The following is a 57,671-nucleotide window of genomic DNA, read 5'->3' as shown; positions in this document are numbered from 1 at the left end:
GACATGACCTTCCGTATATTCGAATACGGAAGCATCCGTCACGTAGTCGAGAATATCATTGCCTTTATTGTAGTGGATGCCGAGGCTCTGCTCCTGGATCACCGCATTGTGGCATGTTGCGTCGACCTGGATGCATGCAGCAAGCGCAATCGGTCCAAGTGGACAGTGCGGTGCCGCCGCCACGTCGTAGGCTTCCGCCATCGAGATGATCTTCTTGCATTCCGTGATGCCGCCGGCGTGCGAGAGGTCCGGCTGGATGATATCCACATAGCCGTCCTGAAGCAGTGTCTTGAACTGCCATTTGGAGAACATCCGTTCACCAGTGGCAATCGGTATGGATGTATGCATTGCGATATCACGCAGGTTTTCATTATTTTCAGGCAGGGCAGGTTCTTCCAGGAACATCGGTCTGAACTGCTCCAGTTCCTTTGCCAGCACTTTTGCCATCGGCTTATGCACACGACCATGGAAGTCGATGCCGATGCCGAAATCATTGCCGCACATCTCACGGATGGAAGCGACGCGCTCGAGTACTGCGTCCACCTTGCTGTAGGAATCGATATACTGGAGTTCTTCTGTTGCGTTCATTTTCACGGCTGTGATGCCCGTGTTCTTCAGCTCTAGTGCAGCTGCTCCGACATCCACTGGACGGTCACCGCCGACCCAGGAATACACTTTGATCTTCTCGCGTGCCTTGCCGCCGACCAGCTGGTGGACCGGCGCATTATAGTACTTGCCTTTGATGTCCCATAGCGCCTGGTCGATGCCGGCGAGTGCGCTCATAAGGATCGGACCGCCACGATAGAAGCCGGCACGGTACAGTTCGTTCCAGATGCCTTCGATATTCATCGGATCTTTGCCGATGATCGTATCCATCAGTTCGGCGACTGCCGCCTTGACGGTTGCCGCCTTGCCTTCGATGACCGGTTCTCCCCAGCCGACAAGTCCGTCATCCGTCTCGACTTTCAGAAACAGCCATCTTGGCGGTACGGTAAACATTTCATAGCTTTTGATCTTCATTCTATTCCACCTTGCCTTTCAGTTCTTTGACACGCTCGCTGATCTCAATCTCGAGGGCTTCGTCGACTTTGCGATTCGAAGGGACAAGGGCTGAATTGATGCCGACTGCTGCTGCCCCCACTTCAAGAAATGTATTGATATTGTCCGCACTCACGCCGCCTGTCGGCAGGAGTACCAGGTCATTCATCGGTGCCAGCACATCCTTGATGTAGCTTGCGCCGAGCTGGCCGGCCGGGAAGACTTTGATCATCTTCGCCCCTGCCATATGTGCATCATATATTTCCGTCGGCGTGTAGCAGCCGGGGATATATAGGACACCCTGTTCATTGGCGAACTTGAGTACTGCTTCGCCGTAGACCGGTGCCAGCAGGAATTCGACACCAATATCAATGCAGTCCTGTGCATCCTCCACGGTCAGCACCGTGCCGGCGCCAAGTGTAATTTCATTGCCGAAATTCTCCTTCAGTGCCTTGAGCGTCTCTTTCGCGTTCGGGGAGTTGAGTGCCACTTCGATGACCCGGAAGTCGTTCTGGACCAGTGCACCGACGATTTTCACCGCATCCTCCGTATCATAGCCACGCAGTATGCCGATCATCCTATGTTCCTTGATCTTTTCAAGTACAGCCATTGATTTCGCCACCTATCTTTTATTTAATTCCATCTATTCGGGTATATCCAGTTCCTTCACCAGATCCTTGGGTCTTTCGCCTTTCAGGCCCTGGACCATATTCTCAGCCGCACGCATGGCCATGGCGTCACGCGTCTGCTTTGTCGCCGAACCGACGTGGGGCAGTGTAACCACGTTATCCATGTCGAGCAGCGGGTTGTCGGGTGAAACAGGCTCCGCCTCATACACATCGAGCCCGGCACCTGCAATCCTGCCTTCTTCAAGTGCCTGGATCAGAGCCGCTTCATCCACCACTTTGCCTCTCGACAGATGGATCAGGAATGCATCCTTCTTCATCAGTCGGAATTCCTTATGCGAGATGTAGTTCGTTGTCTGTTCCGTCAGTGGCAGCAGTGTCAGAATGAAGTCCGATTGCTTCAATAGCTCTTCCTTGCCCACGTATTCGACGCCATACTCTTCTTCAACTGCTTCGTTTCGTGACCTGTTATGGTAGATGACATTCATATCGAATCCCCTCACAGCACGGCGGATGACCTTCTCTCCAATTCTGCCGAGACCGAAAATGCCAAGTGTCGCATGATGTACGTCCGTGCCGAGAAAAATCTCTTCATTCTTCACTTTCCACTGGCCGCTCTTGACGTAGCGGTCGAGCATCGAGAATTTGCGGGCTGCTGAGAGTATCAGTCCAAACGCCGTATCGGCAACGGTCTCGTCCAGCACATGCGGGGTATTCGTACCCATGATGCCGCGGCTTTTCATTTCATCCGTATCAAAGTTGTCGTAGCCGACCGAGATATTGGAAACAATCTTCAGGTTCGGTGCACGATCGAGCAGTGCACCGTCGATCTTTTCCTTCCCTGGCATGAGTCCATCCACCGCACTGAGCTTCTCGAACATCATGTCTTCCGGCATGGAGCCGGCTTCATTCCAGATTTCATAATCGCAGTGCGCACTGATGAACGCTTCCACATCTTCCGGTACCGGTTTCATTATCAGGACTTTTGGTTTCATTATCCATCCTCCACAGTTGAGATTTAAAAATGCTTTCTTCACGAGATGCGATTCATCAGCTACTGGTTGCCATGGATCAGGAGCGAGCCGGTGATATAGGACTGCTCCACCACTTCCTCGGTCGCCTTGATGATGGTCTGATCCGTAAACTCGAGTGAAAGCAGATGCGTCATGCTGTGCTTCAGAATTTCGGAGCCGCCGACGATCAGCCAGTCGAGATCGAGGCCGTCCGTATAGAACTTCAATGCCTGGATATCTTCATGGTAGATGGCACCGAGCAGGTAGTTGGCCCGCTGGTTGCCGGTCGTATTCGTGTACATATCGAGCAACCGGACACCGAATAGGGATCGGGTCAGACCTTCTGTCTGCGTCTTTTTGTATCCTTTTTCAAGATGATCGGTTTCAAGCGTGTCGATCAGCCCATCTTCGAGTGAACTGGAGAGGATTGTATTGCCCTGGACTGCCTGTACCAGTTCGCCCCCGAGCGTTGAAAAGCAGGATACCAGTTCCTTGTCCTCATTCACTCTGACGAACTTCGTATGGGAGCCGGGCAGAATGATGATGCCTGCGCCGCTGACATCCATCTGTTCAAGCAGGCCGAACACTTCGACCTCCTCCCCGCGCATGATATCCATCTCACGGATATCTTCGATGCCGCCATTGCCATCGAGGTCCTTATTCTTCATGCCGGGAATGTAGTGGCACGGAATGCCGTAGATTTCGTCCGACTCGGTGCCTCTCGAGAAATCGTCAATTTTTGCAGGTGCGACGACATGCGGCACTTCCTTCAGACCGAGGTTCGAAGTGATCATGCCGGAAGCAATGATATGCCTGATGTCCTCCCTGGCAAGATTGTTCCTCCCGAGCACTTCTTCCATCCCCTGCTCGATGGCAGTTTTCAGATTGCGGTTGCTCTTATCCATGGCGGCATTTTTGACACCGACTTCAATCTTCAGTGCATCAGTGACTTCTTTGGACTGCGCGTCCACAATCCTGATGCGGGTGTTGGTCGTACCTGAATCGATTAGAATAACGTACATTTCATTTACCGCCTTTTCGTTTCCAGAATGATAGAACTCAGATCAGATGCTGTTGTATCCTTGGGTCTTTGAAATCTCCCTGCCTGCCTCCATGATATGGGCAGCGATCACGTCTTTATTTTCGAGCATCATGCTTTTACTGCCGGCACAGCTGACTGCTGCCACAATGCTGCCGGCGTCGTTATAGATGGGAACGGCGATACAGTAGATACCGACCTCGCCCTCTTCGTCATCGATGACATATCCTCGGGGCTCAAATTCGACCATCTGCGCACGTAATGCGTCCGCATCCGTCACGGTATTCTCAGTAAATCGTTGATAGTCGATCTGTGCCAGCAGAGCCTCCCGTATCTCATGCGCTTCGAAAGTCAGGAATGCTTTGCCGAGACCTGTCGAATGCAGCGGCTTTCGTGTGCCGGGCTGCGCTGTCGTCCGCTGAGCATTGTCACTGTCCACTTTGGCCAGATAGATGATTTCAGTACTCGACCGGATGGCCAGAAATAAAGTCCCCCCGGTCAATGCGATCTTCTCTTTAAGTATCGGCAGGCTGGCACTGTATATATCATTGCTTGTTCGCGCCTTGTTGCCTGCGATGATCAGCTTATGTCCCAGTTTGTAGAGGTTGCCTTCAGATTTCGTCAGATATCCTTTGCTGACCATGGTCAGGAGGAGCTGGGACATGCTGCTTTTAGGTATTTCCAATTCTTTTGAAAGCGACATCAGTGAAATGCCGTCCTCAATGCGGCTCAGATGTTCGATAATATCCAGTACTCTTTCTGCAGATTTTACCGACATCACACCACCCCCGCTCCGTATGTGATTTCATTTTTCAGATGTTCTCATATGTGAACAATGTTCTTATATATGAACTTATACTCAATATAATACGCGTCGAAGGGAATGTCAACGAAAAAATGAAAGGGGTTCCATATTTGTTTTCATCCATACGAAAACGCACCCGTTCCGTATCGGAATGAGTGCGTCCATCTGTATGATTATTCCACTATCTTACGGGCTGTGTCGCCTTCTTCCCTTCCAGCATGTTCGCTTCCGTAGCGGTGGCAGGTGCCTTGCCGAAAACGAGGCTGCCGGCGACATAGATGATGAGGTTGGCAATCAATCCCCATACCCCGCTGAATATGCCGAGAGGTGTCAGGTTTGTGAAAGTAAAGACAGCCGCCAGCAGTGCACCGGTAAGCATACCGATGAATACGGATCTGGCGTGGCTGCGTTCCCAGTAGAGTCCGAGTATGAGGGCGGGAGCGACCTGGACCAGGATTTCAAGCTTGAGCAGGAAGACCTGATACAGTGTGGCGGGCGGATTCCATGCAATCATCAGCAGGAATCCGACCGCGATGACGCCGATGACTTTGCCGACGAGTATCTTTCTGTTATCGGTGGCGTCTGGATTGATGTAGCGCCCGTATATATCCTTTGAGACGATGGAGGAGAACGTCAGCAGCACGGAATCCGCAGTGGAGACGATTGCTGCGATGATGCCGCCGAACAGCAGTACCATGGCAATGTAGAAGATGATATTCTCGTTGGCGATGGCACTGGCCATCATCCCGACGATCTGCTCCGATTCCTCTACAGTGAGATCCGGGAAGGCCGTGTAGGCGAGAATGCCGATGACGAATACGACGCCCGCTGTCAGAAACGGCATCCATGCCATCTGTGTGAGTGAACGTTTGAGTGCCCGTTCATTCTTTGCGGAAAATATTCTCTGGATGGCGTTCGGATATACTGCAGCACCGATGCCGACCAGGATGAGGAAGTTGGTCCACCTGACGAGGCCACCGCCTTCCGGTACCCCGAGGTTCTCAGGCGAATAAGTTCTGATATAGTCCCCCGCAGCCGGCAGACCGCCAAAGTAGACGATGGTGCCGATGAGCAGCATGAAGACGCCGACAAGGAGTGCCACGCCCTGCATCGTATCGGTATAGGCGACCGAACGCATGCCGCCGAGCCAGCCGTAGATGATCATGATGACGATGAAGAAGATGACACCGGCCTGATAGGGAACGGTGCCGCCGGTCAGCCCTGCGACGCCCTGTCCGATGGCGATGAGCTGCTCGAGCAGGAAGTTGCCGAGTGCATACAGCATGAGGATAGCAGCCAGAATGGAGACTGCTTTCGACTTGAATTTCAGCTCGAGAAAGTCGACCGGGGTCACGATGTCATGTTTCTTGCTGAGCCGATACATTCTGGGTGCAAAGACAAGGTACACCAGAATGATCATGATGAAGAATGGAATGGTGACCAGGTTGGCGTAGCCGACACGATAGGCTTCTGCCGAATAGCCGATGACCGTGTTACCGCTGTACTGTGTGGCAAAGAAGGTGAAGAACAGGACAAGTGTCCCGAGCCCCCTGCCGCCGAGGTAGTATTCTTCAAGACTGCTATGTACTTTTTTATTTCTCATATATGTGCCGACACCGATCAGCAGCATGAGGACACCATAGAAAAGCATGATCAGAATGCCGGAAGTACCGGAAAATGCGAGTTCCATCTATTTCTCCTCCTCTCTCGATGGTTCGTCTTCGATATCCCAATGGTACCGGATGACATACGTAATATAGAGCGACAGCATGACTGTGACGCCAAGGATGACAAGCGCCCAGAGCGGCACGCCGAAGACCAGTACTGGTTCCTCTCCGGATGGAAAGTACCAGGGGTTGAGCAGAATGAAGATGATGAGAAAGCCAAGCCAGATCTTGTAGTTTCTAATCGGTTCCCGTGTGTTCTGTTTCATTGCCTCACCTTCCTTAGTACCTGATGATAACATCAGGTTAAAGTATAATTACCGATACATTAACACTTTATGTCCCAACTTTCTACATTTTCTGATTATTTAAATAATGAAACCGTTTTCTATAATCCATAATAAAAATCCCGGCCGAAGCCGGGATGGATGTCTCATGGTTCTATAGAATTTGAGTGACTGGCGTGTCGCCACCAATCAGGTAATACAGTTTGTTTTCTGCCTTGGTATTGATGATTTCCATCAGCACGCTGGCAACATCCTCACGTGGTACTTCACCATATTCGACGTCCCCCTGATATTCATAGAAGTTGACGGCACCTTTACCGGCATCGTCTGTCAGGCGACCTGGACGGAGGATTGTATAGGGCACACCGGACTGCTCAAGATATTGGTCTGCACGATGCTTTGCGTGCAGATAGGGGCGCATCTTGCCCTCCACCGCTCTCGGGTTCTCAACACCCATTCCGCTGACCATGACGAAGTGTTCGACACCATGCTTTTCAGCAAGGTCTATCGACTCCATCGCACCTTCCTGGTCGATCAGAATGGTCTTGTCCGCACCGGTATGCGCGCCGGATCCAGCAGTGAATACCACTGCATCCACACCCTCGAATGCATGGGAGAAATCCTTTTCAAGGTCGCCAAGCACCGTCTTTACATCTTTGTTCTGGAACGCTTCCGCCTGTGCCTCCTTGCGGACCATTGCGATCGGTTCGTGTTCACTTTCCTTCAGCTTATCCACAACAATTCTACCAATCTGGCCGTTTGCGCCGATAACCAGTACATTCATTCCATTCGCCTCCTTGTTTTTATAGTTCCATGTTGGGCTTCAGACTGCCGTAAATCAAATGGTCTGCCTGGTGAGATTTCCCGAAGCGTATCGATTGTATTTTGTAATCGCTTTCTTTATATTGTAATTATACACATTATTTAGGAGGCAGAACATGCAGGACAATATTGTACTTATTACTGGTGGTGCAGGTGGAATCGGTCAGGCAGCAGCGAAAAGATTTCTCGATGGTGGGGCAAAGGTAGTACTTGTCGATGTGAACATGGATGCCCTCGAAAGTGCGAAGGAAAATCTCGGCAGTGACGACATCCATCTGATCAAAGCGGACGTAACAAATGAAGATGAAGTTGAGAACTATGTAAAGGAAACAGTCGATACGTTTGGCAAAATTGATATTTTCTTCAATAATGCTGGCATCAACGGACCGTTCAAGGAGATCAAGGACTTGCCGAAGAAGGATTTCGACCTGGTGATGAGCATCAATACAACCGGTGTCTTCCTCGGCATGAAACATGTCATACGGCAGATGGAGAAGCAGGACTACGGCAGTATTGTAAATACCGCGTCAAATGCAGCCTACATCGGCTCGGCAGGCATGCCGGCCTATATCGCATCGAAGCACGCAGTCGCAGGGCTGACAAAGACCGCTGCACTTGAAGCTGCCGGGAATAATATCCGCGTCAATGCCGTTGCACCTGCAGCCATTGATACAGACATGCTGTCAGACATCCAGAACAACCTGTCACCCGGAGAACCTGAGAAATCCGGAGAAGCCATCAAGGCCGGCATTCCATTCGGCCGCTTCGGCACACCGGAGGAAGTCGCGAAAGTCGTCTACTTCCTCGCCTCTGATGACGCCTCATTCGTCACCGGCTCAATGTATAACGTTGATGGCGGCATGCAGGCAGACTAGCTTGAAAAATGAAGGGTCTAGTCATAAATAAGTAATCCGTACGTCTGCTTTCCTGGGGCATCGCGTAAGCCGATAGTCTTACGCTGATGCTATTCCCCAAGGAGTCAAACGTACGGATTTTACTTATATTTCATGACATGCATAATCTGTTCAACACTTTTGTCCCAATCCCTTTTTCAGGATACCCCATGATTTTCGTACCAGGCGAGCGGGAGCCAGGTATGAAAATCATACCTCAACATTTCCCTGGCACAGTCCATCTCCATCAAAAAATTGGACATTACGAATGACATGATGCATTCTATTCGCCCTCCATATGCGTAACCAGACTGCCGAGATCTTCAATCTCCACTGTGACGACATCGCCATCCCGGAGCCATGGCCGGCTGTCTTCCGGATAACCGAGTGCCACACCTTCCGGTGTGCCTGTCAGAATGACATCTCCCGGCTTCAGTGTCATGTAGTGGGAGATGTAGCTGACCAGTGCTTCACATTTGAATATCATGTCGTTGGTGTTTGAATCCTGCCGGATTTCGCCGTTTACACTCGCACGGATGCGCAGCTTGTTTGGATCTTCGATTTCATCCGCAGTCACGATATATGGCCCGAGTGGACAGAAGCCATCCAGGCTTTTGCCGAGCAGCCACTGGCCGCTTCGGAACTGGAAGGATCTTTCGGAGAGATCATTGGCCGCACAGTAGCCGAAAATGTAGTCCTCGGCCTCTTCCTCGGTGATGTTCTTCGCCGTTTTTCCCATGACGATGGCCAGTTCCGCCTCATAGTCCACCTGTTCCGCCTCGAGCGGGATGCCGACGGTTTCCCCACTTCCGGACAGGCTGTTCCGATACTTGCTGAAAAGTATCGGGTAGTCGGGAGCAGGCATGCCGGACTCCTCTGCATGCTTCCTGTAGTTCAGTCCGACACAGATGATCTTTTCCGCACAGTCGATGGCCGGACCGAGCTCCAGATCCTTTTGATCCAGGAAGAAATCGGACTCCTCCTCCAGCGCAAACTCGAGAAATTCATCCAGTCCCCTATAACGTTCTATGGCTTCGATCATGGTCGGATAGGACCCTGATATATCAAGAATGCCCCTATTTGTCAGTACACCCGGTTTAAGCTGTCCCTCACTATAAAACGTCAATAGTTTCAATCCTTTTCCCTCCATTGTAAAAACAGGTTTCCCACGCATTATATCACAAGATTCAGAAAATACATGAACTGTCTGCATTACTTTTATTTTTGACAACTTTACTTGTCATTTTGACAATAACATTGTATACTTGCTCTAAGAGGTGAGATGATGAGAACACGACTGAAGGAACTGCGTGCACGCCATGGACTGAATCAGACCGAACTCGCGAAACGTGCCAGAATCTCGAGACAGACCGTCAGCCTGATCGAACGCGAGGAATATATCCCTTCCCTGCTGATCGCCAAACGTTTTGCAAAGATCTTCGAGGAACCGATTGAAGAGATTTTCATATTTGAAGAGGAGGAACTCTAGATGAAACATGTTTTGAAACTGCTGCTCTATGCTGCTCTGGGATTCACTATTGCCTATCTTGTAATGAACAGTGATGTCCGTCAACAGCTGATGACAGGCAACCGATGGGTCCCGATTGCGCTGCTTGTGATTGCCGTCCTGACGACCGTTTTTGCAATCTACAAGTATTTCCAACTCAGGAGCATGGCGACTGTAAAAGGAAGTGATGAGGACGCAATGGAGCAGCGCAAGTACAGGAAATTTGTAGACCTTACACTCATCACCCAGTTCTCGACTGTAATCGCCGTTCTTGCTTTAGGGATGGGGGCTATCATGGAGACGCCTGTCTGGCATCTGCTGGCTGGCATGATCACTTTCATCACTGCATTCATATTCCAGCTGTTGACGCCTGCCCTGACAAAACTGATCTATCCCGAGAGGTCTCTGCCTGATGTATCGGACAAGCACTATGCAGATAAGCTCCTCGCCATATCGGACGAGGGAGAGCGGCATATCATGCTCAACGGACTCTACAAAGCATATGTCAGCACATCATCTCTACTTTTCATAGCACTTGTTGTTCTCGTTGTATATTCTGTTTTCACAGGCAATACCCAGATACTCGGCATGTTTCTGATTGCAGCAATACTTCTCATATCGAATGTACAATATGGACTGTCCATACGTAATAGATGACATCAATAGAAAGAGCGGCCATCATCTGAAGGGATGATGACCGCTCTTTCTTTCGGTATAGCTAGACCAGCTGGGTGATGAAGTGCATGATGTAGACGAGACCAAGACCTGTCAGTCCGGCAATAAATCCGCCGAGCGACCATGCCTGGAGGGTCTGCGTCACTGTCAGTCTGCCGAAACGGTTGACGACCCAGAAGCCGAAGTCGTTCGGCAGCGACAGCCCGATTGCACCTGAACAGATGGCGAGTGCGAGGAGTACCGGGGACACTGCGAGATCAGCAATCTGTGGCCCCAGTATGCTCGATGTCGTCACCAGGGCAACTGTCGAAGATCCGAGAGATGCTCTGAGTATCTGTGTGAAGATGAAGGCCAGCAGCAGAATGTGGATGTTCCAGCTGGTCATCATTTCGATGAGGTAGTCCCCCATGCCGCTGGCGTTGATGACTGCACCGAATGCCCCGCCGGCACCGGTGATCAGCAGTATGCTTCCTGCATCCTGCATCGACTGGTTGAACTGGATTTTGTATTCGCCTGCAATGTATGGACGCAGTACAACCAATGCAACGAGCACGGCGATCAGGAGCGCCACGTTCTTATCTCCGACGAATGCGAAGAACGCGGATAGTGGATTTTCAGGAATGAAAAGCTCGGCCATCGTATTGCTCAGAATGAGTACAATCGGCAGTGCAATGAGTCCGAAAGAAAGCTTCTTCGAAATCTGCTTGACCGGCTCGTGTGCTTCCGGAGCTTCCGCCATGTCATCCGCTTCCTCCTCGGCTTCATGCTTCATCCGTCTGCCGATGAACATGCCGTAGCCATAGCCGCCGACAAGTGTCGCCACAACAGCGACAAATATGCCGGCAATCAGGAAGATGCCGAGGTCGACACCGACGTTCTCTGCAACGACCAGCGGCCCTGGTGTCGGAATGACCATGCTGTGGGAAACGATCAGACCCACCGCGAGAGCGGTTACAAAAGTGATGCGGGCAATGCCCGTCCGCGTGCTCAGACTTCTGATCACCCTGTTCAGAATGACGAATGCCGCATCGAAAAATACAGGTATCGATACGATAGTGCCGGTCAATGCCAGACCGGCCGGTGATTTTCTGGAACCGGTCAGGGAGAGGATGCCCTCAGCAATCTTCTCCACTGCACCGGCTTTGGCCAGGAACTGCCCGAAGACGATGCCGAGTCCGATGAGGATGCCGACACCGGCCAATGTGCTGCCGAAACCATCAGCGATGATGCTTGATGCTTCGCTGATCGGGATGCGGACTGCCAATGCCAGACCGAATGATACGATGAGCAGGGCAATGAACGGTTCAATCTTGAATTTCAATATGAGCAGGAACAGTATTGCGAGTGCGAGTATGAATAGAATCAGCAGCATGTCATTCTTCTCCCCTATCCAGTTTTCTGTAGACGTCAAGAAGCGTTCCGGCATCCCCGACATTGCCCGGGAAGACGATATACGGCATGTCAGGATACTTCGACTCAGCCATCGTCAACCAGACCGGGATCCCTTTTTCAGCCTGTCCCAGCACCCGTGCTTTCCTCACGCGAAGACCGATTGTCGCAAGGTCGCTCGACGTGATGCCGCCTTTGGCGATGATGAATCTTGGTTTGATTTCAAGGCTTGAGACAATCTCTACAAGGCTTTCCGAGATCCGCTTCGATATTTTCAGGCTCTCTTCCCTGTCTTCTGTCCGGATCAGTTCACGGGAGGTGAAGATGGCGACATCCTTGCCCTGTCCAATCAGTTCCTCCGCCCGCTTTCTCTGCTGCTCGATGTAGCCGGCCAGCCTTTTTGCATCCCGTACTTCAGCCACATCGAATTCCATCGCTTCGATGCCGGAGTGGCTGATCAGCTGTTCAAGCTGTTCGGTCGTCTTTTTGACGTGCGAACCGACGACGATGATGCCACCATGCGTATCGCCTGCATCTGTCATCTGCGTCCGATCGAGCACTTCTCCCGGTGTCGCGCAGATCGATTTGACGAAGGAAGCGGCTGTTCTGAAAATGAACTTCCTATCTTCGCGGTTCAGGTAGTCCATCAGGACAGAAGTGAAGAACTCGAGATCCTTGTCATTCGCAGCATCGACAACCACCTGGTCAAAGTCCGACAGTGCATCGATGAATTCCAGAAGCTGTGCGTCATCGCACCCTCTGAGCATATCGAGACTGATGTGCTTCACCTGGCCCGGCTCGACTGCACCGCCACTCTTCTCGGCAACATACTGCTGCAGTGTTGCTGCTTCGAAACCGAACGTCGAATCATTTGCGAATTCGCTCTCATGAACGGGTATGAACGTCTCGCCTTCTTTCAGATAGTGCACACCCTCGTACGTATAGCGCCCGCCTTCAAAGAATACAGGAATATGGAAAACCGCATCGAACCCATCCGGACTGGCGTCATTGATGGTCTTCGGCTCGACGTAGGAATGCCCTCTTAGCGTCGAGTCTCCCCTGCTGATAACAAGGTAGGGCTGGTCGAGTGCCTTCGACACCTTCTCAAGCACGTGAGTGATTTCCTCATGCACCCTGATCGTCTCCGCCTCGGACAGTGCCCGCGAGTTGGTCATGATATAGAACATGCTGTTGTCGGACTGGAAGCCATCCCGCACAAGTGCTTCGTCCCAGGCAGTATAGACGTTCAGATCCTTGACGGTCTGTGTTCCTGTCGGATCGTCATCAAGGACGACAACCTTATAGTTGAAGCCATCGAAGTCTCTTTCCGTGCTGCAGTCTGCTGCTTCGTTCACTATGTCCCAGTTCATCTTCATCCCTGCTTCCCGTTGATTCTTTCAATATATCTGATGACGCCCGAGTGGTCGTTCATGCCATTGCCGTTGATAATTTCCGACTTGTACATTTCCTTCACCATGTTTGTCAGCGGCAGCGTGATCTTCTCCTGGTCGCTTGTCGTCGTGACGTTATGCAGATCCTTGTAGTTGATGTTGATGGTGCCGCCCGGTGTGTAGTCCTCTGCAATCATCTTCGGGAACTTCGCTTCCATGACACTCGATCCCGCCAGACCATTTCTGATGGCTTCGAACATCGCATCGAGGTCGATGTTGAAACTTTTAGCCAGAACGACCGCTTCCGACAGTGCCGCAATATTCGTGTTGACGATGATCTGATTGGCCAGCTTCACTGTGCTGCCGGCACCGACGTCCCCTACTCTGATGATGGATTTCGCCATCGGCGCAGCTGCTTCCTTCAGCTTTTCAAAATGCACTTCGTCGCAGCCCATCATGACGGAAAGCTCCCCGGTGATGGCCAGTGCCTCTCCACCACTGACCGGTGCGTCTGCAAAGATGACGCCTTTTTCAGAGAGTCGATTGTTTATTTCAATGGAATCCGTCGGAGCGAGGGAGCTCATATCGAGCAGGTACTGTCCCGCTTTCAGATGGGGATAGAGTGCATCCTCTCCTTCGAACAGCACACTCTTTACAATGGCGCCGTTCGGCAGCATCGTGATGATTGCTTCCGCCTGCTCCGCCATTTCCCGAAGGCTACCGACTGCGGTTGCACCATATCCGACAACCTTCTCCTCGGCCGCCTTGTTCAGATCGTTCACCATTACCGTATATTCTTGTTCCAGCAAGTTCCTGACCATCGGGGCACCCATGATGCCAAGGCCAATAAATCCAATTTTCATAATATACTCTCCTTTGGAAACGTTTACTTAAAAAGCATTGTATACCATAATAATAAAAATGTATACATTTAACGCTGTATTTTTTTCCTGTATAATTATTTTTAACGAGGTGAGGAAATGAATCAGGAGAGAACACTGTACGAAAAAGTGCGGGAAGATATATTGAATGGCACGTTCGATAAGAAGGAAAAACTGACGGAAATCAAACTCGCGAAGCTGTATGACGTCAGCAGGACGCCGATCCGTGAAGTGCTGAAGCAGCTTGAATTCGAGTATCTGGTCAAAGACGGATATGTATATACGCCCTCACCTGAAGACTATCGGGACCTTTTTGAAATGCGCATCCTGATTGAATCCCATGCTGTGGAGAAGGCAGTGCTGCTTTTTGTGGAGGAGGATCTGAAGGAACTGCGAAACTATATAAAGCAGGCGAAAGACGGCGATGATTCACTTACGCTGGCTGCGAACAAGAAATTTCACGATAAGCTGGTGCGGGCCATCAGAAACCCCTTCCTGTCGGAGACGTATGATCGACTGAATTCCACCATCTACCTGTTCAGCCGGACGGTCGTTGAAAAGCATCGTCCTGAACTGCTGGATGAGCATGAACAGATTGTCCAGGCAATAGAGGACAGGGATGGCGAAACTGCAAGGCAGCTGATTGTCACCCATCTTCAGAAGGACCTTGAATTTACACTCTACTACATGTAAAAGAAGCGGTCGGAACCAGTGTTCCGACCGCTTTCTTCGTCTTCGTATCTATTTTAATCCGTTCTCCTCGGACACTCGTCTCCTGCGGTTTTCATGACGGCCATAGACGACGAAATAGATAAGCATGGCCACCAGTATCGACAGGACGAGGAACTGGTAGAGTCCGCCGTATCCTAACGAAGGGACCAGAAGCCCCAGGAAGAACGGTCCGAACCCAAGTCCCACTTCGAGCATGATGAAGTAGGTCGATGTTGCAAGTCCGACGTTCTCCCGCGATGCCAGATTGACACAGACGGCCTGGGCGACGGACTGGAAGTTGCCGAATCCAAATCCGATCAGTGCACCAGCAAGCAGCAGCACGAGACTTGTCGTCGCGTTCCCGAGTGTAAAGAATCCCACTGCCATAAGGATGAATGCCGGATAAAGGATGATATTGGCGCCCCTCTGATCGAGAATCTTTCCTGTAAACGGCCGTGTCATCATGATCGCTGCAGAATACACGAGGAAGAAGAAGCTTGCCGCAGTGACAAGATCAATCTCGATGGCATGCAGATTGAGGAATGACAGGATGGACGCATAGGCAAGCCCCATGAACAGTGCCGTAAGTCCCATCGGCATCGCATCGCGGTCGATCACTCTGAATTTGCCGGCCGGCTTCCGGTCGCCTTTGACGATATTGTTCGTTTTAACAACCGGCAGCAGCAAGGTGCCGAGGAATACCGCAATACCGACGATGATGAGCAGCGTATTGAAAGTCATCACTTCAAGCATCAGGAAGCCGAGGAACGGCCCGATGGCCGAACCGAGCACAAAACTCAAACTGAAATAGCTGATGCCCTCCCCTCTGCGGTTTTCAGGCACGGAGATGGTCGCCAACGTGTTGACCGACGTACTGATCAGCCCCGTCGCAAAACCATTCAGAAAGCGTGCCGCAATCAGGAGCCCGAGTCCTCCATTGATGAAGTAGAGGATATAGGTGATGAAAAACAAGGCCGCTCCGATATACAAGATCTTCTGGGCACCCAGACGGTTGATCTGAGGTCCCGTCACGATACGTCCGGCAAGCACACCGATAATGAAAATACTGGAGACCAGCCCGGCCGTACTTGAACTCGCCCCATACTGCTCGATCGCATAATTACCGATTGTGACTATGGATACATACATTGAAAATAAAACGATGAAGTGATAGAAGAATATGACGATGAATTCCTTCGTCCATATCCGATCACCCATATATTCACTTTTTGCCAAAATAGCTCTTCCTTTCTACAGTTTGATACGTTCCAGTCCATCTATCAGGCGCTCGAGCTCTTCATGCTCGAAATCGCCAAGTACTTCACGCTGCAGTTCATTCATTTTCGCCCGGACCTCCTTGAACAGCGCTTCCCCCGACCCGGTCATCGTAAGGTGCTTGATCCGGCGGTCCTCGCCCGGATTCGATTCGATGATGCCCAGCTCCAGCAGATGCTTGATCACTTTCGTTGCCGTCGGTTTCTCAATCCCCCGGCGTCGGCTGACGTCCACAGCAGACGTCTTTCCGTGCTTCTCTATATCCTTAAGGATCAGCCACTGGGAGCTGTAGAGATCATAGGCGGAAAGTATGCGGTTCGCCCGATTGATATAGGGCCGGTAGATTTCCATGTAGACATCAAAAAATCTCTGCTCGATATTCATTGGAACACTCCATTCGATTAGTTAGCCTAACTAACTATATAGAAGCAAACTATTTTTGTCAATCACTATAGAACACCGGATACCCTCAATCGGAAAGAATTTCCCATGCTTCCTATGTGGAAATCATCAATACGGTAGACATCACACCATCATGAAAAGTTTCCCTCCGTCTCAGCAGGGTACAGTCCTGGATAGGAACGAACGTGCAATGTAGATGCAAAGAGGCATAAGAATACAGATATCATATGACGGTGAGGGATTACGTTATGGAGCAAAAAAATAAAAACACAAGTTTTCCTATACTGGTGCTGCTGATCGGGTTAAGTACAGCCATCTTTTTTCTATGGCTGTTTGCAGAATTATCCGATGAACTTCTGGAAAAAGAACTGCAAAGCTTTGATAACGCCATCGTCAGCTTCTTTGATTCGATAGCTACACCTCCACTTGATACCATCTATATCATCATTACAGAGCTCGGAGCTGTCTGGTTCCTCGGGGCTTTGTCAGCCATTACCATTCTTTATCTCTGGGTAAAACCGAGAGATAAGTGGGGGATTGTTTTCTTCATCATTACAATGGGAGGCGGTGCCCTGCTGACAACACTGCTCAAGCAGTTTTACGGGAGAAACCGGCCGAGCATCAATGAAGCAATAGATGCAACCGGTTTCAGCTTCCCAAGTGGCCACTCGCTGGGCGCTCTGATTTTTTATGGCTTTGTCGCCTATATCATTATCAGGCGCACTCGGAAAAGACTGGTGGTCATACTTGCATTGATCGTCGCAAGTATTCTGATCCTTCTGATTGGTACGAGCCGCATCTATCTGGGCGCCCATTTTCCAAGTGATGTTCTGGCCGGCTACAGTGCAGGTACAGTCTGGCTGCTGCTCTGTTTGCTCGCCCTCGAGTGGGTCCAGTGGCGAAGCCATAGTGACGTACGTTCCGTCGATGCACTGCGTGACATACTGAAGAATTTCTATAGAAAAGGTAAGCGTAAAATGAAATGATGAATGGTATCAAGATGCAGGCAGACGATACATCTGTCCTGATCAATTGTAATACAATAGAATTCAGGTGTTCACAACAAACAGGATGAATCAATACAAAGGATGGTAGAACAGTATGGAACAGGGTTACGTTGCAGAAAAGGAAATACAGATCATGTACGCCGATACGGATATGATGGGTGTCATCTATCATGGCAACTACGTAAAGTGGCTGGAGCTCGGACGCATGCAGCTGATCGAGGATATCGGATACGACTATGTTGCCATGGAGCGGGCGGGATATTTTGCGCCTGTATATAATGTCGATGTGACCTATAAAAAAGCATTGAAGTATGGGGATCGTGCCTTTGTACGCACATGGATTGAAGAGAATACCGGCATCAAGACTGTATATGCCTATGAGATCGTCAATGGTGCCGGTGAGGTATGTACAGAAGCGAAGACAACGCTCATTGTCGTCAAGAAGGTCGATGACGAGTTCAAACCGGTCGTCTTCAAAAAGACATTCCCGGAATGGTTCCAGAAATACGAAGAGATAAAAGTGAAGAAATAAAGAAACGTTCCGGGAATCCCGGAACGTTTCTGTGTCTCTCAGCCTTTATACATACTCTTCATATTCATTCGGATGCTGGTCTTCCACTCTGCCCGGTTCACCCTTATCCAGTGAATCGATCGCTTCCAGATCCTCATCGGTCAGCTCGAAATCATATACCTCGAGATTTTCCTTCTGACGTTCTGCAGATGATGATTTCGGAATGATCAGGACATCATTCTGGAGATTCCAGCGCATGATGACCTGTGCAGGCGACTTGCCGTATTTTTCTCCGATTTCCTTGATGGTTTCATTTTCAAGGACATCATTGATTTCACGGCCGAATGGGCTCCACGCTTCCGTCACAATACCGTATTTCTTATTTGTTTCCACAAGTTCCTTATTGTTGAAATACGGATGGCGCTCAATCTGGTTCGTTGCCGGTGTGACGCCCGTTTCCTCAATGATACGCTCCAGATGTTCAGCCAGGAAGTTCGATACACCGATGGTCTTGATCAGACCGAACTTCTGTGCATCAATCAGTGCCCGCCATGCTTCGACATATTTCCCCTGCATCGGCAGTGGCCAGTGGATCAGATACTTGTCGAAGTAGTCGATGCCGATGCGGTAGAGGGATTCCTGGATCATGCTGATGGCCTTATCGTAGTCATGTGCTGCACCCGGCAGTTTGGAACTGATGATCAGCTGCTCCCTCGGAATAGTGGAACGGCGGATCGCTTCCCCGACTGCACCTTCATTATGATAGTTTGTTGAAGTATCGATCAGGCGATATCCATTCTCTTCGACGGCTGTCAGCATGCTGTTTACACCAATTGCACCCTGGATGTTGACGGTTCCGAGTCCAATTTTCGGCAGGCTGCTTCCATCATTCAGCTGAAATTTCTCATTGTGTGTCATCTATATCTTTCCTTTCTGCATTTTTATGAATTTCTCTCTTCCTAAAACCTTCACTACAGTCGAATTCAGCAGTTCAGATACTTCGTATTTCATGGCCATATCGGCGAGGAACATATTGATCCGGTCTATATCGGCAGCTTCCAGCAGTTCCTGGTAGACCACCCACTCCTCCGCATCTGCAGTCTCTGTAAAGTAGGTCCAGACTTCGGTGAAATAATCGCGGACGGCTTCTTCGTCATATTTCCTATCATAGGCCTGATCCATCAGCCGCGTGAACGTCCTAACAGACATTTCTGTACCTGCAACGAACAGCTGGTTGATCTCATCATAAAGCTGGCGGTCTTTCGACAGCACGAAATACTTCTCCTCTTCCCACAGTTCATTAAGCATTGCGTACTTGTGCGGGTCGAGTTCGACTTCGCTCATGCGGCCGAGGAACGACCGTCTGTAGACGAAGTGTCTGAGTAGCGGAATTTCTCCATTCGGGAGGCGATCAAACGGTGCATTCAGCGCATCCATGAATTTGATTTCCTGCACTTTCGCGTCTTTATTGATCGATACTTGCCCCAGATACACTTTATCTTCCGGTCTGTAGTCGGTGATCGAAGCATCGTGCTCTGCAAAAATTTCAATCGTTTCGGTATCCGTATCGTAATCCAGTCGGAACTTCAGGTTGTCCGTGCCATAACTGTGCGCTGAATAGTATGAGTGATCCATATGCGTATCCTTGGGCAGCCAGCGGGCGAGCCGTCCAAGGTGGCGGTACAGATTGCCGGCTCCGAAGATGTGCACGAAGCGAAGCGGGCTTTTATTATCCAGAAACCGATGGATCCTATAGAAAAGGTCCATCGTTTCAGACGCTGTCGCAAATGGAAAATATGGAAAGGTCACACCGATGATGTCTATGGGCCTGGCCGGATGGTCAAAGCGTATCGAACAGCCTTTGACGTTGATCAGCGAATCCGGCACCTTTTGGGAAGTTGCTACGTTGGAAAGACGGATTACTGCCTTCTGGATGTCTCCAAAAATCGCTTTTCCATCATCGTTCAATGCCACAGCCGCTTCATAGTTCACGCCATTTCCGTGCGCCCTTCTGGCACCCGGATCATGCACATCGAAGCGTTCAATCAGATCGACGATAATATCTGCTGCAGTTTTCACGAGAACCCCTCCCCCCTTGCTGTGCACTTGTTTGTCGTGCCACAGTGGCTACTTCTATAATTTTCACCTTTTCGCTTGAGTTTAAACTTTTATTGTCTTTAAAATACAAACTTCTACGGATGTGCACTGCCTGATAAAAAAACTGCAGAGCCTGTAATCAGGCTCTGCAGTTTCGTTTTTCTATATCGTGTCTTCCACAGGTGTGTCGCCTTCGTGTACATAGAAAGTTCTATTTTCAGCTTTGTCCGTTTCGACAATATGCACCAGTACGTTTGCGACGTCTTCTCTTGGAACTTCCGCGACTTCAGTACCGCCTTCAAAGAGTTTGACTTTGCCGGTACCTGCATCGTTTGTCAGCATGCCCGGACGCAGAATGGTATAGTCGAGACCGGATGCTTTCAGATATTCATCGGCGCGGTGCTTGGCATACATATACGCCTTGATCTGATCTGCATGCTTCGGATCGTCTGCTCCCATGGAACTGAGCATGACGAAGTGCTTGACGCCTGCTTTTTTCGCATTGTCAACAGCTTCGATGGCACCTTCCTGGTCGATGATGACGGTCATGTCCGTTTCAGTGTCGCCGCCGGAACCGGCTGCGAATACGACGGAATCGACGCCATCAAAAGCGTGTGAGAAATCTTTCTCCAGATCTCCGAGTACGGTGTCAATGCCTTTATCTTCAAACTGTCCCTGCTGTTCTTCTTTACGTACCATCGCTACTGGCTGATGGCCTTTATCTTTTAATTTTTCCACGACCTGGTGACCGACTTGTCCATTGGCTCCAATTACAAGTACTTTCATGTGGTAATTCCCTCCTTGTGTTATCTGTTATCCATACCCAACTTGGGAGGGGGTTCTAAACATGAAGTTGGAAATTATCAGCCGAGCGCCACATCCAGGATCATCATCAGTGTGAAACCGAGCATCAGGCACATGACTGCGATATCGGAGTGGCCATTCTTCTGCGTACTCGGAATGACCTCTTCCACCACGACGAAAATCATTGCACCAGCAGCGAGCGCGAGTGCATACGGCAGTACCGGACTCATGAAGGATATCGCAATGATACCGATGACGGCGGCCATCGGCTCGACAATGCCGGACATCCACCCGAAGAAGAAGCTCTTCGTGCGGGACATGCCTTCACCTCGAAGTGGCATTGACACGGCCATGCCTTCCGGGATGTTCTGGATACCGATCCCGAGTGCCAGTGTCGCTGCCCCTGCTGCCACTGCAGCCGGGTCTGCATTTGAAGCCAGTGCCCCGAATGCAATACCGATTGCCAGTCCTTCCGGGATGTTATGTAGCGTCAGGGAAAATACAAGCAGTGTACTCCTACGCTTCCGTTCGGCACGCCAGCCTTCCATACGGCTCTCAGGTGAATTCCTGTGTGCGTGCGGTATCAGCTTGTCGAATCCATAGATGAACAGCCCACCGAGCAGGAATCCGACTGCGGCCGGGAACCATTCCCCGATCGGGTTGTTCTGGCTGTTCTCTATCGCCGGTGCCAGAAGTGACCAGAAACTCGCAGCAATCATGACGCCCCCGGCGAATCCAAGCATCATGTCCAGAAACTTGTCGTTCACTTCTCGCGTCAGGAATACGACAGCCGCACCAAGCCCTGTCATGGTCCATGTAAATAGTGTGGCTACCAGTGCCTGCAGCCAAGGATCGAATCCCATAAAAGTATCAATCATATTCATAACCTCTCGATATCTCAGCATTCATGTAGAAATTATACTCCATTTTAGCGTATAGTAGCCATAATGCGACTCATTCCATGTCCATACCACGCTAAACATCTCTTGAAACGGAGGGAGCATTATGAAATCCAGTCTGGCACCCGTCATGATTCTTGTTGCTGCAATTCTATGGGGCACTGCAGGCACCGCCAAAACCTATCTGCCTGAAAATGTCGACAGCCTGTCCATCGGTGCCATGCGTCTGATCATCGGCAGTCTGATTCTGATTGTCATTGCCCTGCTCATGGGGCAGTTCAAACTGAAAGGCTGGCCGTGGCGCATGGTGTTTGCGGCAGGGATCGCCATGGCACTTTTCCAGCCATTCTTCTTCAATGCCGTCACCCTGACAGGCGTTGCTGTCGGAACGGTGGCCTCCATCGGCAGTGCGCCGGTGTTCTCCGGTCTGATCGAATGGCTGTTCTTCAAATTGCAACCCGATCGCGTATGGTGGATCTCCACCATACTCGCCATCATCGGCTGTGCACTGCTGATGTTCAACACCGGCTCCATCACGGTCGATCCGCTCGGCATCCTCTCCGGACTCGGTGCTGGGATGACTTTCGCAAGCTATACGATTCTGAATTCGAGGATGGTCAGACACCATCCACCTATCGCAACGACCGCAGTCGTCTTCACCATCAGCGCCCTGCTGCTGACACCGTTCCTACTATTGAATGATCCGTCCTGGCTGATGACTTCAGGCGGCATTTCCGTTTCACTATATATCGGACTGTTCGCCACCGGACTTGCCTACTTCCTGTTCGCCAGTGGACTGAAGCACGTAAAGTCCTCTTCCGCCGTCACCCTGTCACTGGCAGAACCGCTGACCGCTTCCCTGCTCGGCGTCCTATTCGTCGGCGAAGTGCTTGCGCTATGGTCATGGGCCGGTCTCATCATGCTGCTCGCCGGACTCGTCCTGCTCGCGATGCAGTCGAGAGGACGATCTAAAGCTGTGAGCCCACAGAATTCTTTTCGATAAGACGGTACTCCTCCCGGGATTTCCATCTTGAGAATACCGAGTACGCGCTGATCGCTTCCCTCAGCTGTTTGATATCATATCTATTCGGTACGGTGTTTATGCTGACCACAATTTTATTTTCAATCGGGTCCATCGGAAAATTGGCAATGACAACCTGTGCATCATATTCGCCAAGCTGGTCCAAACTTGTGATGGCCCCATTACAGACTTCAATATCAAGCTGACTGCCGAACTCGATATCAAGCAGTTCCTTTGAAATCCGTGCATGATAGATATCAAGGTTGCTGATCAGCAACGCTTTGATCTGACCCTGTTTTCTGAGATAGAACTGCGGCAACCCTTTCCAATGGATGATCAGTGTGTAGAGCAGGTGGTTGACGAAATCTCGCTTAACATCGTAAGAAAGTTCACTGAGAACATGCGCCAGCCCCTCTTTAGCTGCCGAGTAGAAATGGGGCATATGAGCTTCCGCCACTTCCAGTATCGGATTGACACTTTTGAAAAAGACACTTTCAGCATAGATTTCGAATTTCTCGAAATGGGCTGTATTATGCAGGTTCATGATGATGTGCTCCCGATTGTGGACAGGAATACTGAATTCGATAGACAGCTGTTCCACCAGATGCGAGAAGTTCAGATACGATCTGTTGACCTCTTCTGAAGCGAACGATGCGCTGAGAAGTCCACTGTAAGTAAAGTGGACGTTTTTTTGTGCATAACCATAGAATATGTCGCTCAGAACCACTTCATCCAGACTCCGTTTCAGCATGCCATCGAGCTTCCGATACATCTCCCCATCCCTCTTCAGTTCCTCCAGCAAGTATGAAACCTTATCCTTATCATAGTCGAAAGGCGCAACAGAATGATTCTGATTGAGCCGCATGATCGAGACGGACATCAGGATTTTTATATTTCTGACCACGGCGAAATCCAGCGGTTCGTTGAAAGTCTCCATTACAAAAATGACGATTTCAGTTAGAGTCCCTTCGTCTATACTCTCGAACGGCCAGGAGACCCTCTTGTATTTTTCACTCATATACTGGGCATAGAAATGCCGTATCCTCTCCTCCTCACCTTCGAGACAGCAAGGGTTCGTAGAGAAATGCAAATCAAAGTCCAGACTGAGAATACTGTCGATGGCGTGGATGCGCCGGTATGTAGTCGACGTACTTGTATGAAAATAATCCGCCAGTTCATCCACGGAAATCCCTTCATTGAAAAAGATATGTTCAAGCATGGAATGCTCCATCGACAGCTCGAAGTAGCGTCTGAAAATATGATCCAGATTCATCCCCGGGAAAAACACCAGTTCAAAACATCTATCCTTATGCTCAATCTGGAAGATTCCCGTTCCAATACTCTTATTGATGCTATGGATGTCCTCCCTCAAAACGCGTTCTGAAATATTGACCTCTGAAGCAAGCTCTTCCACCGGCACAGGTTTAAACCGGGCAGCCAGATACCGGATAATGTCCTTGTGCCTGACAAACCAAGTTGGTAGCACCCTTCTCAAAATCTCACCTTCTCCTTTTTCTATAACCGTGTATTATTTTACCATTAATTTTCATAATCTGCCTTCAAATGTACAGTAAATGACAAAAATGTCTATACAAAAATAATTATTATGGAATGAATATTGAATATTTATTCAATGGGATTGCTGTTATGTGATTTTTCAACCCATTTCTCCCTAAACTTTTCTGATTCTTATGTAAAACATGGTATCAAAAAGTGCACTACTTATGTGCCATATTGATTTGTGTAGTCAATCACTTACTTATAGAATGATGCTAGTATACAAAAAGTTACTTATCACCTAAGCACAAGTAAGGGAGGGGTCGGAAATCAGGAAAATCGGCGTTACTCTTCTCCTTTTAGTTCTGCTTCATTCAACTCTTTGCAGCACCCTGATTTTCGCGAATGAATACACTGCAGAAACGGATGACAATGGACTGGTTGTAGTCGAAGGACATGAAGAGAATGACATTTTAACATGGCATGTACAAGTAAATGCAAAAGCTTTGCCTTATAAAAAAGGCACACTCGCCCTTCATCTGGAAGGCGGGCACATACTGGATCGAGAGAGCATCAGCGGAGTGGATGAGACAGTCGGTAAGCTGAAAGAAAAGAACGATGGTACATATAGTATTCAGCTCGACTCTCCTTCGACAGTTACAGACTTCACGCTTACCACGAAAATCACAGACCAGCATGCTTCGAACTATACATTGACAGTCGAGACAGCACTGGATAAGGATACCGCTAAAGCAACCGATGTGCACTATACCAGACAGAATATTGAAGGTGCTGTCACTTATAATAATCTGCCAGAAGACGAAAACCCTCCGGCGACTATCATTCATCTCATCGATACAGCCACATCAGAAACAGTTGGAACCATGGAACTTCCGCCAGAGGAATCATCATTCACCTTTGAAGACATCCGGAAATATAACGATGATAACTCTGAAATCATGTATGAAATCAAGACAGAACCTCTAGGCAACTATAGCACAACCGTGGAAGGTACAACGGTTGTACATGAGTATCTGGAGGCGGCAGTTGAAGGTACAGTCAGTAACACATCAGGCACTGCATTCAGCATCGAAGTTGTAAACGACAAGACCGGTGCAGTCGTCAGAACCATTGCCTTGGAGCCAGCTGCCAAAAGCTACGCAGTTGAAGACCTGCCACTGAATGACGCAGACGGGAACACGATTCCCTACAGTATCCACCCGATTGCTCAAGAAGGAGCAGAAATAACAGTCAAAGATAATAATATAGAAGTAAATGATATCAAAATTGAAGAAAGTACAGAAGAAGTGGCCTCCGAAGAGACCTCCGTGGAACAGCCTGAAAAACCCTCGGAAGAAACATCATCTGAAGAAACTACCGTAGAATCATCCGAGGAATCCCCAGAAGAGGCTCCCATAGAAAAAGAAGAAATAAAAACACCTGTCACAGTACCTGTTCAACCCGAAGAAGAAACAACGGAAGTATCAGAGGAAATAGAAAAAACAACAGAAGAAGAGACTGAAGAAAAATCGGAAGAACCTGAAGTCGTTACAGAAGAGTCGGAAAGTGAACCAATTCAATCAGACGATAAAGCAGATATAGAAGTACCTGAAAAAGAGTCAGCAGAGGAAAGTACTGAAGAAGTAAAGAGTGAGGAACCCACATCGGAAGGAACACCCAAAGAAGAAGCATTTGCTGAACTGAATCAGGAACTTCGCTTCATGCCACGTATGGCCACAGCACTCGGGACCATGTCGACAGAAGTGGAAGGACCACTCTTCCCAAGATGCGAAAACAACCAGGCAGCACCTTTCCAAGGCACCGCAAATAATCAGGCAACCATCGGAAATATGACATGGCAGGAACACGAGCTGTACAGAAACCGTACACCACAGCCGATTAAATATGATGAGGGATATCTTCAGAAGTGTGCACAACCAAACAGTACTGAGCATTCCTATAGTATTGATGTTACTACGCAAGGAACTACAACCACTACTTCAAAGCCGCTCGATGTCGTGCTGGTTTTGGATAACTCGGGCAGTATGAATGAACGTTATGCTGACGGTACTACCAGATGGCAAAGAACACGAGCGGGGGTTGTGGATTTTGTTACAAAGATGACTGAAGGTAATGATAACGTACGTATATCTATCGTCAACTATTCTTCGGCCATCATCAGTTCAAGCAGTTTGTCCAGCGACACTGCCAGTATTATTTCTGCGATTCCTCAAAGAAATCCAGGCGGAGCGACTTTTACCCAGCTTGGACTGATGGAAGGGGAAAGAATAATATCTCAGTCTCCAGTTGGTCATAAAAAGGCCATGATTGTAATCACTGATGGTGTTCCGACATATAGCTACACTGGACAAAGTGTATCGCAGCGATACAATCCTGAAACAATCAATTCATTCAGTTCAAACAGAGTAGGAAATGGCGCTGACTTTTATCTTGGATCGGATAGCTATTCTATTAACGAGATCTTTATAATCTTCCCAATCCGGGTTGCTTCCATTACCAATCATGGTCAGCCGACAATCTCTCAAGCGAAACTGATACAGAATGCACATCCTGATCTGGAAATGTATACAGTTGGTATAGATTTCGGAGGGACTTCATCCGGAGACGCTTCAGCAACTGATATCGATAACCTGCTCGCGAAAGTTGCGAGTGATCCTGCACACGCGTATAAGTCGGTCAACCCTGCAAACGGACTGCCTGGCACTTTAAATGATATACAGGACAAAATATCTGTTGATTCATTTATTAATGGCAGGATTACTGACCCCATTGGTGATATGTATGACCTGGACCTTGGTTCGGACGGCGTATTAAATTCAGGTGATTACACTTTGACTGCGTCATCACCTGAAGTGAAAAGCCAAGCTCAGGTATCCTACAATGCAACAACCCGTACATTTGCCGTCACAGGTGTGAACTTGGGTGAAGATGACTGGCTCAACTTAAACTATAACGTCAAACTTCGGACGGGGGACCCGAATTTTAAAACCGACACCTGGTATGCAATGAATAAACGCACAACAATAGTACCGCATCAATCAAGTAACAGAGTGCTCGACTTTCCAATACCAGAAGCAAAAGCACTTCCTAAGAAATATGATTTCATATTTATAAAAACCGATGAGAATGACGACCCTTTGGCAGGTGCAAATTTTCAGTTGAAAAATGGAGAAGGCAACATTGCAGCAACTGCCACTTCTGCCAGTGATGGTCATGTAAATTTCAAACAAGTATCTGTAGGCAGCTATATACTGACAGAAATATCCGCCCCTGACGGCTATCAGCCGGATGGCATAAAGTATAGCGTCATCATTAAGACAGACGGAACCTATACCATTAATGGACAAACACACACTGCCGGATCATTCCATATAAAAAACTTGCCAAAGTTAAGTAAGTTAAAAGTGATCAATCACACATCAGGAAACGAAACAGATGTCTTACCTGGTACCACATTCGAACTGAGAGATATTGATGGCAAAACTGTTGGTACAGCCACTACCGATGAAAATGGAGAACTGACATTCAGTGATTTGAGATATGGGGACTATCTGCTTGTGATGACTAAAGCACCAGAAGGTCATAAATTGGATTCTCAACCTACAAAAGTTACCTTGGGAGACCAGGATACGGATGAAGTAGTCAAATTAGCAAATGATCAGCAAGTTCTGCCTGAAACGGGAGGCATCGGGACCATTCCATTCTATGTCATCGGATTCTTATTAATTTCGTTGTCATTATTTTCTAAAAATAGATTAAATATCAAATAAATGCTAAGGCAAAAAAACACAGGAGGCATTAACATGTCAAAACTATATAAACTTACAGCACTGCTCTTCGCACTGGTTCTTATGCTCACTGCGCTTGCTCCATCAGAAACAGCACAAGCTGCTGATCTAAATAAAGTAACCAATCTGACGATTCACAAGATTAAAGGTGAAAACGCAAGAACTGCAACTTACGATGAGTTAAATGGCACTCCACCAGCAAATGTCGAAAAAATTTCAAACATCAAGTTCACATACTGGAAAGTTACAAAAGAACAATACGATGCAATGATGAAAGATCAAGCTAAGTATACTACTGTCGAGCAGATGACAGCATATATGGGGACAGCTGGTCAGACTACAGGAGCGACAGACGCTGAGGGTAAAACAATTATTAATGGTTTGGTAGAAGGACACTACTGGTTCGTTGAAAATAAATCTACAGCAGTTGTAAAATCTGCAGCCGTTCCATTTGGACTTGCGTTGCCTATCACAAATCAAAGCGGAGATGCTTACATTACAGACCTTCACGTCTACCCGAAAAATACATTGGCACCAACACCAGAAATAGAAATGAACGTCGGTGAAAGCAAAGATGCTACCGGAGACGACTCGGTATCAGTAGATATCGGTGAAGATGTAATCTGGAACATTAAACCTACAGTACCAAAAGGTATCGAAGAATATCAGAAATACGAAATTTCAAGTGAAATCAATAAAAACCTCGACTTCGATGGTAGTTCGGTTGTAGTAACATATAATGGCATTGCCATGACACCTGGAACAGACTATGAGCTTTCCTTCGATCCCAATACTCTTATTTTGAAAGTTGTATTCTTGCAAGCTGGACTTGATAAATTAGGCAAGGTCTGGAACGACACTGGTGTGGCGCCTCTGCTGAACATTGCTGTCACCACACAAATTAACCAAGGCGCCGCAATGGGTCAAGATATAACAAATACCGTAACACTCTCATTCGATAACGGACACGGCGTTGCTTCAGATGCAAGCAATCCAGTAACTGTTGGTACAGTACCTAAAGTCTATATTGGCGGTAAGAAGTTCGTCAAAACAGATGGAGCAACTGAGAAACTTGCAGGCGCGGAATTTGTAGTCATGAAAAATGGAACTGAAGAATACCTGAAACAGGACACAGACATGAAAGTGACATGGGTCACAGATCAATCAGCTGCAACAAAGTTCATCTCTGATGCTAATGGCGCTTTTGAAGTTAAAGGTCTGTCATACGGATCTAAAGGTGACGATAATACAGGATCAAGATTATATACACTGAAAGAAATCAAAGCACCGAAAGGCTATGTACTCCCGACTGATCCAAACACGGACTTCACGATAAATGCAACTTCCTACACATCAGATGTCCAAAACATCATCAACAAGAAAGTCACAATCCCTGACACTGGTGGTATGGGTACCATTCTCTTCACAGTTGTCGGTCTGGCATTGATGGTGTTTGCACTTGTATTGATCGGAAGAAGAAGGAAGCAGGCGGAGTAGGATACTTCAAGCAGGCCAAGGTGGACAGCATTGTCTGCCTTGTTTCTTTTTAAAATGAAACGGGAGGCATAGTATGGATCAGGAGAAAAAGCAGCAAACCAGAAGAAAAAACTTCATTTTCAACTTCATTATTGTACTTATTTTCCTGATTGGTCTTGGGATATTGATCTATCCGATGATCAGTGCGGTCTACTATGACTATCGGGCGAGTGATGAGGTGGATGATTTCAATCAGGAAGTGGAACGTCTGAATGAAGATGATATTGACGCGCGTATGGAAAAGGCGCACGCATACAACCAGTCTTTGACGGGCAACGAGGCTTTGAGCGACCTCTACACGGAAGCGGAAGAAGAAGAAGGACGGGCGATGTACGCTGAGATGCTCGAGGTGAATGAAAAGATCGGCACTGTGGAAATTCCGAGAATCCACCAGGAGTTACCCATCTATGCAGGGACAGGGGAAAATGTGCTGCAGAAGGGTGTGGGACATCTGAATGACACTTCCCTTCCAGTCGGCGGGGAGAATACCCACAGCGTCCTTACTGCACATAGGGGGTTGCCGGATAAAAAACTGTTTACGGATCTTGATGATATGGAAATCGGTGACGTGTTCTTTGTCCACAATATCAACGAGACGCTGGCATATGAGGTGGATCAGATTAATGTCATTGAACCGACTGATTTTGAAAAGCTAAGGATTGAAGAAGATGAAGATCATGTGACATTGCTTACATGTACACCGTATATGGTCAATTCTCATAGGCTCATCGTCCGCGGCCATCAGATTGATTACACCCCTGAAGTCGAGGAGTATCATGAAGCTGCAAAGACGGCGTGGTGGATGAAATTCTTCGATGTCTATAGAAACTACATGATCGGCTTAGGTATCGCACTGTTCCTATTCATCCTGTGGCGTGTATGGAAGCGGAAAAAGGATAAAGATAAGGATGAGAATAATGATTAGGAAACTGGTTGTGATTGCATTATTCCTGATTGGACTATCCATATTCCTATATCCGACCGTCATGAAGTTCTACCACAACTACACCATGTCCCGTGAATCGGAAGCCATGACAGAACAGTTTCAAGTGGATTCGGAGGATCAAAGAGCAGCCTACAATAATTTTGCGCACTATAATGCTACTCTATCGAGGACGGAGGCGATATCCACGCCTCCTGTAGAAGTGAGGAAGCAGCAGGCAGGTCGCACATCTGAGAACAAGGAAGGTGTCATCGCCACTGTCGACATTCCTGCACTCGACATTCATTATCCGGTATATGACAAGGCAACGCCGGAGAATCTGGACCTTGGCGTTTCGCGTGTGGACGGTACCAGCTATCCGGTCGGAGGATTATCTTCCAACAGTGTACTGGCAGCCCACTCGTATTCGCCTGACCATGAATGGTTCACCCACATCGACAAACTGGAAGATGGGGCGATTGTCATCATCAACAACTTCAAGGAGACCCTCTACTATGAAGTTGTCGCACGAGAAATCATCACACCTCACGAAGTGGACAAGCTTGCGATACGTGAAGGCGAAGACATGATCACGCTGCTCACATGCACCGTTTCCGGGGAGGACAGGGTACTCGTCTACGCAGAACGTACCTCACCGCCGGCACCGGAAGAAGTACGGAAGCCTGTGACAAGCGGGATTGCTGCGCCTACAATCGAACAGGATAAACATTGGTTGGATGATGTAAAAGTGGTAACCGGCTCTTCCTGGATGATTGCCATTGCACTGCTACTCATCGCGTTGTTCATGGTGCTCTTGAAGAGACGGAAATAGATCTGAATCCAAAGAAGGTACAGCTCACTGAGCTGTACCTTCTTTAAGTCTATATTCTTCTACCCTTCAATCGTGATGCTGTCGATATCCTTAGGGAATTTCGTAAAGACATGTGTCGTATCATCAATGTAGAGCATATCTTCGATGCGTACGCCGCCGAAGCCGGCCTTGTAGACACCGGGCTCGATCGTGATGACGTGCCCATTCTCGAGCTTGTCTGTATTCTGTGCGTCAAGGGATGGTGCTTCATGCAGCCCGAGGCCAAGACCGTGTCCGATACGGTGGGTGAAGTACTCCCCGTAACCGTCTTCCATGATCTCATGGCGGGCGGCTTCATCCAAAGCATTCATCTGCGTGCCGGCCTGTGCCTTCTTGATGCCCGCTTCATTGGCTCTCAATACAGCATTATAGATGGCTTCCTGCTCTTCGGTCGGATCACCGATGATGAAGGTGCGTGTCATGTCGGATACGTAGCGGTCCTTCGTCACGACACCAAAGTCGATAAGCAGGAAGTGGCCTGGTTCGACAGTCGTATCTCCTGATGTACCGTGCGGTAGTGCGGAGTTTTCACCGGTCAGCACAAGAGGTCCGAATGAGACATCGACTGCGCCGTATTCCTTCACTTTATTAAGCAGAAATTCGGCAATTTCCTTCTCTGTTTTTCCAGAAACCGGTTCGTTCACAAGATCGGCCAATGCTTTTTCCGTAATATCGACAGCTTCCTGAAGCTTCTCCTTATCATCGTCGTCCTTTTTGCCACGGAGCTGATTGATCTCCGCTTCTACGGATGTGATCTGGTCCGCCGTATAGTTTTCAAGGAACTTCTGATAGCGATTGTAAGTCACATGCCCGCCTTCGATCCCAATGGTATCTGCGTCCATCAGATGTTCGAATATCTGTCTGAAAGGATCTTCTCCATCGCTGTATGGCAGATGATTGTCCACCGTCGCCTCATCGTTGACCACTTCCTGGTCGAGTTCCGGGAACATCAGTGCCGTATCGTTCGATTTTACGTCAATCAGGAGGGCGAGCATCCGCTCGTGCGGTTCAATGAAGCACCCTGTAAAGTAAAATACATTTGTCGGGTCTGTAATGATTACTGCATCCACATCGAGCATGGACGTAAGTTTCTCCACCCTGTTCTTGAATTTCTCTGTCATTTCAACCATCCTTTCTCTTTGATCCGTCATTGCCAATATAACATAGTTTAAGTCGTTATTAATTGTACGGCAATTGTGCTAATATGATAGCAACCATCCAGGGGGTCTGATAATGCCACTATCCTTTCTAATGAAGATCCATAGGAAACTATACCCGACTTTTCTTATTTCACCCTATATCACCATTCCGCTTCTGCTGCTATATACACTGATCACCGGCAGTTTCGGCCACCTGCTCGGTGGAGAGCTGTTTACCGGAAACGCCATTTCAAATGTCCCTTTCATCAGCACACTGCTGCTGCGGATCGGTATTCTCACCATATATGTCGCATCCAACCTGATTTTTCTATACTTCATGATTCGATGGTTCAGAAAGAAACCGATCGGTATATTGTCACTGCTCTCCTACTATACAGTATTTATAACAGTCGTGTTCATCCTGTCCAACTGCCTGTTCCTGCTTGTGACCGCAATCAACCGCTTCTTCAATATAAATGAAGCGCCGCTGCTCATCCTTTTCGGCATCTCGCTCGTCATCATCTTTACACTGCTCAATCTGTATCCGGGCTATCTGTTCTACCTCGCCATCCGACACCGGCCGATCGATACGTTCTGGCCGCTGATCCTCTACGTCATCGGTATCCATCTCATTACGTATACACTGCTCAGATTATGGAATGCTGTCGACATCCTCATTCTATGGAATTTCGGCAGCGTCATATAAAAAACGCTGATCTCCACATTGGGAAATCAGCGTTTCACTCTTCAATGGCCCGGATCACCCTGCAGGGGTTTCCAGCAGCCACTGTATTTGCCGGCACATCTTTCACCACAACCGATCCCGAACCGATGACTGCGTTCTCACCGATTGTAACACCTGGATTGACAGTGACATCTGCACCGATCCATACGTTATCGCCAATGGTAATGGGCTTGCCATACTCGAGTTTCTGTCTTCTCTTCTCCGGATCAATCGGGTGATTGACAGTGATGAGAGAAACATTCGGTCCCAGCAGTACATCGTCACCGATCGTTATTTTGGCAACATCGAGAAAGACGCAATTATGATTGGCATAGAAATTGCGGCCGACTCTGATGTTGATGCCATAGTCGCAGAAGAATGGCGCCCGGATACTGAGCCCCTCGACATGATAGCCGAACAGCATATCAAGCAGCTGTCCTTTATCCCCGCCGCCTGGGTGGTTGTACTGATTCATCAGGTTATCTGCATTGTCCCTCAAGTGTACAAGCGTCGGATCTTGCGGATCATAGTATTCACCTTTGAGCATCTTTTCCTTTTCAGTCATTCTGCTCACCTCATTCATCAAAAGTTGATTTTACGGTTAGATTGCTGTTCTCAAGCAGTACCTTTCCTTTTGCAATGACCCGATCAAGCTGGTATTCATCATTGAACAGCAGCAGGTCAGCATCATACCCTGCCTTCAGATTCCCTTTTTTATAGAGTTTAAGCACATCTGATGGATGTTTTGTCACCAGACTGAATATCTCTTCGGGACTGAAATGTTCAGATTTCAAAAGCATCTGGATGTTTTCAAGCAGTGCTTTCGGACGGGCCACAGCCATATGAGTGAGGCGGCCTGCCGCATCGAAGACCGGCAGACTGCCATTGCCGTCGGAAGAGAGTGTCAGTCTTTCCATATCACCTTCAGCCTGCTGGAATATAAGAAGATGCGAAACGATGTCATCATCCGCAGTCATATCGACATAGGCACCTCGTCTTGACAGACGGGCGGCATCTTCAATCAGTGCCTTTGTGCGGTTGATGTGGGTCGGATAGATCTTGTCAGCAGGAATATCGTAATCGTCGAGCAGTGCATGCAGCAGACTGAGCTTCCCCTCGCCAGGTCCAACATGAAAATGGGTCACACCGGCCTTGCCGGAAGTCAGTCCGCCGATTCTCGTGTCGGCAGCCACCTTTGCCAGTTCGTGCACACTCGGCTGGCCGGAACGATGGTCTGCAATCGCCACTTCGGCTGTACCGATCACCTTGTCGAGCAGATAGATGTCCTTCTGGATATCTCCGGTCACAGTCGGTACCGGCACATGATAGTTGCCGGTATACATATACGCCGTCATGCCCTCCGTATCCAGTGCTTTAGCTTTTGCATAGAGAGATTCCAGATGACGGCTCGTCTTGTCGGTGCCGATCAGTCCGACTGCCGTTGTAATACCCGCTTCAATGAAGTCCTTGATATTCGTTTCCGGTGTCCGCGTATGATAGCCGCCTTCGCCACCACCGCCGATCAGATGGACATGCGGGTCGATCAGCCCGGGTGCAGCAATCTTTCCACTGCCGTCAATGATTGATATGTCGAGACCCAGCCTTTCATAGTCTTTTTCATTGATTTCCCGGGAAATCTTTTCGATCCTGTCATTGAAGATGACAATGTCCTTTACTCCCAAAGGTTCAGGCGCATAAACATATGCGCCCTTCACTAATGTAATCACTATTTTGCCCCCTATACTGCGTTATCGAAATCAGTCGAGGTATTTTTCGAACCAGTCGACGAGATGCGTCAGGCGCTCGATTCTCAAATTCGGCTTTCCTGTACGGGATAGGTTATGGTCCGCTTCAGGGAATCTGACAAACTGCGTCTCCTTCTTCTGGTACTTGAGTGCGATATACAGCTGTTCCGCCTGTTCAATCGGGCATCTGAAATCGCGCTCGCTGTGCAGGATGAGCAGGGGTGTGTTGATTTTATCGACGTACTTGATCGGCGAGTGATGCCACATCTTGTCGATATCACTGAACTCCGCCTGGATCTGCCAGTCCGTAAAGTAATAGCCGATATCCGACACACCGCGGAAACTGACCCAGTTGCAGATGCTGCGCTGTGTCACTGCTGCCTTGAAGCGGTCCGTATGGCCGACGATCCAGTTGGTCATAAAGCCGCCGTAGGAGCCGCCGGTCACACCGAGGTTGTCCTGGTCGATCCAGTCGTACTGCGCTGTAACATAGTCGACGCCGGCCATGATGTCCTTGTAGTCGCCCCCGCCATAGTCACCCCTGACAGCATCCACAAACGCCTGTGAATAGCTGTGGGACCCTCTTGGGTTTACGAACAGTACGGCGTAGCCTTTTGCAGCAAGCACCTGCATCTCATGGAAGAAGGAATTGCCGTAGAATGCGTGTGGTCCGCCATGGATATTGGTAATCATCGGATACTTGTTGCCTTCAGTGTATCCTGCCGGTTTCATGAACCAGCCATGCACTTCTGTACCGTCTTCGCTGTTGAAAGTGATATCTTCCGGATCCACAAGTTCCGTCTCATCCACATATGCCTGATTCACATGCGTGAGCTGTTCAAGCGATCCGCCATCAAAGTCATATTTATAGAGTTCACTTGGAGAAGTATGTTCCGAAATTGCGAGCACTGCATACTCTTCTGTCGCATCCATGCCGAATATATGGTGACGTCCTTCAAGCAGCGGCTTGAAGTCTCCATCCGTAGTACCTTCGTACAGGTTGACACTGCCGTTATCTGACACAAGGAAGACAAAACGGTCATCCGTTACCCACTGCGCTGGGTTGCCTTCGACCGACTGCTGTGTATCCGCAGCAAGAGAGTCGCCGACCGGCTTATCAAGCCCTTCGGTAATATACGTCTTCTCTCCTGAATCGATATTATAGAGATGGAGTGCGCCATGTGTCGCATTTTCATACTCCCGGCTCATCTCGACAATCAGCAGAGACTTTTCGTCCGGTGAAACAGCCACTTTCATGATGCCGCCTTCTTCGGAAGGGATCTCCTTCGGTTCACCGTCACCCTGCCTGATATACAGTGTCTGATTGAAGTTGAAGTCCGGATCATCACTTCTATCGGTCGAATAGATCAGCGTATTACTGCCGATGGTTTCATGGAGTGTGAAGTTCTCCTCCCCTTCAAGCAGTGTCTCTACCGATTTCGTATCCACATCGATGACTTTCACCTGCTGGTACTTCTCCTTGAGCAGTCCCACGCTGTCCGCCTTGTACTTCATGCGGTCGATGATGACCGGCTCCGGCTTCTTATTCTTATCGTCTTTCGACTCATCTTTTTCTTCCGCGTCCTTTTCAACCGATACATGATAGTACACTTTTGTGCCATCCTTTGAAAATTCAGCACTGCTGACGCCTGATTTTTCTTTAGTCAGCTGCATCCGTTCCCCACCGGTTGTGCGGAGCAGAAAGACTTGCGGCTTGTCCTCCACCTTCGCAATGAACAGCGTCCACTGTCCATCTTCCGAATGCCTGACATTCGATAGCCGCTCCTCCTGATATGTAAGCTGCTGCAGGGATTCATCCTGAATCCGGTACAGATTGGTAATATAGTCATTCTTCTCTTCGTCGAGATGCGTCACCAGTGTCGTGACCTGCTGCCCTGCACCCACTTTAGGCGAAGATACCGATCTGATTTTGAAAATATCACTTATGTCTACTTTTTGTGCCACTATGATTCCCCCTCGATTATGAAAAAACTGAATTTACAGCCTTTTCACTATTTTATCATGAGGCCGGGCAATTGCCTACTCCTCCGGACTACCGGCGGGAGACAAGCACCCTTTTATACATGAGGAAAATAAAGAGCGGTACTGCGGAAATCATCACCATGACACCGGTCGGAATCTGGATGGGTGCGATGATGGTACGGCCGACGGTATCCACAATAATGATGTAGAGCGCACCGTAAAGCGCAGAAAGTATGAGCAGCGGGCGGAACATGAGTGGTCTGAAGTACAGGATCATCTGGGGCACGATGATGCCGACAAGCGCCACCATGCCGGTAAAGCTGATGGCGACAAGCGGTGGGATGGAGGCGGTGATGAGCAGCAGCGGGCGGACTTTTTTCACGTCCACCCCGAGACTGTACGCTCTCGCATCTCCAAGGTTGAGCAGGTCGAGTGCACGGCCGCTGCGATGGAGTATGATGCCGGATAGTAAAGCCAGTGCTGCTGTCAGCAGCAGTACTTCATAGCTGGAACCCGAAAGGGAACCGAACATGTAGCGGGCAATCGACTCCGTCTGGGCGGGGGCAATCAGGACGATGATATATAGCACACCGCTCATCATGGCACCGAGCAGGACGCCGATGATGATCAGTGTTTCCGGACGGTAGGCTGTATCAAGACGCCTTGCAGCCGCCAGTACGATAAAAAGTGCCAGTAGCCCGGCAATAATGCTGAAGAGCGGCCGGGCGAAGAGCGGCAGTGTGGTCGTGACGGCAGCGGCACTGCCAAGAACCGCTGCGTTGGCCATGCCAAGCGTAAAACTGTCCGCCATCGGATTCCGAAGGACGACCTGAAAAACGACACCACTCATTGCAAGTGTCGCCCCGAGCACTGCTGCAGACAGCACGCGGGGCAGCCGGATGTTGAAGATGATGTTCTGCCATTGGGTGCGTGTCAGTTCGAAAAGGTCGGCCGAACCAATGAGAAGGCTCAAAGCCGCAGTCATCAGGATGACCAGGAAAAGTACTGCTGCATGCCTATTCATAGACGCAGCGGCCGACCGCCTTCAGTCCTTCGGCGATTCTTGGACCCGGACGCGACAGCAGATCGGGCGAAATATTGCATTGGTTTTCCGCTTCACTGATGGCAAGCTCCGAGAATCCGGGTGTATTTTCAATGGATTCCGCAAGTGCTGCGTCTTCCATGCCCACGATGGATATCAGCGTGTCGGGATTACGTTCAGCGACATCCTCCGCACTGACGGCCGGATATCCTTCCAGGTCCTCAAATGCATTGTCGATGTATATTTCGGACAGTGCATCTGAAATGAACGTGTTGCCCCCTGCAGTGTAGAGTTCCGGCTGAGGCGAAATATGAACGAAGGCGTCAATGGATTCGGCGCGGTCTTCAAAGATGCTGCGCTGTATGTTGATGTCCCGTTCAATACTTTCGTTCAGCCGCTCGGCAGCCGTTTTTTCATTCAGAAACTCGCCGATATCGGTAATCGATGTATAGATATCTTCGATGGACTGTGCATCGTCGACCACCAGCACTTCGGACTCAGTCGCCTCTGCCACACGGTCCAGTATGTCTCCATAGACCGATTCGGCAGATTCATGTGCCAGAATGTGCGTCGGTTCAAGACTGATGAGTGCCTCTTCATCGAGCTCGAATGCGTTCAGTTTCATCAGATCGGTATTATCGACAATCGATTCCGGATAATCATCCTCTGTACTTACAGCGACCAATCTGTGTTCAAGTCCCATTTCCACAGCGATTTCGGTATTGCTCGGAATCAGCGAGACGATGCGCTGGTTTTCAAGCGGTGTATCTTCAACACCTTCCTCGACCGAATTGCATCCCGCCAGTATGAACAGGAGTGAGAGTACAAAAACTGCCAGTTTATTATTCATATCCATCACTTCCTCAGTTGTTTTCTATCATAATATGTAAAACCCCCGCCATCAGGCAGGGGCAGTGGATTACATCTGTTCCGGGGCAGAGACGCCGATCAGTCCGAGTGCATTTTCAAGCGTCTGCCTTACCGCCTCGATCATGAGGAGGTAGGCGGCCGTCTTGGCTGCATCGTCCGTCAGTACTTTATCTGCGTTGTAGAATTTATGGAACGCCCCGGCAAGTTCCTGAATATAGTTCGGTATGCGGTGTGTCGCACGATTTTCTGCTGCACCTTTGACAACATTCGGGAAATCGGCCAGTTTCTTCAGCAGTTCAAGCGCCTGGTCATGCACGATCACATCAAGGTCGGCACCTTCATCCAGCGTGTGACCGGAACTTTCAGCCTGACGCAGGATGGAGCAGATGCGTGCATGGGCGTACTGTGCGTAATAGACCGGGTTGTCGCTCGATTCGGATTTCGCAAGTTCCAGATCGAAATCGAAATGCGTGTCCGCACTGCGCATCGCCAGGAAGTAGCGGCTGGCGTCGACACCGATCATATCGATGATGTCGCGCAGTGTGATGGCTTTTCCTGTACGCTTGCTCATCTTGACCTCTTCGCCATTTTCAATGAGACGTACCATCTGCATGATCTGGATCTCAAGGCGTTCCGGTGATTCGCCGAGTGCACCAAGTGCCCCTTTCAGGCGTTTGATGTAGCCGTGGTGGTCTGCACCGAACAGATTGATCAGCTTGTCGTAGCCACGCTCGACCTTATCATAGTGGTAGGCAACGTCCGGCATGAGGTAGGTGTATGTCCCGTCCTGTTTTCTGAGTACACGGTCCTTGTCATCGTCGAAATCGGTCGTTCTCAGCCACAGTGCCCCGTCCGCTTCATACGTGTAGCCATTTTCGGTCATCTTATCGAGTGCTGCGGTCACTTCATTCTTCTCATAGAGGCTTGTTTCACTGAACCAGCTGTCGAAATGCACGTTGAAATCGTGCAGATCCTGCTTCAGCTTTTCCATTTCGAAATCGACGCCCATCTGGCGGAACATTCTCACACGGTCTTCTTTTGATGTTTCGAGCAGTTCAGGCGACTCCTTTGCGAGCCTTTCGCCGATCACCTGGATATCCTTGCCCATATAGCCATCTTCAGGCATATAGAGCTCCTGTCCGAGTGCTTCAAGATAGCGCGCTTCGATGGACAGTGCGAGATTCTCGATCTGATTCCCTGCATCATTGATGTAGTATTCACGTGTGACATCGTATCCGGCAAATGCCATGACGTTCGCCAGTGTGTCACCGACGCTCGCATTTCTGGCGTGCCCGATGTGGAGGTCACCCGTCGGATTGGCACTGACATACTCGATCAGTACCTTCTGCGGGTTCTCGGCTGCTGTGCTGCCATAGCGTTCTTTTTCATCAAGCACTTTATTGATGATGCTCGTCAGCGACGCCTCATCCATCTTGAAGTTGATGAATCCGGGTCCTGCGATATCCACGGACTTCACACTGGCTGCATCATAGTCGAGATGATCGATGACCGCCTGGGCAATCTCCCTCGGATTGCGCTTCGCTTCCTTTGTAAGCACCATGGCGATATTGGTTGAAAAGTCTCCGTTCGCCTTCTCTTTTGGTACTTCCACCTTGACCGGCGGTACGGTTTCCACCAGCCCGGTGCTTCTAACTGCTGCTTCGATTGCTGTTTTCAGCTGCTGCCTCAAATCCATCGCTTACCCTACTTTCCTGATTTTATAGTGATAGTTTCCAAGTTTGCCATCCAGGTCATACAGTTCGTAGTGGATATCGATGGCGGATCCTTCGATATCCAGTGCCGTCGTCATGATGCGGAAATGGTGCTTGCCTGCCGGGGATTCATAGAATGTGTCCGTCGTCTCCCCCTGCCGGAAATGAAAGTTCATATTGATGATGCCCCGCCGCTGGATCTTGATGTAGTCCGAACCGACACGGACGACGACATCAATTTCATACTCATCGAGCTGCTCCGTGTATCGGAGATAGCGGTCATTCCGTTCTATCACTTCAGCTTTGACTGTCTGCTCATAACGTTTTCTATCGCCTGCCATATCTACAACCTGATTGATCTTGTATACTGCTTCCTGTCTTTCCATTTTATCACCTGCAAGTAAGATAAATTATAACATACCGCCTCTATGTAGACTATGTCCATATACGGACCGTTCCCCTTATATTCCTGTCTTTTGACCATACCCTCATGGGAGAAAAATAAATAAAAAAAGTGACCAGGATCTCTCCTGGCCACCGTGTCCTAGCTATAGCATGTATAACTAGTTTCATTTTATATTTCAGAAAAGCAATCTGCAATCGTTTTCGGCCTTTGACACAATACCGTCACATTTAGTCATGCTTCATCTCTTCCTGCAGTGCAGTCGAGTTGTCCCATATCTCTCTATTGTGGGACTGGAGGAATGACTTCAGCGAGGAACGGCTTTGTGGATCCATTTCGTTCAGGTCGATCTTGCCCTTCATGGAGCGGTCCATCATATTGACGTGCTCCGGCATGAGCTTGTAGCCGCGGCGCTTCGTCCGGTTGACCATTTCAAAGCATGCTGCCACACCGCTATAGACGGGACCCGTTTTCAGGCGTTCGACGGTCACCCACACGAGCCAGTATGATTTTGCATCTTCGCCTTCGACTTCCGACTTGTCGGTCACCCATTTGACGCGCCGTTCAACCTCTGCACGCGCGTGCAGTCCGCCCATATCTATGAAGACTTCCTGGGTGTCGACCGCCACATAGACCGGTGCCACATTCTCAAGGCTGATCGAACCGATATTCTGGCCCTTGTGCCCATCGAGCGGGTCATTATTGATGATATTGAATTTGAATCCCGGCTTCTTATCATTAGAGTCGTTCGTCATATTATCAAACTCCTATGCCAATTCATTAAGTAGATTTATAATTTCGCCCTTTGTTTCAAGGTCTTCTATCTGAAGAATCTTCTCTTTCGGGTAATAGAGCTTCGAGTCCATGCGATGGACACCGGTGATGCTGTGGATGATCGCCGACTGTGTACTGATTTCGCGCAGTTCCCCATTGTCGCGCTTCAGATGGATCGGCCTGCGGTTGCTTTTCGATCCCGGCCGGTCATAGTCATACGGCAGATCGGAGTAGGAATCGCTGAAGAAGTAGTACTCCGGCGGAATGCCGGCCTTTTCAAACAGCGCCTCGAGCTCCGATATGGTGATCACTGAACCGTCAAACGGCAAGTACTTGAACAGGTCGCGGTTGACGAAACGGTGGGCAAGGTCGCTCAGTATTTCATCGTCTTCATGAATCCACTCCTGCAGATAGAAATTGACGACCATCTCGTCGAGACGCAGGTAGTCCTCGACGGTCACATCCCCTGCGAAGAAAGGAATGAAGTACTTCGGTGCCTGCTTGAATTCGTAGCCATCCTCGTGCAGATACTTGGCACGCTTCAGCGCAAGATCAAGCAGCACCTCCCCGCCTCTTGAGACAGGATGGAAGTAGATCTGCCAGTACATCTGATAGCGGCTCATCAGGTAGTCCTCGACTGCATGCATGCCGCTTTCCTTGATGATGACCTCTTCCTTGCCTGGACGCATCACACGGAGTATGCGTTCCATGTCGAAGTTGCCGTAGCTGACACCGGTATAGTAGGAGTCGCGCTGCAGATAGTCCATGCGGTCGGCATCGATCTGGCTTGAAATCATGCTGATGACGAGTTTATTTTCATGCGTCTTGTCGATGACTTTCGCGACTTCAAGCGGGAAGTCCACACTCACCCTTTTCAGTACGGCATTCACTTCCGTATTGCCGAGAATGATTCTGCGTGTAAATTCCTCATGATCCGTATCGAAGATTGTCTCGAAGCAGTGGGAAAATGGTCCATGACCGAGGTCATGGAGCAGCGCTGCAGCCAATGCCAGCAGCCGGTTTTCATTATCCCACTCTTTGAACTCCCTGAAATTGACGACCATGCGCCGCACAATTTCATATACACCAAGCGAATGATTGAACCTTGAATGCTCTGCGGAATGGAAGGCCAGATATAATGTGCCGAGTTGTTTGATCCTTCTCAGCCGCTGAAATTCCTTTGTCTTGATCAGATCCCATATCACCTGATCGCGTACATGAATATATCGATGTACCGGGTCTTTGAAGACCTTTTCCTCTACAAGCTGCTTTTTTCCATATTCACTCACTGTCATCCGAACGGCCTCCCTTATCACTATAATATCATAAAAAGAAGGGTTACCAAAGATAGGCAACCCCGCATAGGTACTGGATTCAGGACATGTCAGTCGTCCTCTTCGTTATCGAGCGGCTCCTTCTCGTCCTTCTGCTTCTGGACATCATCTTTTCTTTCAGCTTCCTCTTTATTTGCCTGCTCAGGCGGGCTGTCCGGCGGCACATCTTCCTTCACTTCACCTTCCGGTCCCTTGTTCTTTTTATTTTTGAGCTGCTGCTCGTCTTCTTCAGTCGTCATTCTTCTATTCTTTTCATCGGCCATCAAGATCCACTCCTTTTTTAGAATATATTCCACTTCCATAAAAGGATTAAACGCCGATTTGCATATATTAAAGACCACCCTCGGCGGGTGGTCTCGATACATTCCATTTTCATCTGTCGGGATGGATGTCCCTGTTGCGTGTTTTCATCCGCTCAAGATGGTACGCATACCGCTGCCGGGTACTGTCATCCATCTCCGGCAGGAATTCGATGGAACCGGACTGCCGGATGATATCGAGCATCCGTTCAAGCACCGACTCGACCGTATAGTCCGCTTCAAGCAGCTCATTCAGTGACGCCATATCATCAGGTTGTATATCCGGGTAGGAAAACTTGGTCTCTGACTGCTTTCTGCTCGCGTGATAAAATTTACGCATGATTTCTGCACGTGCCGCACCGCTGCCGGTGACACAGAGGTAGATCTGCACCGCCACGCCCTGCCGGATTCTACGCTGGGAGATGCCGGCAAACTTGCGGCCGTTGATGCTGAGGTCATAGCTGCCCGGACAGTAGCTGTGCACAATCTCGCCTTCGTCGATATCTGCATCAGGGAATGTCCCCCGTACAAGTTCAAGCATCAGATCATATCCATCATCAATCTGCGCGGCTTCCGCCTTCGGCAGGATGAGTGAAATATTCAGTACACCATGATCCAATACCACACCGAGTCCCCCGCTGTTTCTGACAATATAGTCGAATCCAGCCTTTTCAAGCTCGGCGAGCCCATCCTTCAGAAAGGGCAGCCTTGCATCATGGAGTCCCAGGATGACGAACGGATGATGCACCCAGGCTCTGAATTTCGGGATGCCATCATCCGTCACCATCTCCTGCAGCGTATCATCCATGGCAAACGACATATAAGGATGAGGCGTGGCCTCAATCGGAATATAATGCCAGTGCTCGGAAAAAAGCTTATGCATTATCCAATGTCAGTGCCTGGGTCGCAGTGAACAGTGCGAGTGTGAACACTTCGTCTTTCGAGCATCCACGGGAGAGGTCGTTGACCGGCTTGTTCAAACCTTGCAGGATTGGTCCATAGGCTTCGAATCCACCCAGTCGCTGGGCGATCTTGTAGCCGATATTGCCTGCTTCAAGGGAAGGGAATACAAATACGTTGGCCTGCCCCTTCAGTTCGGAATCCGGTGCCTTCTTCTCTGCCACACTCGGTACAAATGCCGCATCAAACTGAAGTTCCCCGTCGATCGGTACTTCAGGCAGCTTCTCTTTCGCATACTGGGTCGCAAGCTTCACCTTTTCCGTCTCTTCGGTCTTCGCAGAGCCTCTTGTGGAGAAGCTGAGCAGCGCAACACGCGGGTCCATCTCGAAACTTCTTGCCGTCTTGGCAGTTTCGACCGCAACCTCAGCCAGTTCTTCAGCGTTCAGTTCCGGATTGATGGCGCAGTCTCCCATGACGTACAGTTCATCTTCCCGCAGCATGAAAAATACACCGCTTGTGCGTGTGACGCCAGGTTTCGTCTTGATGATCTGAAGTGCCGGGCGGACTGTGTCCGGTGTCGAGTGCACAGCACCTGATACAAGACCTTTCGCACGTCCCGTATGCACGAGCATTGTACCGAAATAATTGACGTCCTTCAGGATTTCCTGTGCCTGTTCTGCAGTCACCTTGCCTTTACGGCGCTTGACGAATTCGTCCACCAGCATCTCCATATCTTCATAATCGACCGGATTGATGGTTTCGAGCGCGCTGATATCCAGCTGCTCTTTATCAGCCAGTGCTTCAAGCTCTGATGCGTTGCCAAGAATGATCGGTTTGACGTAGGATGTTTCAGCAAGTTCCACAGCGGCCCCGAGGACCCTCGGGTCGTTGCCTTCCGGAAATACGATTTCGATGTTTTTACCTTCCAGGTTCGTTTTGAGATTTTCGATGAATTGACTCATAATACCCTCCTTGGTTAGCCTTTACATACGCTATATTATACTCTTTCTGTCACATTATTTCATCCCCATGTGCTTTTAAAACGTTTTCTTATCGAGTAGAATGAAAGCAGATATCAAAAAAGGAGAGATACACTAATGAATGAAGCTGCGCAAACACTTGATGGCTGGTACAGTCTTCACCTTCTCTACAATGTGGACTGGACATCCCTCCGCCTGCTTGAAGAAGAAGAGATGAACACACTTGTTTCAGAATTGAAAGGCTTCATCGAACGCCAGGAAGAAGTGCACAAGAGAAATGAAGGCAGCTATGCCTTCTATAACATCACCGGCCAGAAGGCTGATCTGATCCTCTGGATGCTGCGTCCGACAATCGATGAACTCAATACACTGGAACTGGAATTCAACAAGCTCGCAATCAGCGACTTCCTCATTCCATCCTATTCGTATGTTTCCATCGTCGAACTCAGCAACTATCTTGCCAAGGAATCCGACGAAGACCCATACCAGAATGAATATGTCAGAAAGCGCCTCTATCCGGAAGTGCCGAAATCCCGCTACATCTGCTTCTATCCAATGGACAAGCGCCGCCAGGGAGATGACAACTGGTATATGCTCGATATGGAGAAACGCCGTGAACTCATGCGTTCCCACGGCATGATCGGCCGCGGCTATGCTGGCAAGGTCAAGCAGTTCATCACCGGTTCCGTCGGCCTCGACGAATACGAATGGGGTGTGACACTCTTCTCTGATGACATGCTGCAGTTCAAGAAACTGATCTATGAGATGAGATTTGACGAAGTATCCGCCCGCTACGGCGACTTTGGGGACTTCTTCGTCGGCGTCCACCTGCCGGTCGAAAATATTTCCGCCTTCTTCAGATAAGGTTCAGGTTTTAATATTCACCTGATTGGTTATATATAAAATGAATGCACTTATCGAAAGAGTTGGGAGGAATCACGATGGGAAGAATACTACGCAAACTTATCCCTTTGGCACTGCCATTCATCATCAAAAAGTTCAAAAACCGTAAAAAAGGCGGAAGCAGCAAGTAGAATGCTCATGCCTTGAAATAGAAGACCCCCTCGGGATGAGGGGGTCTCTTTTCGTGCTATTTGACTTTGACCGGCACTGAACGGACAAGCGACTGCAGAATCGCAATCGTGAAGAAGATCAGGAACAGGCTGAAGATGATTGTCATGAACAGGTTGCCTGAAGCATACTGTGTCACGTCCATGTCGAATACCGTCCCTCTTGTCTGCCACATCCACAGAGAATCGATGGCGACCAGGATACATAGGCTCAGCACAATGGATATCATGCCGCCAAGGAAGCCGCGGTAGAATCCGATGCTGATGATGAAGCCACCGAGGAAGAACGTGAAAGTCGTCAGCAGATGTCCAATTACATGGGCCACTGGACTGCTTTCAAGCGGCCCCATGACGAGGCCGGTGCCAAACCATGGCATCAGACCCATGATGACTGAAATGATACCCGTAATGACGGCGAGCGCGATGGTGATGATGCCGCCCGTCAGAAGCATCGATCTCAGGAAAGTCCGTCTCGTCAGTCCGAGGCTGATCGATAGTTCAAGGAACATGAACACACTCAGAATTCCGGATACAAGCATGAAGATTTCATTTGCTGAGAGCGACATGGCGTAGAATGACATCCCGTCTATTTCGGGATCACTCAGGAATATCGATACGAGAATATAGATGATCACCATGATCGGCAAGTACCAAAGCGTCCATTTGAAAATCTGGCTCGAGAAATCCATTGTTGCCAGCTTCACTTTATTATTCATTGCACACTCTCCTTCTCTTCAGTCATTCTTATGAAAAGCTCCTGCAATTTCAAAGGTGAAATGTTGAGATAGCTTGACCTTGCTTTTGCCTGCTGCGCTTCATCCATGCGGCCGAGCACCATGTCGGAGCGGGTCGGCCCGAGATTCTGTCTGGCCAGCACATCCATGTTGTGAGTGAATTCAGCGACTTTCTCTTCCGGTCCCGTAACCCTGAAGCCCCGTTCGAGGAACAGATCGAGCGGTTCCTGAACCAGCACCCTACCGTGATGGATGATGATGACTTCATCAAAAAGGTACTCCATCTCGGAAACAATGTGCGTCGAGAGGATCATGGTTCTCGGGTGACGTTCATTCGCCTCCAGCACTTTCTGGTAGAAGTATTCCCGTGAAGGCGCGTCCATGCCGTTCGTCACTTCGTCGAAAATAGTGATTGCAGAATTCGACGCCAGGCCGATGATGGCATTCACCGCCGCCTGCTGTCCTTTCGACATGCGATTGATCGGCTTGTCGTAAGTGATGCCGAATCCCTGAAAGAGGGTTTTTGCATAATCAAGATCGAAGTTGTCCTTGTACCGTTTTGTCAGCTTGCACAGGTCCATTGGCGTCCGGTACTCCTCCGAGTAGTCCACCTCATAGAGAAAATCCACCTGCGGCATCAGTGCTTCATTTTCATACGGATCCTGTCCATCAATCGTAATCGATCCACGCGTCGGTTTTCTGAATGAAGCAATCAGTGAAAGTAGCGTGGTCTTGCCGGCGCCATTGCGTCCGAGCAGTCCATAGACCTTACCTTGCTCCATCTTCAGCGTAATATCTTCGAGCACATTATCCTTCTTTATATCGAGAGACGCATTCTTGATTTCCAATACACTATTCGTCATTCATATTCCCCTCCATCTCCTGAATCAATCCTTCAATCTCCTGTCTTGTAAATCCTAATTTCGCCGCCTCCTGCATCATCGGTTCCAGGTATTCACTGACAAAACTGTCCTTCCGGTCACCAAGCAGTACACTTCTCGCTTCCGGTTCAACAAACATGCCCACACCACGCTTTTTGTATATGATGCCTTCCTCCACTAGCTGATTCACACCTTTCGCAACCGTCAGATGATTCACTTTGTAGAACTGGACGATTTCATTCGTCGAAGGAATCCGGTCGTGTGGTCTGAGCGTGCCGTCGATAATCTGGTCACTGACCCAATCCTTGATCTGCTCAAAGATCGGTTTCTTATCGTTAAGCATTCCCGACATACGCATCCTCCTCAACTTGTTATATAGTTACGTATATAACTATATACCACCAGGTGGAAAATGTAAACACTTTTGTTTGGGTGGAGAGAGGAAGAGGATGGCGGGCGGAGCGCTGATTGTCATTCGTGGAGACGACGAACGTTAATTGGAGCGTTAACTGTCATTCGTGGAGGCGACGAACGTTAGTTGGAGCGTTAACTGTCATTCGTGGAGGCGACGAACGTTAATTGGAGCGTTAACTGTCATTCGTGGAGACGACGAATGTTAATTGGAGCGTTAACTGTCATTCGTGGAGACGACGAATGTTAATTGGAGCGTTAACTGTCATTCGTGGAGGCGACGAACGTTAATTGGGCCCCCAACCCGCACTGCCCCGTCCCAACACTCATTTTCCCAAAAGAAAAACCCCGCCGAAGCGGGGTTCAATAAAAATTATAATTTGATCATGCCGATGATCAGGCATATCCAGCCGGCGAGGAAAAGGACGCCGCCGATTGGGGTGATTGCGCCAAGGATGGAGATGCCACTGATGGCGAGAATGTAGAGCGAGCCGCTGAAAAAGATGATGCCGAGCAGCATCAACCAGCCGGCAGCGCCAAGCAGCGGTGCACCCGTCACCTGTACGAGAATACCGACGACAAGCAAGCCTAGAGCATGGTACATCTGATAGGAGACAGCTTTTTCCCATACGCTCATATAGTGTTCGCTGATCTTGCCTTCAAGGCCGTGGGCACCGAAGGCACCAAGCGCCACTGAAATGAGCGCGTTGACCGCTCCGAGTATGATGAAAGTTTTCATTTATTTTCTCCTTTGGATCATTCTAGAAATCGAACAGCGACTCGCCGTTGCCGAAACCGTCATCTGTCCTGAGTGTCTCTTTAGTCAGCGGTTCCTGTGCCCCGCGGTTCTGTACAGGCCGGCCGCCCATCTGTTCGAGCATCATCCGGTCCTGTTCCGACAATGACTGCCCGGCAGACGCCCCAGCCGTTGGCGCAGATGCCGCCGGAATGTCACCTGCACTCGTCTTCAGCAGTCCGAGCAGGCGTTCCATCGCATACAGATGCTTTTCGAATTCATGCGGCTGGCTGGCCACTTCCATCCTATGAAGTTCCTGCTTCAGTTCCGCAATGATTTCACGCTTCATTCGTGTTCACTCCAGTCGACCGGTCTTCTGCCATGGGCCTCCAGATATTCATTGGTGCGGCTGAAGGGCTTCGTTCCGAAGAACCCTCTGTAGGCAGACAGCGGACTCGGATGGGTGGACTTGATGACGCAGTGCTTCGACGTATCGATCAGCTTCTCCTTCTTCTGGGCTGGTTTCCCCCATAGAATGAAGACGACATGCTCGAGGTTGTCGGAGACGTGTCTGATGATACCGTCCGTAAACGGCTCCCAACCGAGACCGCGGTGGGAATTCGCATCATTGGCGTCCACTGTCAGCACCGTGTTGAGCAAAAGGACACCTTCCTTCGCCCAGTCTCTCAGACTGCCTCCCGTCCTGACGATGCCGAGGTCATCTTCCAGCTCCTTGTACATGTTCCTCAAGGATGGCGGCACTTTGACACCTTCATTGACTGAAAATGCAAGGCCGTGCGACTGCCCTTCGCCATGATACGGATCCTGTCCGAGTATGACTACCCTTACGTTTTCAAATGAGGTCAGCTCGAAAGCGGTATATATCTGTTCACGTGGCGGGAATACCTTCCCATTGCTGTACTTTTCTTCAAGTGTCGATTCCAGTTCCGTAAAGTCATTTTCTTCTTTGATTGATTGAAAAACTTCTTTCCATTCCATAGAATTCTCACCTCTGTCTAAAGTTTGATTATATCATCTAAACAAGCATGTCTCTAGAAATATACCCCTGATTATAGTAAAATATAATATTATCAACGATATTGGAGGAATAGACTCATGGCACTTAAAAAGACACTCACAATAGCGGGTTCTGATACAAGCGGCGGCGCAGGAATTGCTGCAGACCTGAAGACATTCCAGGAGCATGAAACGTACGGCATGACCGCACTGACTACGATTGTGACGATGGACCCTGAAACATGGTCCCACGGTGTCAATCCGATTCCTTTGGATGTATTTGACGCCCAGATCGAGACGGCGCTTTCCATTTCACCGGACGCCATCAAGACCGGCATGCTGCCTTCTGAAGAAGTCATCGAACGCAGCAAGCACGCATATCAGAACAGTGATGCGAAGCACTTTGTTGTAGATCCTGTCATGGTATGCAAAGGCGATGATGAAGTATTGAACCCTGGGCTCGTCGACGCGATGGTCGAGCATCTGCTCCCGCATGCAACAGTCGTTACACCAAACCTTTTCGAAGCAGGACAGCTTGCTGGCTATAAAACACCGAAAACGCTGGATGCAGCCAAGAAATGTGCTGAAGTCATCCACCAGAAAGGTGCACAGCATGTCATCATCAAAGGCGGTTCCGAAATCGAAGGCGACAAGGCTGTTGATGTCTACTATGATGGCAAAGCCTTCCACCTGCTTTCAAGTGATAAGATAGACGCATCCTACAACCACGGCGCCGGCTGTACGTTCGCAGCAGCAATCACAGCGAACCTTGCCAATGGCCAGGAGCCGCTCGAAGCGATCCGGAACGCCAAGGCATTCGTCACTTCAGCAATCAAGAACGGCTGGAAAATGAACGACCACGTCGGTGTCGTCCGGCACGGTGCATTCAATTCTGTAGAGCAGATTGAAGTTACGGACGAACAAATATAGTCGGTTTTTTTAAAAGAGATAGTACGACTATCTCTTTTATCTATGCTATTTTAAGGAGCGCTCATATCAATGGAGAAAATCAATCATGAACAGGTTCAGGAGCTGCTTAACAGCTATCAGAACAAGCAGGTATACGTCCATGTGGAAGTCACAAGCGGCATGTATGCCAGCCACATGGATGAACAAGTATTCAACGCGGGCATGTTCCTGAGGAATGTCCCGGTCACATATACGCAAGGTGCTGTCAAAGGCGGCATCAACGGCGAATTCCGCGTCGGTCTGAAGCTTGATAACGGTGGCTGGATCTACGTTCTCGGACTGACGCATTTTGAAGTCAATGAGAACGATGAGTTCATCATGCACGGATTCAACTACGATGGAAAATTGGCCACTGCACTCGAAATTTCTACAAAAGAGTTCTTTAAATAGGAGGAGCAGCTATGGAAAAAGAAAGGCAAGTACTCGTCATCTTCCCCCACCCGGACGATGAAGCTTTTGGAGTAAGTGGGACAATGAGCCGCTATGTCGATATGGGTGTACCTGTCACATACGCCTGCCTGACTTTCGGCGATATGGGAAGAAACCTCGGCTATCCTCCATTCGCAACAAGGGAATCACTGCACAGCATACGCAAAAAAGAAGTCGAGGAAAGTGCGCGACTGATCGGTCTCGATGACCTCAGACTGCTCGGCTATCGCGACAAGACACTCGAATTCGAAGCACCCGGGCATCTCAAAGGTGTCGTGAGAGACATGATAGATGAGCTCAACCCGAGCAGGATCATCACCTTCTATCCCGGCTATTCCGTCCATCCGGACCACGAAGCCACTGCAGAAGCAGTTGTTGCAGCCGTATCCGAAATGCCGGCAGCCGACCGTCCGAAGCTGCAGCTCGTCGCCTTCAGCAATAATACACTTGAAGACCTTGGCGAGCCGGATATCATTGTCGATATCGAAGGCTATGAAGCACGCAAGGAGAAGATCATGGCGGCCCACGAATCACAGACAGGCCCACTGCTCAGAACGCTTGCAGGCAACACCCAGGAAAGTGAAGCCGTCCGCCAGATGTGGATGAAAAATGAATCATTCTACAGTTATGATATAGATTAAGGAGTAGAAACATGGAAGAATTGGATCTTACTACTAGAGAGGGGCGTTTCAGGCACTTCGGCTCCGTCGACCCGATTGAAGGTATGAAACCGGTCGAGAAGGAAATGATGGTGGATCTGCAGAGCTCAAAGAAAGACTTTCTTTTTGAAGTCGACTCTGTAGGCATCAACAACCTGAGCTATCCGGTCGTCATCGGGGATTTCCAGTCCGTTGGTACTTTCGAGCTTGCAACCAGCCTGAGAAAGAACGAAAAAGGCATCAATATGAGCCGCATACTGGAATCTCTGGAAACAGAGAATAACGCAGGCGTACCGCTTGAATTCGAAACACTCCAAAGAGTTCTGGAAATACTGCGTGCCCGCATGCACCAGGAAGAAGCGGAAATGACGGCAGATGGCAAATGGTACTTCTCAAAACCGAGCCCACACACTCAGCTTTCCGGCATGGCCCATGCCGATGTAAAATATTCGATGAGGATCTCAGAGTCAGGCGTCGAGCGCAAGCAGCTCGGCATGACCGCGATGGTCACAACACTGTGTCCATGCTCCAAGGAGATCAGCGAATACAGCGCCCACAACCAGCGCGGTTATGTTAAAGTGTTGCTCGACATCGACCCTGAAGCAGAACTGCCTGAAGACCATAAGGAGCAGCTGTATGAAGTATTGGAGATCAACGCCTCCTCCCAGCTCTACCCGATCCTGAAGCGTACGGATGAAAAGATGGTCACAGAACGCGCGTATGAAAATCCGCGTTTTGTAGAGGACCTCATCCGTCTGATTGCCTATGATCTCGTAGAACTCGACTGGGTCAAAGGCTTTGAACTCGAATGCCGCAATGAAGAAAGCATCCACCAGCATGATGCCTTCAGCAGAATGTCATACCAGAAATAACGCAATCACATGAAGAAACGAGGCAACGATGCTTATCGCATCGTTGCCTCGTTTTTTTAGCCCTATTCATTCCATTGCTATTCTCTTATAAGTGGCAGCATGTTGTCGAGCGCATCATTGATGGTGATGACTCCAATGAAGTCGGCACCGTCCATGACTACTGCCAGCTGCTCACTCGACTGGCGCATGCGTGTGAGTGCTTCATAGACGAGAGTACCTGCATCCAGTACAAAGGACGGACGTGCTATATTTTTAACAGGACGCTCTTTCGGCTCCAGTAGAGTATCACGGACATGTATCACTTGCGGGGCCTCTCCGTCATCTCCCATTATAAGAATTCTTTTGTGCCCTGAAAGCTCTGTAGCCTTATGGACATCTCCGACTGTAGCATCGGATGCCACTGTCGTCGGCTTTTCTTTTTTTGAGACAAGCGCCTCTACTTTCAGTGTTTCCAGATCGAGTGCACCTGAAATAGGATTGCGTATGGAGGAATCAAGTGCACCGACATTTGCTGAATGTTCTACGAGGTGCCGTATTGTTGCAGCATCCTGTCCACCTACTGCGGCGGATTCGACGGGTTCAACCCCTGAAGCTTTTACAAGCCTATTCGCGATGCTATTGATCCATAACAGCAACGGCCGGAAAATCCAGATGAAACCGCGTGCGGGCAGACCGATCAGCATTGCCGACCTTTCCGGATGCGCGATGGCCCATGATTTAGGTGCCATTTCTCCAACAACAAGGTGCAGGAATGTGACAATCAATAAGGAGAGGAGAAAAGAAGCACCATCTGCCAGCCAGTAAGGTAATCCTACTTCTGCAAAAACTGGAGAAAGCCACGAATCTACTGCCGGTTTGGTAACCGCACCAAGAGCAAACGTGCATGCTGTAATGCCCAGTTGTGCACCTGCCAGCATGACCGTAAGCTCATTTACGGATTTCAACGCAGCACGGGCACTCCGGCTTGTCTCTGCAGACTCCTCCAACCTGTGCCTACGGGCGCCAAGCAGTGCAAATTCGATGATGACAAAAAATGCACTCAACACTATAAGTCCTGCTGTTACAACAAGAACAATCCATGGATTAGTCATTACGGTGCCTCCTCGACTGCTCGTTTGCCAGCGTTTCATCATCATGAGATGCATGAAGCTTAAGAGAGACCGAAGTCGGTACATATCGATCAACTTCCATTACCTCCGCCTCCAGATAGCGACGTATCGGATCGTCATGAATAAAATCGCCTGGATCTATCGGCAAATCGATGTTTACGCGCTCGCCGGCATCCGGGAACGTTCCGAAATGGGAAATAAGCATACCAGATACAGTTTCGTAGTCGCCTCGTGGAAGCTGATAGCCAATTTCCCGCTCAGCTTCGTCAATATGGATATCTCCACTCATCTGCCAAATATCCTCTCCTCCGGATTCGACAGTAGAAGCAATTTCTTCATCATGTTCATCTGTAATTTCACCTACTATTTCTTCTGCCAGATCTTCCAAAGTGAGTATACCTGTAAAACCACCATACTCATCGATGACACAAGCCAGATTATTCCTGCTGTCGATCATATTTGACCGTGCCTCCGGCAAGGACATAAGAGTGGGAATGACAAGAGGTGGCTGCATGATCTGTGTCACTGGTGCGTCATCAGAAGTTGCGGACAGTACATCTACAAGGTGTACGATACCTATAGGCTCATCCTCATCGTTGATGACAGGATAGCGTGTATGCGCTTTGGCCATCAATGCTTTCACTTGCCCGATTGTAGCATTCTTTTCAACCGTATCTGCACGTGAACGCGGAATCATTGCGTGCTCGACATCCTGCTGTGGAAAATCGAGGATACGGTCCAGAATGACGGAAAGCTCTTCCGGAAGGTCGCCACTTTCCCTGGAATCCGCCACAATGTGCTCCAGATCGCGGGCTGTCGCACTACTATCGACATCATGGACAGGTTCAATCTTCAAAAGCCGCAATAATCCATTGGCCGCCATATCGAAAACCTTGATCAGCCATCCAAAAATGGCAAGATAAATATTCGTCGAGCGGGCAAGGTTTCTTGCCAGCGGCTCCGGATTTGCGATGGCGAGGTTTTTTGGATACAATTCACCAAAAATCATCTGCACAATGGTGGACAATACCAATGCAATCACAGTACCTACTGAAATACTTACAGCAGCAGGTACTCCAACACCGCCGAGCAGGACACCCAGGCTTCTGCCGACCAGAGGTTCTGCGACATAGCCAATGAGCAGCCCGGTCACAGTGATGCCGAGCTGTGCACCAGAAAGCATGAAAGACGTACGCTTTGTCACGGATAGTGCAACTTTTGCTGCTTTATCCCCTTGATCCGCCAAGGCGCCGAGCCTTGAGCGGTCGACAGACATATAGGCAAATTCCTGAGCGACAAAATAACCGTTCGCTGCGATTATCGCAAGAATTACCACTATACCAAGCAGAAAAGTCAGTACGGCCGTCAGCATCAGCCACTCACCACCCTACTGAAGTCAGCAGAACATTTGAAACATTCTACCTCAAATGCGGGTGAAGTGCCATCTTCTGATGAATTTTCACCAGTCCCATCGAATGCTGAGCATACCAATACCTGTGGTATCGCAACAATCATAGATATCATTGATTTCCTCCATTTTGCATAGTTTGCTCTCTAGTATACCCTGGATTATGTTGATAGAAACAAAAAACTAATCCATTCTCTTTTTCACCATACCATCACTTTCCTCCGCAAAAATACTGCTTATGAAAGCTATAGTAAAAACCTTCATGGCTCATTATGAAAGTGTTCCTTACCGATCAGCCATGGTGGACTTCCACATTCATTCTAGCCAACTTCCTGGTTGAAATGGCGGAATGCAGACTATGGAGAATCATGCCGAAAATGATAAGTATCATACCGAAAATGGTCAAAGAGGACGGTAACGCTGTATGCAGCAGAAGCATTTCGCCAAGGAGGGCAAACAATACTTCACCTGATTGAGTCGCTTCAACGCCAGCCAACTTCGAAGGGCTGTCCTTTACAAGTTCTGTTGCATAGAAAAATAGTACAGTGGCGATGACGCCTGAACTTACAGCAACGATGAATGACTGGGAGACCTGTCCAGAACTCGGCAGGCCGTGAACAACCGTTCCATAAACCGCCAGGATGATCCAGAGCGGCATGCTGGCTATGGTCATGCCAAGTACACGCTGAATGGTTGATAGACTGCCTCCAACCAGGTGCATCATTTTCCTGTTACCAAGTGGATAGGCAAAAGCAGCCACTATCAACGGCAGAACGCATAGCAGAACATTTTGCAGTGGCACGGTGGATGCATGTTCCAACTGCATGATGAAAACACCAAAAAGGATGACCAGAGAAATCAATATGCTCGCCAAAGGTATCCGTCTGCTCATGCTGCTGTCCTGATTCAGCAGAGGCACAAGTAGGGAACCAGCTATGATCGTCATCTGGAAAGTTGCTGCCACGAGCCAGCCTGGACCATACACTGTAGCAAATGCAATGGGGGTATAGAAAAATCCAAAACCGACAGTACTCCAGACAATCCAACCGAAAAGATTTTCCCGAAGATGTCTGAGTACCGGAAGAAGCTTCCCTTGCAGGAATACGATCAGCACGAGTATCGGCAGCATGAAGAAATAACGCAGAGAAGCACTCCACGCCCAATGACCCCCCGACAATTCCATCGACCGGTTCAGAATGAAAGTTACGGAAAAAAATAAAGCACCTAGAAGACCTAATAGAATTGCTTTCATATTAACCTCCTGCTGTCTAGTTCCTATAATGAACGAAGTACAGTAATTGTATTCTAAATTTTCAATAAAGTATATAGGATAAATCGGGTTGTACGCTGCATGCATCATGATACAGGCAGGTCTCCATTGAATACTTTCTCTTTCATATAGAAAAATCTCCCCTGGAGGGAGACCTTAGATTGAAGACAAACCCCGTTTTAACACGGGGTTTGTCTTTTTTTATGTATTTTGATGGATCCCGGATTATAGGCGTCACCATGGCAAGTTAGAGCGCCAACTCACCACCGTGGGGTTTACCATGGCGAGTTAGAAGGCCAACTCACCACCGTGGGGTTTACCATGGCGAGTTAGAAGGCCAACTCACCATCGTGGGGTCTACCATGGCGAGTTAGAAGGCCAATTCACCATCGTGGAGTCTACCATGGTGAGTTAGAGGCTTAATTCACCATCGTGGAGTCTACCATGGTGAGTTAGAGGCTTAATTCACCATCGTAGGGTCTACCATGGCAAGTTAGAGCGCCAACTCACCATCGTGGGGTCTACCATGGCGAGTTAGAAGGCCAACTCACCATCGTGGGGTCTACCATGGCGAGTTAGAAGACCAACTCACCATTGGGGGCGATCGCACGGACCTTCCAGCGTCTGACCGGCGACGAACTATTATCGTGCAGGGGAATCGGCTTTTCCATCCTGCACCCGCTGCCTGTTGATCTCAGCATCCTCTCACCCCTGATCTATAGATTCCCCTCCATTCTAATAAAAAAGACTACAGAGATGTCATTTTACAATGAATTTGTCTACAGTCTGAAATCTCCCCTGGAGGGAGA

General features: G+C 49.1%; 58 protein-coding genes (1 of these 58 only partly in view). 17 read left to right on the top strand and 41 right to left on the bottom strand.

Annotated features, from left to right (window positions below):
* The 8 genes from dgoD to J4760_RS06345 form a co-directional block, all read right to left on the bottom strand.
* Positions 1 to 1,020: the 5' portion of a galactonate dehydratase gene (gene dgoD / locus J4760_RS06380; protein WP_237605145.1), read on the bottom strand. It extends 129 nt beyond the left edge of the window; only the first 1,020 of its 1,149 coding nucleotides appear in the window; the start codon lies at positions 1,018 to 1,020; its stop codon lies beyond the left edge, outside the window.
* 1 nt (position 1,021) lies between these two features.
* Positions 1,022 to 1,648, bottom strand: a complete 627-nt coding sequence (locus tag J4760_RS06375) for a bifunctional 4-hydroxy-2-oxoglutarate aldolase/2-dehydro-3-deoxy-phosphogluconate aldolase (RefSeq protein ID WP_237605144.1) — start codon at positions 1,646 to 1,648, stop codon at positions 1,022 to 1,024.
* Positions 1,649 to 1,681: 33 nt separating this feature from the next.
* Positions 1,682 to 2,659: a 2-hydroxyacid dehydrogenase gene (locus J4760_RS06370; protein ID WP_237605143.1), complete on the bottom strand. Its 978-nt coding sequence runs from the start codon at positions 2,657 to 2,659 to the stop codon at positions 1,682 to 1,684.
* A 59-nt stretch (positions 2,660 to 2,718) separates the two neighbouring features.
* A complete protein-coding gene (locus J4760_RS06365) occupies positions 2,719 to 3,699 on the bottom strand; it encodes a 2-dehydro-3-deoxygalactonokinase (RefSeq protein WP_237605142.1) in 981 nt (326 codons plus the stop codon).
* 42 nt (positions 3,700 to 3,741) lie between these two features.
* The gene (locus J4760_RS06360; RefSeq protein WP_237605141.1) at positions 3,742 to 4,494 is read right to left on the bottom strand and encodes an IclR family transcriptional regulator; all 753 of its coding nucleotides are present in this window, start codon (positions 4,492 to 4,494) and stop codon (positions 3,742 to 3,744) included.
* Between the two features lie 208 nt (positions 4,495 to 4,702).
* The gene (locus tag J4760_RS06355) at positions 4,703 to 6,211 is read right to left on the bottom strand and encodes a sodium:solute symporter family protein (RefSeq protein ID WP_237605140.1); all 1,509 of its coding nucleotides are present in this window, start codon (positions 6,209 to 6,211) and stop codon (positions 4,703 to 4,705) included.
* The gene (locus J4760_RS06350; RefSeq protein WP_145290160.1) at positions 6,212 to 6,454 is read right to left on the bottom strand and encodes a hypothetical protein; all 243 of its coding nucleotides are present in this window, start codon (positions 6,452 to 6,454) and stop codon (positions 6,212 to 6,214) included.
* Between the two features lie 172 nt (positions 6,455 to 6,626).
* A complete protein-coding gene (locus tag J4760_RS06345) occupies positions 6,627 to 7,256 on the bottom strand; it encodes an SDR family oxidoreductase (RefSeq protein ID WP_237605139.1) in 630 nt (209 codons plus the stop codon).
* A 154-nt stretch (positions 7,257 to 7,410) separates the two neighbouring features.
* Here J4760_RS06345 and J4760_RS06340 point away from each other — a divergent pair, with 154 nt between their 5' ends.
* Complete coding sequence (locus J4760_RS06340; protein WP_145290154.1) at positions 7,411 to 8,169, top strand: SDR family NAD(P)-dependent oxidoreductase; 759 nt, start codon at positions 7,411 to 7,413, stop codon at positions 8,167 to 8,169.
* Between the two features lie 301 nt (positions 8,170 to 8,470).
* Here J4760_RS06340 and J4760_RS06335 read toward each other — a convergent pair whose 3' ends face one another.
* Positions 8,471 to 9,322 (bottom strand): fumarylacetoacetate hydrolase family protein, encoded by an 852-nt coding sequence (locus J4760_RS06335; RefSeq protein WP_237605138.1) that lies wholly within the window; start codon positions 9,320 to 9,322, stop codon positions 8,471 to 8,473.
* Between the two features lie 150 nt (positions 9,323 to 9,472).
* Between J4760_RS06335 and J4760_RS06330 the strand changes: the two genes are divergently transcribed.
* On the top strand, positions 9,473 to 9,676 hold the full coding sequence (locus J4760_RS06330) for a helix-turn-helix transcriptional regulator (RefSeq protein ID WP_237605137.1): 204 nt from the start codon (positions 9,473 to 9,475) through the stop codon (positions 9,674 to 9,676).
* Positions 9,677 to 10,351 (top strand): DUF3169 family protein, encoded by a 675-nt coding sequence (locus tag J4760_RS06325; RefSeq protein WP_237605136.1) that lies wholly within the window; start codon positions 9,677 to 9,679, stop codon positions 10,349 to 10,351.
* 61 nt (positions 10,352 to 10,412) lie between these two features.
* On the opposite strand, the gene J4760_RS06320 is transcribed toward J4760_RS06325, so the two are convergent.
* Genes J4760_RS06320 through J4760_RS06310 form a run of 3 tightly spaced genes read right to left on the bottom strand, consistent with a single transcriptional unit; the run spans position 10,413 to position 14,012 of the window.
* The gene (locus J4760_RS06320) at positions 10,413 to 11,741 is read right to left on the bottom strand and encodes a GntP family permease (protein WP_237605135.1); all 1,329 of its coding nucleotides are present in this window, start codon (positions 11,739 to 11,741) and stop codon (positions 10,413 to 10,415) included.
* Between the two features lies 1 nt (position 11,742).
* Complete coding sequence (locus tag J4760_RS06315; RefSeq protein WP_237605134.1) at positions 11,743 to 13,128, bottom strand: four-carbon acid sugar kinase family protein; 1,386 nt, start codon at positions 13,126 to 13,128, stop codon at positions 11,743 to 11,745.
* 2 nt (positions 13,129 to 13,130) lie between these two features.
* Positions 13,131 to 14,012, bottom strand: a complete 882-nt coding sequence (locus J4760_RS06310; protein ID WP_237605133.1) for an NAD(P)-binding domain-containing protein — start codon at positions 14,010 to 14,012, stop codon at positions 13,131 to 13,133.
* 117 nt (positions 14,013 to 14,129) lie between these two features.
* Here J4760_RS06310 and J4760_RS06305 point away from each other — a divergent pair, with 117 nt between their 5' ends.
* Entirely contained in the window at positions 14,130 to 14,723 is a 594-nt protein-coding gene (locus tag J4760_RS06305) for a GntR family transcriptional regulator (protein ID WP_237605132.1), read from the top strand.
* Between the two features lie 48 nt (positions 14,724 to 14,771).
* On the opposite strand, the gene J4760_RS06300 is transcribed toward J4760_RS06305, so the two are convergent.
* On the bottom strand, positions 14,772 to 15,977 hold the full coding sequence (locus tag J4760_RS06300) for an MFS transporter (RefSeq protein ID WP_237605131.1): 1,206 nt from the start codon (positions 15,975 to 15,977) through the stop codon (positions 14,772 to 14,774).
* Between the two features lie 15 nt (positions 15,978 to 15,992).
* On the bottom strand, positions 15,993 to 16,400 hold the full coding sequence (locus J4760_RS06295) for a MarR family winged helix-turn-helix transcriptional regulator (RefSeq protein WP_237605130.1): 408 nt from the start codon (positions 16,398 to 16,400) through the stop codon (positions 15,993 to 15,995).
* A gap of 266 nt (positions 16,401 to 16,666) precedes the next feature.
* Here J4760_RS06295 and J4760_RS06290 point away from each other — a divergent pair, with 266 nt between their 5' ends.
* Entirely contained in the window at positions 16,667 to 17,404 is a 738-nt protein-coding gene (locus tag J4760_RS06290) for a phosphatase PAP2 family protein (protein WP_237605129.1), read from the top strand.
* Positions 17,405 to 17,519: 115 nt separating this feature from the next.
* Positions 17,520 to 17,957: an acyl-CoA thioesterase gene (locus J4760_RS06285; RefSeq protein ID WP_237605128.1), complete on the top strand. Its 438-nt coding sequence runs from the start codon at positions 17,520 to 17,522 to the stop codon at positions 17,955 to 17,957.
* A gap of 45 nt (positions 17,958 to 18,002) precedes the next feature.
* On the opposite strand, the gene J4760_RS06280 is transcribed toward J4760_RS06285, so the two are convergent.
* The 4 genes from J4760_RS06280 to J4760_RS06265 form a co-directional block, all read right to left on the bottom strand.
* A complete protein-coding gene (locus J4760_RS06280; RefSeq protein WP_237605127.1) occupies positions 18,003 to 18,854 on the bottom strand; it encodes an aldo/keto reductase in 852 nt (283 codons plus the stop codon).
* On the bottom strand, positions 18,855 to 20,015 hold the full coding sequence (locus tag J4760_RS13310; protein WP_237605126.1) for a catalase family protein: 1,161 nt from the start codon (positions 20,013 to 20,015) through the stop codon (positions 18,855 to 18,857). It lies immediately after the preceding gene.
* Between the two features lie 180 nt (positions 20,016 to 20,195).
* On the bottom strand, positions 20,196 to 20,819 hold the full coding sequence (locus tag J4760_RS06270; RefSeq protein ID WP_237605125.1) for an SDR family oxidoreductase: 624 nt from the start codon (positions 20,817 to 20,819) through the stop codon (positions 20,196 to 20,198).
* 77 nt (positions 20,820 to 20,896) lie between these two features.
* Positions 20,897 to 21,715, bottom strand: coding sequence for a ZIP family metal transporter (locus J4760_RS06265; RefSeq protein WP_145290111.1), 819 nt, complete (start codon positions 21,713 to 21,715; stop codon positions 20,897 to 20,899).
* Between the two features lie 127 nt (positions 21,716 to 21,842).
* On the opposite strand from J4760_RS06265, the gene J4760_RS06260 reads away from it, so the two are divergent.
* Positions 21,843 to 22,739, top strand: a complete 897-nt coding sequence (locus J4760_RS06260) for an EamA family transporter (protein ID WP_237605124.1) — start codon at positions 21,843 to 21,845, stop codon at positions 22,737 to 22,739.
* Here the strand turns inward: J4760_RS06260 and J4760_RS06255 are convergent.
* A complete protein-coding gene (locus J4760_RS06255) occupies positions 22,705 to 24,243 on the bottom strand; it encodes an AcpB/EbpR/MafR family transcriptional regulator (RefSeq protein WP_237605334.1) in 1,539 nt (512 codons plus the stop codon). The genes J4760_RS06260 and J4760_RS06255 overlap by 35 nt on opposite strands.
* 592 nt (positions 24,244 to 24,835) lie before the next feature.
* Here J4760_RS06255 and J4760_RS06250 point away from each other — a divergent pair.
* From J4760_RS06250 to J4760_RS06235, 4 genes are all read left to right on the top strand, one after another.
* Positions 24,836 to 28,045, top strand: coding sequence for a vWA domain-containing protein (locus J4760_RS06250; RefSeq protein WP_237605123.1), 3,210 nt, complete (start codon positions 24,836 to 24,838; stop codon positions 28,043 to 28,045).
* Between the two features lie 33 nt (positions 28,046 to 28,078).
* Positions 28,079 to 29,560 (top strand): SpaH/EbpB family LPXTG-anchored major pilin, encoded by a 1,482-nt coding sequence (locus J4760_RS06245; RefSeq protein WP_237605122.1) that lies wholly within the window; start codon positions 28,079 to 28,081, stop codon positions 29,558 to 29,560.
* Positions 29,561 to 29,633: 73 nt separating this feature from the next.
* Positions 29,634 to 30,524 (top strand): class C sortase, encoded by an 891-nt coding sequence (locus J4760_RS06240; RefSeq protein WP_237605121.1) that lies wholly within the window; start codon positions 29,634 to 29,636, stop codon positions 30,522 to 30,524.
* Positions 30,517 to 31,353: a class C sortase gene (locus tag J4760_RS06235; protein WP_186365550.1), complete on the top strand. Its 837-nt coding sequence runs from the start codon at positions 30,517 to 30,519 to the stop codon at positions 31,351 to 31,353. The genes J4760_RS06240 and J4760_RS06235 overlap by 8 nt, the downstream gene beginning before the upstream one ends.
* A 59-nt stretch (positions 31,354 to 31,412) precedes the next feature.
* On the opposite strand, the gene J4760_RS06230 is transcribed toward J4760_RS06235, so the two are convergent.
* Positions 31,413 to 32,513 carry a M24 family metallopeptidase gene (locus J4760_RS06230; RefSeq protein WP_237605120.1) on the bottom strand — a complete coding sequence of 367 codons (1,101 nt, stop codon included), beginning with the start codon at positions 32,511 to 32,513 and terminating at the stop codon, positions 31,413 to 31,415.
* Positions 32,514 to 32,625: 112 nt separating this feature from the next.
* On the opposite strand from J4760_RS06230, the gene J4760_RS06225 reads away from it, so the two are divergent.
* A complete protein-coding gene (locus tag J4760_RS06225; protein ID WP_237605119.1) occupies positions 32,626 to 33,237 on the top strand; it encodes a hypothetical protein in 612 nt (203 codons plus the stop codon).
* Positions 33,238 to 33,271: 34 nt separating this feature from the next.
* Here J4760_RS06225 and J4760_RS06220 read toward each other — a convergent pair whose 3' ends face one another.
* From J4760_RS06220 to pta, 12 genes are all read right to left on the bottom strand, one after another.
* Positions 33,272 to 33,820, bottom strand: coding sequence for a sugar O-acetyltransferase (locus J4760_RS06220; RefSeq protein ID WP_237605118.1), 549 nt, complete (start codon positions 33,818 to 33,820; stop codon positions 33,272 to 33,274).
* Between the two features lie 10 nt (positions 33,821 to 33,830).
* Complete coding sequence (iadA, locus tag J4760_RS06215) at positions 33,831 to 34,982, bottom strand: beta-aspartyl-peptidase (RefSeq protein ID WP_237605117.1); 1,152 nt, start codon at positions 34,980 to 34,982, stop codon at positions 33,831 to 33,833.
* 30 nt (positions 34,983 to 35,012) lie between these two features.
* Positions 35,013 to 36,965: a S9 family peptidase gene (locus J4760_RS13305; protein WP_237605116.1), complete on the bottom strand. Its 1,953-nt coding sequence runs from the start codon at positions 36,963 to 36,965 to the stop codon at positions 35,013 to 35,015.
* 88 nt (positions 36,966 to 37,053) lie between these two features.
* Complete coding sequence (locus J4760_RS06205) at positions 37,054 to 38,007, bottom strand: FecCD family ABC transporter permease (protein ID WP_145290076.1); 954 nt, start codon at positions 38,005 to 38,007, stop codon at positions 37,054 to 37,056.
* Positions 38,000 to 38,875, bottom strand: a complete 876-nt coding sequence (locus J4760_RS06200) for an ABC transporter substrate-binding protein (protein ID WP_237605115.1) — start codon at positions 38,873 to 38,875, stop codon at positions 38,000 to 38,002. Before J4760_RS06200 ends, J4760_RS06205 begins: the two co-directional genes overlap by 8 nt.
* A 69-nt stretch (positions 38,876 to 38,944) precedes the next feature.
* Positions 38,945 to 40,591 carry an arginine--tRNA ligase gene (argS, locus tag J4760_RS06195; RefSeq protein ID WP_237605114.1) on the bottom strand — a complete coding sequence of 549 codons (1,647 nt, stop codon included), beginning with the start codon at positions 40,589 to 40,591 and terminating at the stop codon, positions 38,945 to 38,947.
* A 3-nt stretch (positions 40,592 to 40,594) separates the two neighbouring features.
* Positions 40,595 to 40,993, bottom strand: coding sequence for a YwiB family protein (locus J4760_RS06190; protein ID WP_145290068.1), 399 nt, complete (start codon positions 40,991 to 40,993; stop codon positions 40,595 to 40,597).
* Positions 40,994 to 41,240: 247 nt separating this feature from the next.
* Positions 41,241 to 41,765, bottom strand: coding sequence for a YwhD family protein (locus tag J4760_RS06185; protein WP_145290065.1), 525 nt, complete (start codon positions 41,763 to 41,765; stop codon positions 41,241 to 41,243).
* Positions 41,766 to 41,777: 12 nt separating this feature from the next.
* Positions 41,778 to 43,079, bottom strand: a complete 1,302-nt coding sequence (locus J4760_RS06180; protein ID WP_237605113.1) for an HD domain-containing protein — start codon at positions 43,077 to 43,079, stop codon at positions 41,778 to 41,780.
* Between the two features lie 89 nt (positions 43,080 to 43,168).
* Entirely contained in the window at positions 43,169 to 43,381 is a 213-nt protein-coding gene (locus tag J4760_RS06175) for a hypothetical protein (RefSeq protein WP_145290059.1), read from the bottom strand.
* A gap of 109 nt (positions 43,382 to 43,490) precedes the next feature.
* Positions 43,491 to 44,300 (bottom strand): lipoate--protein ligase family protein, encoded by an 810-nt coding sequence (locus tag J4760_RS06170; protein WP_237605112.1) that lies wholly within the window; start codon positions 44,298 to 44,300, stop codon positions 43,491 to 43,493.
* The gene (gene pta / locus J4760_RS06165; RefSeq protein WP_145290054.1) at positions 44,293 to 45,279 is read right to left on the bottom strand and encodes a phosphate acetyltransferase; all 987 of its coding nucleotides are present in this window, start codon (positions 45,277 to 45,279) and stop codon (positions 44,293 to 44,295) included. Before pta ends, J4760_RS06170 begins: the two co-directional genes overlap by 8 nt.
* A gap of 135 nt (positions 45,280 to 45,414) precedes the next feature.
* On the opposite strand from pta, the gene hemQ reads away from it, so the two are divergent.
* Positions 45,415 to 46,161: a hydrogen peroxide-dependent heme synthase gene (hemQ, locus tag J4760_RS06160; RefSeq protein WP_237605111.1), complete on the top strand. Its 747-nt coding sequence runs from the start codon at positions 45,415 to 45,417 to the stop codon at positions 46,159 to 46,161.
* 226 nt (positions 46,162 to 46,387) lie between these two features.
* On the opposite strand, the gene J4760_RS06155 is transcribed toward hemQ, so the two are convergent.
* The 6 genes from J4760_RS06155 to J4760_RS06130 form a co-directional block, all read right to left on the bottom strand.
* The gene (locus tag J4760_RS06155) at positions 46,388 to 47,083 is read right to left on the bottom strand and encodes a hypothetical protein (protein WP_145290049.1); all 696 of its coding nucleotides are present in this window, start codon (positions 47,081 to 47,083) and stop codon (positions 46,388 to 46,390) included.
* A complete protein-coding gene (locus J4760_RS06150; RefSeq protein WP_237605110.1) occupies positions 47,080 to 47,964 on the bottom strand; it encodes an ATP-binding cassette domain-containing protein in 885 nt (294 codons plus the stop codon). Before J4760_RS06150 ends, J4760_RS06155 begins: the two co-directional genes overlap by 4 nt.
* The gene (locus tag J4760_RS06145) at positions 47,954 to 48,334 is read right to left on the bottom strand and encodes a GntR family transcriptional regulator (protein WP_145290043.1); all 381 of its coding nucleotides are present in this window, start codon (positions 48,332 to 48,334) and stop codon (positions 47,954 to 47,956) included. The genes J4760_RS06150 and J4760_RS06145 overlap by 11 nt, the downstream gene beginning before the upstream one ends.
* Positions 48,335 to 48,766: 432 nt before the next feature.
* On the bottom strand, positions 48,767 to 49,132 hold the full coding sequence (locus tag J4760_RS06140) for a DUF423 domain-containing protein (RefSeq protein WP_145290040.1): 366 nt from the start codon (positions 49,130 to 49,132) through the stop codon (positions 48,767 to 48,769).
* A 22-nt stretch (positions 49,133 to 49,154) separates the two neighbouring features.
* On the bottom strand, positions 49,155 to 49,478 hold the full coding sequence (locus J4760_RS06135; RefSeq protein ID WP_237605109.1) for a DUF5327 family protein: 324 nt from the start codon (positions 49,476 to 49,478) through the stop codon (positions 49,155 to 49,157).
* Entirely contained in the window at positions 49,475 to 50,128 is a 654-nt protein-coding gene (locus J4760_RS06130; protein ID WP_237605108.1) for a uracil-DNA glycosylase, read from the bottom strand. Before J4760_RS06130 ends, J4760_RS06135 begins: the two co-directional genes overlap by 4 nt.
* A 117-nt stretch (positions 50,129 to 50,245) precedes the next feature.
* On the opposite strand from J4760_RS06130, the gene thiD reads away from it, so the two are divergent.
* The 4 genes from thiD (at position 50,246) to folE2 (ending at position 53,075) form a co-directional block, all read left to right on the top strand.
* Positions 50,246 to 51,076: a bifunctional hydroxymethylpyrimidine kinase/phosphomethylpyrimidine kinase gene (thiD, locus tag J4760_RS06125; RefSeq protein WP_145290030.1), complete on the top strand. Its 831-nt coding sequence runs from the start codon at positions 50,246 to 50,248 to the stop codon at positions 51,074 to 51,076.
* A 69-nt stretch (positions 51,077 to 51,145) separates the two neighbouring features.
* Positions 51,146 to 51,505 carry a DUF1806 family protein gene (locus J4760_RS06120; protein ID WP_145290027.1) on the top strand — a complete coding sequence of 120 codons (360 nt, stop codon included), beginning with the start codon at positions 51,146 to 51,148 and terminating at the stop codon, positions 51,503 to 51,505.
* 11 nt (positions 51,506 to 51,516) lie between these two features.
* A complete protein-coding gene (bshB2, locus tag J4760_RS06115; protein WP_237605107.1) occupies positions 51,517 to 52,185 on the top strand; it encodes a bacillithiol biosynthesis deacetylase BshB2 in 669 nt (222 codons plus the stop codon).
* An 11-nt stretch (positions 52,186 to 52,196) separates the two neighbouring features.
* A complete protein-coding gene (gene folE2 / locus J4760_RS06110) occupies positions 52,197 to 53,075 on the top strand; it encodes a GTP cyclohydrolase FolE2 (RefSeq protein WP_145290021.1) in 879 nt (292 codons plus the stop codon).
* Between the two features lie 77 nt (positions 53,076 to 53,152).
* On the opposite strand, the gene J4760_RS06105 is transcribed toward folE2, so the two are convergent.
* The 3 genes from J4760_RS06105 to J4760_RS06095 all read right to left on the bottom strand — a co-directional run bounded on the left by J4760_RS06105 (position 53,153) and on the right by J4760_RS06095 (position 56,844).
* Entirely contained in the window at positions 53,153 to 54,166 is a 1,014-nt protein-coding gene (locus J4760_RS06105) for a CNNM domain-containing protein (protein WP_237605106.1), read from the bottom strand.
* Positions 54,159 to 55,556 (bottom strand): hemolysin family protein, encoded by a 1,398-nt coding sequence (locus tag J4760_RS06100; RefSeq protein ID WP_237605105.1) that lies wholly within the window; start codon positions 55,554 to 55,556, stop codon positions 54,159 to 54,161. The genes J4760_RS06105 and J4760_RS06100 overlap by 8 nt, the downstream gene beginning before the upstream one ends.
* A 328-nt stretch (positions 55,557 to 55,884) precedes the next feature.
* Positions 55,885 to 56,844 carry a DMT family transporter gene (locus tag J4760_RS06095; protein WP_237605104.1) on the bottom strand — a complete coding sequence of 320 codons (960 nt, stop codon included), beginning with the start codon at positions 56,842 to 56,844 and terminating at the stop codon, positions 55,885 to 55,887.
* Positions 56,845 to 57,671: the final 827 nt, after the last annotated feature.

This window comes from Salinicoccus sp. ID82-1, assembly GCF_021991715.1.
GTDB lineage: Bacteria > Bacillota > Bacilli > Staphylococcales > Salinicoccaceae > Salinicoccus > Salinicoccus cyprini.
Note: the sequence above shows the minus strand (reverse complement) of the source record. Positions and strands in the feature narration are given on the sequence as shown.

Excerpts from the sequence above, each read along its gene's own strand:
- J4760_RS06245 (WP_237605122.1), top strand. The coding sequence starts at position 28,079 with ATGTCAAAACTATATAAACTTACAGCACTGCTCTTCGCACTGGTTCTT.
- J4760_RS06265 (WP_145290111.1), bottom strand. The coding sequence starts at position 21,715 with ATGATTGATACTTTTATGGGATTCGATCCTTGGCTGCAGGCACTGGTA.
- J4760_RS06365 (WP_237605142.1), bottom strand. The coding sequence starts at position 3,699 with ATGTACGTTATTCTAATCGATTCAGGTACGACCAACACCCGCATCAGG.
- J4760_RS06170 (WP_237605112.1), bottom strand. The coding sequence starts at position 44,300 with ATGCATAAGCTTTTTTCCGAGCACTGGCATTATATTCCGATTGAGGCC.
- folE2 (WP_145290021.1), top strand. The coding sequence starts at position 52,197 with ATGGAAGAATTGGATCTTACTACTAGAGAGGGGCGTTTCAGGCACTTC.
- J4760_RS06375 (WP_237605144.1), bottom strand. The coding sequence starts at position 1,648 with ATGGCTGTACTTGAAAAGATCAAGGAACATAGGATGATCGGCATACTG.
- J4760_RS06325 (WP_237605136.1), top strand. The coding sequence starts at position 9,677 with ATGAAACATGTTTTGAAACTGCTGCTCTATGCTGCTCTGGGATTCACT.
- J4760_RS06130 (WP_237605108.1), bottom strand. The coding sequence starts at position 50,128 with ATGGAATGGAAAGAAGTTTTTCAATCAATCAAAGAAGAAAATGACTTT.
- thiD (WP_145290030.1), top strand. The coding sequence starts at position 50,246 with ATGGCACTTAAAAAGACACTCACAATAGCGGGTTCTGATACAAGCGGC.
- J4760_RS06095 (WP_237605104.1), bottom strand. The coding sequence starts at position 56,844 with ATGAAAGCAATTCTATTAGGTCTTCTAGGTGCTTTATTTTTTTCCGTA.
- J4760_RS06185 (WP_145290065.1), bottom strand. The coding sequence starts at position 41,765 with ATGACGAACGACTCTAATGATAAGAAGCCGGGATTCAAATTCAATATC.
- J4760_RS06330 (WP_237605137.1), top strand. The coding sequence starts at position 9,473 with ATGAGAACACGACTGAAGGAACTGCGTGCACGCCATGGACTGAATCAG.
- J4760_RS06370 (WP_237605143.1), bottom strand. The coding sequence starts at position 2,659 with ATGAAACCAAAAGTCCTGATAATGAAACCGGTACCGGAAGATGTGGAA.
- J4760_RS06175 (WP_145290059.1), bottom strand. The coding sequence starts at position 43,381 with ATGGCCGATGAAAAGAATAGAAGAATGACGACTGAAGAAGACGAGCAG.
- J4760_RS06190 (WP_145290068.1), bottom strand. The coding sequence starts at position 40,993 with ATGGAAAGACAGGAAGCAGTATACAAGATCAATCAGGTTGTAGATATG.
- J4760_RS06140 (WP_145290040.1), bottom strand. The coding sequence starts at position 49,132 with ATGAAAACTTTCATCATACTCGGAGCGGTCAACGCGCTCATTTCAGTG.
- J4760_RS06350 (WP_145290160.1), bottom strand. The coding sequence starts at position 6,454 with ATGAAACAGAACACACGGGAACCGATTAGAAACTACAAGATCTGGCTT.
- J4760_RS06315 (WP_237605134.1), bottom strand. The coding sequence starts at position 13,128 with ATGAACTGGGACATAGTGAACGAAGCAGCAGACTGCAGCACGGAAAGA.
- J4760_RS06220 (WP_237605118.1), bottom strand. The coding sequence starts at position 33,820 with ATGACTGAAAAGGAAAAGATGCTCAAAGGTGAATACTATGATCCGCAA.
- J4760_RS06295 (WP_237605130.1), bottom strand. The coding sequence starts at position 16,400 with ATGAATATCGAGCAGAGATTTTTTGATGTCTACATGGAAATCTACCGG.
- J4760_RS06180 (WP_237605113.1), bottom strand. The coding sequence starts at position 43,079 with ATGACAGTGAGTGAATATGGAAAAAAGCAGCTTGTAGAGGAAAAGGTC.
- J4760_RS06120 (WP_145290027.1), top strand. The coding sequence starts at position 51,146 with ATGGAGAAAATCAATCATGAACAGGTTCAGGAGCTGCTTAACAGCTAT.
- J4760_RS06200 (WP_237605115.1), bottom strand. The coding sequence starts at position 38,875 with ATGAATAATAAACTGGCAGTTTTTGTACTCTCACTCCTGTTCATACTG.
- J4760_RS06310 (WP_237605133.1), bottom strand. The coding sequence starts at position 14,012 with ATGAAAATTGGATTTATTGGCCTTGGCATCATGGGTGCCCCGATGGTC.
- J4760_RS06230 (WP_237605120.1), bottom strand. The coding sequence starts at position 32,513 with ATGACAGAGAAATTCAAGAACAGGGTGGAGAAACTTACGTCCATGCTC.
- J4760_RS06225 (WP_237605119.1), top strand. The coding sequence starts at position 32,626 with ATGCCACTATCCTTTCTAATGAAGATCCATAGGAAACTATACCCGACT.
- J4760_RS06205 (WP_145290076.1), bottom strand. The coding sequence starts at position 38,007 with ATGAATAGGCATGCAGCAGTACTTTTCCTGGTCATCCTGATGACTGCG.
- argS (WP_237605114.1), bottom strand. The coding sequence starts at position 40,591 with ATGGATTTGAGGCAGCAGCTGAAAACAGCAATCGAAGCAGCAGTTAGA.
- J4760_RS06135 (WP_237605109.1), bottom strand. The coding sequence starts at position 49,478 with ATGAAGCGTGAAATCATTGCGGAACTGAAGCAGGAACTTCATAGGATG.
- J4760_RS06155 (WP_145290049.1), bottom strand. The coding sequence starts at position 47,083 with ATGAATAATAAAGTGAAGCTGGCAACAATGGATTTCTCGAGCCAGATT.
- J4760_RS06355 (WP_237605140.1), bottom strand. The coding sequence starts at position 6,211 with ATGGAACTCGCATTTTCCGGTACTTCCGGCATTCTGATCATGCTTTTC.
- J4760_RS06270 (WP_237605125.1), bottom strand. The coding sequence starts at position 20,819 with ATGAAAGTACTTGTAATTGGAGCCAATGGACAAGTCGGTCACCAGGTC.
- J4760_RS06360 (WP_237605141.1), bottom strand. The coding sequence starts at position 4,494 with ATGTCGGTAAAATCTGCAGAAAGAGTACTGGATATTATCGAACATCTG.
- J4760_RS06320 (WP_237605135.1), bottom strand. The coding sequence starts at position 11,741 with ATGCTGCTGATTCTATTCATACTCGCACTCGCAATACTGTTCCTGCTC.
- hemQ (WP_237605111.1), top strand. The coding sequence starts at position 45,415 with ATGAATGAAGCTGCGCAAACACTTGATGGCTGGTACAGTCTTCACCTT.
- J4760_RS06100 (WP_237605105.1), bottom strand. The coding sequence starts at position 55,556 with ATGCTGACGGCCGTACTGACTTTTCTGCTTGGTATAGTGGTAATTCTT.
- J4760_RS06235 (WP_186365550.1), top strand. The coding sequence starts at position 30,517 with ATGATTAGGAAACTGGTTGTGATTGCATTATTCCTGATTGGACTATCC.
- J4760_RS06305 (WP_237605132.1), top strand. The coding sequence starts at position 14,130 with ATGAATCAGGAGAGAACACTGTACGAAAAAGTGCGGGAAGATATATTG.
- J4760_RS06290 (WP_237605129.1), top strand. The coding sequence starts at position 16,667 with ATGGAGCAAAAAAATAAAAACACAAGTTTTCCTATACTGGTGCTGCTG.
- J4760_RS06150 (WP_237605110.1), bottom strand. The coding sequence starts at position 47,964 with ATGACGAATAGTGTATTGGAAATCAAGAATGCGTCTCTCGATATAAAG.
- J4760_RS06285 (WP_237605128.1), top strand. The coding sequence starts at position 17,520 with ATGGAACAGGGTTACGTTGCAGAAAAGGAAATACAGATCATGTACGCC.
- J4760_RS06105 (WP_237605106.1), bottom strand. The coding sequence starts at position 54,166 with ATGACTAATCCATGGATTGTTCTTGTTGTAACAGCAGGACTTATAGTG.
- J4760_RS06340 (WP_145290154.1), top strand. The coding sequence starts at position 7,411 with ATGCAGGACAATATTGTACTTATTACTGGTGGTGCAGGTGGAATCGGT.
- J4760_RS06260 (WP_237605124.1), top strand. The coding sequence starts at position 21,843 with ATGAAATCCAGTCTGGCACCCGTCATGATTCTTGTTGCTGCAATTCTA.
- pta (WP_145290054.1), bottom strand. The coding sequence starts at position 45,279 with ATGAGTCAATTCATCGAAAATCTCAAAACGAACCTGGAAGGTAAAAAC.
- J4760_RS06240 (WP_237605121.1), top strand. The coding sequence starts at position 29,634 with ATGGATCAGGAGAAAAAGCAGCAAACCAGAAGAAAAAACTTCATTTTC.
- bshB2 (WP_237605107.1), top strand. The coding sequence starts at position 51,517 with ATGGAAAAAGAAAGGCAAGTACTCGTCATCTTCCCCCACCCGGACGAT.
- J4760_RS06280 (WP_237605127.1), bottom strand. The coding sequence starts at position 18,854 with ATGACACACAATGAGAAATTTCAGCTGAATGATGGAAGCAGCCTGCCG.
- J4760_RS06345 (WP_237605139.1), bottom strand. The coding sequence starts at position 7,256 with ATGAATGTACTGGTTATCGGCGCAAACGGCCAGATTGGTAGAATTGTT.
- J4760_RS06145 (WP_145290043.1), bottom strand. The coding sequence starts at position 48,334 with ATGTCGGGAATGCTTAACGATAAGAAACCGATCTTTGAGCAGATCAAG.